The sequence below is a fragment of the Micromonospora sp. NBRC 110038 genome (assembly GCF_020884815.1).
GTDB lineage: Bacteria > Actinomycetota > Actinomycetes > Mycobacteriales > Micromonosporaceae > Micromonospora > Micromonospora haikouensis.
The window spans coordinates 78880-135287 of record NZ_BBOL01000004.1 but is presented as its reverse complement, the minus strand read 5'-3'; the positions used below and the strand labels follow the sequence as shown (position 1 = coordinate 135287).

Here is a 56408-nt window from a genome sequence, read left to right as displayed (position 1 = left end):
GGCAGGGCGAGCTGGCCCTCCAGCCGGGACACCGCCGAGCCGAGGCAGAAGTGCAGGCCGACGCCGAAGGCCAGCGACGGCGGGCCGGCGCGGCGCGGGTCGAACCGGTCGGGGTCGGGGAAGCGGGCCGGGTCACGGTTGGCGGCGGCGATCAGCAGCATCACGTTCTCGCCCTCGGCGACCTTGACCCCGTGCAGGACGGTGTCGCGGGGCGCGGCCCGGGCCAGGAAGTGCACCGGGCTCTGCATGCGCAGCACCTCGTCGACGCAGCCCCGGGTCAGCTCGGCGTCGCCGGGCAGGGCGGCGGTCACCTCGGGGTGCTCCAGCAGCAGCGGCAGGCCGTTGCTGAACATGTAGACGGTGGTGACGAAGCTGGCGTTGAACAGGACGATGAGGTTGCTGATCAGCTCGTCCTCGGTGAGGTCGACGCCGCCGGCGTCGAGCGCCTCGACGAGGCCGCTGATCAGGTCCTCGCCGGGGGCGCGGCGGCGCTCGGCGATCCGCTCCCGGTAGTAGCCGCGCAGCTCGGCGGCGGCGGTGTTGGCCTTGGCCAGCCGCTCCGGGGTCGCCCCGGCCACGTCGAGGAAGTCGTCGATCCAGTCGACCCGCTCGCGGTACCAGGGCAGGTCGGCCTCGGGCAGGCCGATGAACTCGGCCATCACCAGCGCCGGGATCGGGTATGCGAAGTCGGCCACGAAGTCGACCTCGGCGCCGCCGGCCCCCGCCTCGGCCATCCGGTCCAGCAGCGTGTCGGTGACCCGGGTGATCACCGGTTCCAGGGCGCCCAGCCGGCGCGGGGTGAACGTCTTGGCGAACACCGCCCGCATCCGGGTGTGGTCGGGCGGGTTGATGAACATCATCGACGACTCGAAGGTGCGCAGGATCTCGTGCTGTTCCCAGCCGGGCGGGGACTGCTTGAGCCACTCCGGGTCGCGCAGCACCTGGTCGACGACGTCGTACCCGCCGGCGACGGCGCTGACGGTGCTGTGCTCGGGGCGGTTCGGGATCTCGCGGATCGGGCCCAGCTCGTGCAGGGCGGCGTAGAAGGGGTACGGGTTCTGCCGGCCCTGGTCGCTGTACAGGCCGGAGAGCAGCTCTTTGACGTCCACGGTGGTGCTTCCTCCCCAGGAAGTTGGCGACGGGGCGACGGGAGGAACACCCCCCGCCGCCCCGCCGGTGTCACAGACCGAGCAGGCGCAGCGGCACCGCGTCGGCCATCGCCTGGTTGCCCAGGTCGTTCGGGTGGATGTGGTCACCCGAGTCGTACGCCGGCAGCAGCCGGCTCGGCTGGGCCGGGTCGCGCAGCACCTTGTCGAAGTCGAGCACCCCGTCGAACTCGTGGCTGCCACGCAGGTACGCGTTGACCGCCTGGCGGGTGGCCTCCTTCTCCGGCGTCCACACCCCCGGGTTGCCGTGCCCCTCGTACGGGGTGAGCGTGGCCACCAGGCTGGTCAGGCCGCGGGCCTTGACCTGCTGGTTGACCTGCCGCAGCGAGGCGATGATCTTCTCGGCGGAGTCGTCCGACATCCAGATGTCGTTGATGCCCAGGTGGGTCACGACGGTCCGCACGCCGGTCTGCGGGAAGACGTCCTCGTTGAGCCGGGCCAGGGCGTTCGGGCCCAGCTCGTAGTAGCCGGGGAAGCCGCCCGCGCCGGGCTCGGTGCCCTCGTGGTTGAGCCGGTTGCCGGCCAGGCTGAGGTTGAGCACGCCCGGGGTACGCACCTCGGGGCGGGCGTCGATCAGCCGGTCGGCGAGCAGGTCGGGCCAGCGCCGGTTGGTGTTGACCGTGCTGCCGTTGCCGTCGGCGATGGAGTCGCCGAGGACGACGACCGAGCCGGGGCTGAGCTTGCGCTGCACGTCCACACCGGACAGGAACATCCAGCAGCAGTCGGGGCGGATGGTGAAGCCCGTCCCGCCGGCGGCACCGGTGAGGTCGGTGGCGCCGATGAACGTGGTCTGCCGCGACTGGCCGTGGAAGGTCACCGGCCCGGTCAGCTCGGGGAAGTACAGCGTGACGACCAGGTCCTCCTGGTCACCGACCGGGAGGTCGACCGGGTCGCTGAGCAGCTCCCCGCCCTTGTTCATGGTGACCGACGCGGAGCCGTTGAAGGTCAGCTCCTTCACGGTCGGCGCGGCCACGTCCGACAGGTCCGTCGGGGTGGACGCGTCCGGCCGGGCGATGGTGGCCCGGCCGACCTTCACGGCCTGCTCGCCGTAGAGGTTGCTCAGCCGCACGCGCAGCCGGGGACCGCCCACCGTGGTGTGCACGATCATCCGGATGCTCTGGTTGTTGAGGCCGGTGTTGGTCAGCCCGACCGTGTTGCCCCGGGTCACCGCGGCGGCCCAGCTGCCCGCCCACACGGGTGCGCCGGGGCGCTTCCCGGTGTCCGGGCCGGCGGTGGCCACCACGGCCGGCGCTCCCACGACCAGCGCCGTGGCCGCAGCGGCGATCACCTGCCATCTCTTCGGGGCCGTTATCAAGCGCCACTTGTTCGGAGTCGACATTGAACCTCCATGTTGGCAGCCCAGGGTCGTCCACTGACGACAGCCTCCTGGACGATGGTCCAGAAACCTAGCCGCGCCCCTGACAGGCGTCAATCAACCTGATCGACAAGATCAAATGACGTCGAGCTGCGGCCGCGCACCGATCGGCCCGGTGCCCGGCGCGGCCGGGCGGCCTACGCTCGAAGCTGGCGGCGGTGCGGTCGCCGAAGCGCGCCGCCGTCGCCGCGTCCCGGCCCTGAGCTGCCGGGACGCCGCTCGCGGCCGGTCGACGCGGGCGCCCCGCCGGGCCGCCGCCGACCGCCGCCGGAAGCTGATGGGGGCTGGCGATGACCGACGGTGCCGACCGACCGACCACCTATGTGCACGAGGCGCTGGAGCTGTTCGCCGGCTTCGGCGACCGGGAGGCTCTGGTGGGCGGCGGACGCCGACTGACCTACCTGGACGTGGCCGCGCAGGTGCGCGGCATGGCCGGCGCGCTGACGCACGGCGGGGTCCGCCCGGGCGCGGCCGTGCTGGTGATGCTCGGCAACGCGGTCGAGGGGCCACTGCTTCAGCTCGCCCTGCACCTGCTGGGCTGCCGGACGATGTGGGTCGCCCCGGTCACCTCCCGCCGCGAGGTCGACGACTTCGTCCGGCTGTCCCGGCCGGAGGCGTTCGTCTACGACGCCCGCGACGGCGACGGGCTCGGCCCGCGGATCGCCGCCGACCTGGCCGGCGTGCCCGTGTTCTGCCTCGGCCCCGGCGGCGCGGGCCCCGACCTCACCACCGCCTCGCCGGGTCCCGACGCCACCAGCGCCTCGCCGGGCCCGGGCCTCGCCGCCGCCGACCTCGACGCGGGCGCCGGGCTGCCCATCGACGTGCCGGAGCCGGAGTCGTTCCTGCAGACCAGCGGCACCACCGGCACCCCGAAGCTGGTGCACCACCGGGAAAGCTTCTACCGCCAGGTCCTCGCCCTCGCCGCCGGCTTCCGCTCCGGCGGGATCCCGCTGCTGCGGCACCTGTCCCACTCGCCGATGTGGCTGGCCAGCGGCCAGATCACCACCCTGGTCAACCTGTTCAGCGGCGGCGTGCTGTTCCTGCGCGAGCGGTGGGACCCGGCGGCGTTCATCGCCACCGTCGGGCGGGAGCGGATCAACTCGACGTTCGTCACCCCGCCGATGCTCTACGAGGTGCTCGACCACCCCGACCTGCCCGGCGCGGACTTCTCCGCCATGTTCATGTTCAACGTGGGCGCCGGGCCCGCCGCGCCCGCCCGCCTGCGCCAGGCGATCGCCCGCTTCGGCCCGGTCCTGCGCATCGTGTACGGGCTCAGCGAGGCCGTCGTGATCACCGCCCAGCCGGGGCTGACCGAGGACCCGGAGCACCCGGAGCGGCTGCGTTCCTGCGGCAGGGCGTACGGGGACGTGGCCGTGGAGATCCGCGACGCCGACGGGGCGGTGCTGCCGGCGGGCGTCGACGGGGAGGTGTGGGTGCGCACGAAGCTCAGCTTCGCCGGCTACCACGGCCAGCCCGAGCTGACCGCCGAGACCCTCGTCGACGGCTGGGTACGCACCCGCGACGTCGGCCACCTCGACGACGACGGCTACCTCTACCTCGTCGACCGGCTCGCCGACCGGATCCTCACCCGGCAGCGGAGCTGGCCGATCTACTCCCGGCCCATCGAGGACGTGCTCGCCGGGCACCCGCAGGTGCGCGCCGCCGCCGTGATCGGGGTGCCCGACGAGGTGGCCGGCGAGCTGCCGTACGCGTACGTGGTGGCGGCGCCGGGCGCGACGGTGACAGAGGCGGAGCTGATCGACCTGGTCATCGCCGAGCTGAGCGAGACGTGGGCGCCGGGCGCGGTGGAGTTCGTCGACGCGCTGCCGCTGAACCGGTCGGCCAAGGTCGACAAGCTGGCGCTGCGGGCCCGGTACGCCGCCGGCCACCCCGCCGACCAGGTCGGCAGCCCCGCGTGACGACCGAGGCCGTCCCCGAGACCGGGGCAGAGGCCGGCTCGACGGCCGGTTCCGCGGCCGGCCCGGCGGCCGTGGCGAAGGAAGGCGCCGTGGCGGAGGGAGGCGCCGTGGCGGAGGGAGGCGCCGTGGCGGAGGGAGGCGCCGTGGACCGGGAGCGGGCCGCCGCGCGGCGGGAACTGGTCACGCTCGTCGCCGCCGACCTGATCTCCAACCTGGGCAGCCGCATCTCCGTCATCGCGATCCCGTGGCTGGTGCTGACCACCACGGGCAGCCCGGCGAAGATGGGCATCGTCGCGGCGGCGGAGTTCCTGCCGTACATGCTGTCGAGTTCCCTGGCCACGCCGTGGGCGGACCGGTTCGGGGTGCGCCGTACGTCCATCGTGGTGGACGCCGCGAGCGCGGCGGCCGTGGCGGTGGTGGCGATGACCCCGTGGCTCGGCTTCGGGGCGCTGGTCGCCCTCGTCGCGGTGGCCGGCGGGCTGCGCGGCATCGGCGACCGCGTCAAGCACGTCATGTTCCGGCCGGCGGCGCAGCGCGCCGGGGTGCAGCTGATCCGGCTCACCTCCGCCTACGACGGGCTGGCCCGGGGCGTCACCCTCTTCGGCGCGGTGATCGGGGGCCTGCTCATCGACTGGGTCGGGGTGACCCGGGCCATCTGGATCGACGCGGGCACCTTCGCGCTCTGCGCGCTGCTGGTCGGGCTGCTGGTGCGCCCGCCGGCCGCCGACGCGCCCGCCGCGCCCCGGGAGAGCTACTTCCGGGCCCTGCGCACCGGGTTCGCCTACCTGCGCACCGACCGGGTGCTGCTGGCCATGCTGCTGGTGGTCTCCGCGCTGAACATGATGGCCGCCGCCAACACCGCCGTGTGGATCCCCGTATGGGTACGCGACGTGCTCGGCGACCCGGCCGGCTTCGGCCTGGTGCTGGGGGTGTTCGGCGCGGGGGCGCTGCTGGGCAACGTGGTGTTCACGATGGTCGGCCCGAGGCTGCCCCGCACGCTCGTCTTCGCCGTCGGCGCGGCGATGAGCGGCGCGCCCCGGCTGCTGACCATGGCGGTCACCGACCACCTCGTGGTGGTGCTGGTGGTGACGTTCCTGTCCGGCATCGGCATCGCCGCCGTCAACCCGCTGCTGGGGGCGACGCTCTACGAGCGGGTGCCCGACGCGTTGCAGACCCGGGTGCTCGGCATCGCCGGCTCGCTGGCGTTCGTCGGCCTGCCCGTCGGCGCGCTGCTGGGCGGCTGGTCGGTGGCCGTGCTGGGCCTCAAGCCGGCGCTGCTGGTGATGGCGGTGCTGTGCGCGGTGCTGACCGTGGGGCCGCTGCTCGCCGGGCCGCTGCGCGCGGGCCGGTCGCGCCCGGCCCCGACCCCGCCGGCCGCGCCGCCCGCCGGGTAGGGGCCTGCTCGGCATGTCGGGCGGGTGGGGGTATCCGCGCGCCGGGATACCCCCACCCGCCCGACATGGCTTCCTCGCATGTTCGCCCCGTGTTCTCCGGCGGGCCCGCGTCGCGTCGGGTGGTGCGCCTACCGTGGCCGGTCGGGTCGCACCGACTGCCTCCCCGGGCGCGACCGGACCGGCGACCCGCGAGGAGAACCATGCCGTCATCGACCGACAGCCCGGTGGCCACCGCCCGGCTCGGCACCGTGCGCCGGATCGGCGACGCCGCCGGGCACAACGCCTTCACCGACCTGGTCCGTCATCGGGGCCGGTGGCTGTGCGCGTACCGGGAGGGCGCCGGGCACCTCTCCGCCGACGGCGCGATCCGGGTGCTCGCCTCCGCCGACGGGCGGGACTGGTCCCCGGTCGCCCGGCTGGAGCGGGCGGCCACCGACCTGCGCGATCCCCGGTTCGTGACCCGGCCCGACGGCCGGCTGCAACTGCTCGCCGCGGCGGTCACCGCAACGGGAGACGACGCGGGCACCGGCGACGCGGGCACCGGCGACGTGGCCGGGCAGGCCGCAGGACGGGCCACCGGGCGCGAGGCGGGGCCGGCGACGTTCCGCACGCTGACCTGGCTGTCGGCCGACGGGCAGCGCTGGGGCGAGCCGATGCCGGTCGGCGAGCGCGACATCTGGGTGTGGCAGGCGGTCTGGCACGGCGGGGCCATGTATGGCATCGGGTACGCCACCCGGGAGCCCCGGTTCGTCCGGCTCTACCGCAGCGGCGACGGGCTCGACCTGCAACCGGTCGTCGACACCCTCTTCCTCGGCGGTTACCCCAACGAGTCCGGGCTGGTCTTCGGCCCCGACGGCACCGCCACCTGCCTGCTGCGCCGCGACCGGGAGGCGGCCACCGCCCAGCTCGGGCGGGCCCGCCCGCCGTACCGGCACTGGACGTGGACCGACCTCGGGGTGCGGGTGGGCGGGCCGGCCCTGCTCGGGCTGCCCGACGGCCGCCTCGTCGCCGGGGTACGCCTGCTCGACGGCGGCCCGCGCACCGCCGTCTGCGCCGTCGACCCGCACCGGGGCGTCCTGACCGAGCTGGTGGCGCTGCCCTCCGGCGGCGACTGCGGCTACCCGGGGCTGGACTGGCACGACGGGGTGCTGCGGGTCAGCTACTACTCCTCCCACGAGGAGCGGACCTGCGTGTACCTGGCCGAGGTGACGCTCGACGGGTAGGGGTGTCGACGCGGCGGGCGGGTCGGCTAGCGTGCCGATCATGCCGTCGAGCCGCACCGAAGCCACCGACCCGTACTGCCTGCGCGCGGGCGAGAGCGCGCGGCTGCTCGCCGGGCACCCGTGGCGGCGGTTCGTGGTGCTCGGCGACAGTGTCGCCGAGGGGCTGTGCGAGCCCGTCGACGGGTACCCGGACGTGCAGTGGGCCGACCGGATCGCCGCCGAGCTGGACGCGGCCCGCCCCGGGCTGGCGTACCTCAATCTGGGGTTGCGGGGGCTGCGGGCGCACGAGGTCCGCGCCACCCAGCTCGCCCCGGCGGTGGAGTTCGCCCCGGACCTGGCGCTGGTGGTGTGCGGCGGCAACGACGCGTTCCGCTCCGCCTACGACGCGGACGCCGTCGACGCGGAGCTGGCCGCGATGGTCACCGGCCTTCAGGCGGCGGGGGCGGACGTGGTCACGGTGGGCATGTTCGACGTGTCGCACAGCCCGGCGGTGCCGGCGCGGCTGCGGGAGGGCCTGGGCGAGCGGATGCGCCGGCTGGCGGCGCACACCCGGGCCCTGGGCGAGCGGCTCGGCACCCTGCACGTGCACCTGACCGACCACCCGGCGGTGGCCGACCCGACGCTGTACAGCGGCGACGGCCGGCACGGCAGCGCCCGCAGCGACGCCATCGCCGCCGCCGAGACGGTCCGCCGTCTCGGCGCGCACCTCGCCGCGCGCCGGTGACCTCCCCCGGCGGCGGCCCTCGGGGAGACCGCCGCCGGGGAGGCGGTCAGTCGGTGAGCAGGATGCCGGTGAGCAGGACCCCGCGCGCGAGGTTGAGCACGCTGTCGCAGCCGGGGAAGCCCACCCGGGCCAGGCCGCCCGAGCCGGTGCGGCCGAACAGGTAGGGCGCGAGGCTGTACGGGACGTCGGCGGTGACCGTCTCTCCCGTCTCCATCCGCACGAAGTCCATCGCCACCCGGTCGGCGGGCATGTACTCCTGCAGGATGTAGCCGCCCTCGTCGAGGGCGGCGCGCAGCCCCTCCTCCCACTTCTGCGGGTCGGTCTCGCGGCCCAACAGCACGCCGATGCCGGCGGAGCCGTCGGCGGGCTTGGCGACCAGGTCGTGCTGGTCGGCCAGCGCCCGGGGCAGCTCGGCGGCGGTGAGGGCGGTGGTGCGGGGGACGTACCGGCGCACGAGCGCCTGGTCGGGCTCGGGCAGGGTGTCGAGGTCCTCCCACAGCCAGGCGAAGTTGATCTTGTTGCCGAGCAGCCAGGCGGCGGAGCTGACGAACATGGGCAGGGTCCCGGCGGCGAGGGCACCGGCGACCGCGTCCAGGCCCGCGCTGGCGTGCACCCGGTTGGGCACGAAGAGCCGGAACAGCGCGTCCACCGGGGCGCCGTCGACGACGAGCCGCTTGTCCTCGTCCAGGGTCGCCAGCTTGAGCTGGGCGATGACCAGGTCGATGCCGAAGTGGCGGGCCCGGTCGGCCAGCGGGGACAGGATCCGGATGAAGTCGTCCGGCGTCTCCAGGCCCGGGTAGTCGGCGTCGAAGTCCAGCAGCAGCGCCACCCGGGCCCCGTCGGCCAGGCCCAGCTCGTCGCGGATCGCCACGAACCGCTGGTCCAGCAGGGACGGGGCGGGCCGCACCGCCAGCCCGTCGAGGATGCCCCGCTCGGCGTAGAGCTTCGCGTACCGGTAGACGACCGTGTCGGCGTCGAAGCCGCCGCCGAGGCTGCTGTCGATGTTGTACTCGACGAACTTCGGCACCCCGCCGGAGATCAGCACGTCCGGCCGGTACGCGGCCAGCAGCGCCTCCGACAGCACCTCGTCGGTGTCGAGCAGCTTCGTCTCCTCCGCCGGCACCCCGAGCAGCCGGGTCAGCTCCCCGGCGGTGCGGGCCCGCCGCTGGCACGCCTCCAGGATGAGCTGGGCGAGCCGGTCGCACACCTCGTTCAGCTCGCGGAACGCGTCCGCCGGCATCACCGGGGGCCGGGCCAGCCGCCACGTCTGGTTGTACGTCGCGCAGCCGTAGAAGACCTCCTTCCACGCGCCCGCCCCGGCGGCCACCATCGCCGCGCGGGTCGACTCCGGCAGGTCGTTCCACGCCTGGTCCAGCGGCGGCCAGGGGTAGTTGGGGTCGATCATCACTCGTCCTTCATGGTGAGTTGGATGGCGGCGGTGAGCTGCTCGCGGCCGGGCTGCACGGCCCGGTCCAGCGCCGGGGCGAACGGCAGCACCGCGCCGTCGGGGCGGGTGACCCGCCGGGGCGGCGCGAGCAGCCGCACCCGTTCCACCACGGTCGCGATGATCTCCCCGGCGATCCCGCAGGACCGGTTGGAGTCGTCGACCACGACCAGCCGCCCGGTGCGGGCCACGGACGCGGTCAGCCCGTCCCAGTCGAACGGATAGAGCGTGCGCGGGTCGAAGACCTCCACCGACACCTGGTCGGCCAGCTCCTCGGCCACGGCGAGCGCGTCGTGCACCAGGTGCCCGACGGCGACCACCGTCACGTCGTCGCCGGCCCGGTGCACCCGCCCCCGCCCGATCGGCACCGGGGCCAGGGCGGCGAAGTCCACGTCGGCGCGCACGTCCATCGCCCCGGCCGGCGCGAACACCACCACCGGGTCGACGTGCCGGATCGCCGAGACCAGCAGCCCGTACGCGTCGGCCGGGGTGGCCGGGACCACCGTGGTCACCCCGACGTGGGCGAACAGGCTGTACGGGTGGTCGGAGTGCTGCCCCGCCCACCCCGTCCGCGAGCCGGAGCCCGGCACCAGGTAGGTGACCGGCACCTCGGCCTGCCCGCCCGTCATCAGCGGGAACTTGTGCGCGTGGTTGACGATCTGCTCGAAGACCAGGAACAGCAGGGACGGGATCTGGAACTCCACCACCGGGCGCAGCCCGGCCAGGGCCGCGCCGGTGGCGAAGCTGGTGAACGCCTGCTCCGACAGCGGGGTGTCCAGCACCCGGTCCGGCCCGAACCGCTTCAGCAGCCCGGCGGTGACGTTCGAGGCGGCCACCCGGATGTCCTCGCCGAGCAGGAACACCGACTCGTCGCGGCTCATCTCGTCGGCCAGGGCCCGGGTGAGGGCCTTGCGGTACGACAGCCGTGGCATCAGCCACCTCCCGTCCGGGCGACCAGCCCGCTGGCGTACAGGTGCTCCAGCGCGCCGGCCGGGTCGGGCTCGGGGCTGGCCAGGGCGAACTCCAGAGCCGCGTCGAGGGTCGCCTCGACCTCGGCGTCGACGGCGGCCCGGTCCGCCTCGGACAGCCGGGCCCCCTGGATGTCGACCGGGTCGCGGGACCGGCCGGCGGCCACCTCCTGCGGCGCGCGGTAGTCGAGACGTACCGCGTGCTCGAAGGTGTGGTGGGCGTCGAACCGGTAGGTGCGGGCCTCGATCAGCTCCGGCCCGCCCCCGGCGCGCATCCGGGCGACGGCGGCGGCCGTGGCGTCGCGTACCGCCTCGGGGTCCTGGCCGTCGACGACGGCCGCCGGCATGCCGAACGCCTCGGCGCGGCCGGGGATCGTGCCGGCCACCGCGCCCTCGACGGGCATGGTGGTGGCGTAGCCGTTGTTCTCGCAGACGAACAGCACCGGCACCCGCCACAGCGCGGCCAGGTTGAACGCCTCCAGCAGCATCCCCTCGTTGACCGCGCCGTCGCCGAAGAAGGTGGCCCCGACGAGGTCGTCGCCGCGCCGCCGACGCGCCCACACCGCTCCGGTGAGGATCGCGCCGGCGGCACCGACGATGGCGTTCGCGCCGAGCACCCCGACGGCGAGGTCGGCGGCGTGCATGGAGCCGCCCCGGCCCCGGTTGAGCCCGGTCTCGCGGCCCAGCAGCTCGGCGAGCATGCGGGCCGGGTCGGCCCCCTTGGCGAGCACGTGGCCGTGCCCGCGGTGGGTGCCGGTGACCAGGTCGTCGTCGCGCAGCGCCGCGCAGACCCCGGCGGCGATCCCCTCCTGACCGAGGTACGGATGGATGCCGCCGACGATCGCCCCGGCGCGGACCAGGTCGACGGCCCGCTCCTCGAACCGGCGGATCAGCCGCACCGTGCGGTACAGCCGGACGGGATCGTCGCGGGTCACGCCGGGCGACCCTCCTTGATCGCGGCGAGGATGTCGTCCCAGAGCTGCGCGCGGGCGGCGAGCGCCAGGTTGACAGTGTCGGCGCACTCCTGCCACTTGGTGTCGTCGTCACCGCACAGGTCGGCGAGCATCTGCATGGCCATCGGGGTGTGCTGCTCCCCGTCGACCTCGATGTGCCGCTCCAGGTAGTCGACGAACGTGTGCAGCTTCTGGCTGCGCTCGTTGACGGCGACGACCTGGGTGAACATGTCGGGGATCAGGTCCTCGCGGCCGAACGCGAAGGCCGCCGCCTGGCAGTGCACCGGCGTCGACTCGATGATCTTCCAGGTGGTGGCGGCGAACGCCGCCGACGGGCCGGGCACGCCGGCCTTCGCCAGCGCCTCGGTCACCGGCGTGCCGGCGCGCAGCAGGTCGATCAGCGCCTCCACGGCGCCGGTGTCGGCCCCCGCCTCGGCCATGCCCCGCACGTACAGCTCGAAGTGGCTGATGTAGCCCTCGCCGAGCTCGTCGCTCTCCTCGACCATCACGATGTCGTTGATCAGCCGCCGGCTGCCGGTCGGGCCGGTGGGGATCCACGGCACGTCCACGCAGGTGAGCTGCCGCTGCAGCGACTTCAGCAGGGACATGAAGTCCCACACGGCGAAGACGTGGTGCTCCATGAAGGTCACCAGCGCCTCGTGGGTGTCCAGGTTGGCGTAGAGGGGGTGCTTGACCACCACGTCGCGGCGGTCGGTCACCGCCTGCTCCAACCGCTCGATGCCCGGGTGCGTCTTACCCCAGTCGTACCGTGACATTGTCAGCCTCCCTGCTGGGCGCGGTCGCGCCAGATGACCGGACAGAAGTCGGGGTCCGCGTAGTCCGGCCGCCCGTCGTGGGTGCGGCGGACCAGCACGTCGTGGTTGTACGCGGCGAGGGTGCCGTCGGAGAGCGGGAACTCCCGGTAGGCGTTCGCGCCGTCCTGCAGGTGCAGCGAGATCGCCCGGCGCGGGCGACCGCTGACGTTCGCACCGCTGCCGTGGTAGGTGCGGCAGTGGTGGAAACTCACGTGTCCCTTCGGGATCACCATGGGGATCTTGCGGATCTGGGCCCCGTTGTGCGCGGCGTTGCGGGCCAGCATCTCCTCGAGCTGGTCGCGGTCGCGCTCGGCGAAGTGCCGCACGACGGTGTCGTCGGCGCCGATCTCCTTCCACCGGTGCGACCCGTCGACCATGGTGATCGTGCCCATCTCCTCACCGCAGTCGTGAAACGGGATGAACGCGGTGAGCATGTCCTCCGACGACGAGGACGACCAGTAGTGCTTGTCGAAGTGCCAGGGCACGATGTTCGACGGCTCGCCGTCGATCGGCGGCTTGTAGATCAGCGTGGACTGGAACACCCGGATCTCGGCGGCCCGCGCGAGCCGGGCGGCGACCGCCCCGAGCAGCGGCTTGCGCAGGATCGCGGCGATCCCGTCGTGCTCGTAGTGGACGTAGTCGTTGTGCCGCTGCACCGGGCCCTTCGACGGGTCCCAGTAGGCGAGCTTCGGCGGGCGCACCGGCAGGGTGCGGTCCCGCTCGCCGTCGTAGTACCGGTCGGTGGCCGCCACGAGGGCGTCCACCTCCTCGTCGGTGAACAGCTTCTTCGACAGGTACCAGCCGTGCTCGGCGTAGTGCCGCACGTCCTCGTCGGACGGCAGCAGCGCCTCCTCCTGCGCGGTCAGCGCCGGGTGGATCTGTGTGGTGGTCATGCCCCAACCCCTTGTGCCGTGCCAGCCGCGACGGCGGGGGTCGCCCCCGCCGCGGCCAGCTCCCGTTCCTTGGCCTCGTAGAGGGCCTTGATGTTGCCGCTGCCGAAGGTCAGCGCCCCGCGTCGCTCGATGAGTTCGAGGAAGAGGGTGCGTCGCACGTGCATCGACTCGGTGAAGATCTGCAGGAGCTGGCCGCCGTGGTCGCGGTCGACCAGGATGCTCAGCTCGCGCAGCCGGTCCAGCGGCGCGTCGACCGGGCCGACCCGCCGCTCCAGGTCGTCGTAGTAGGCCCCCGGGGTGCCAGCAAACCGGACGCCCCGGGAACGCAGCGCGCCGACGGCGGTGACGATGTCGTCGGTGCGCAGCCCCAGGTGCTGCACGCCGGCCCCGGCGTGTTCGGTGAGGAACGCGTCGATCTGCCCGGGCCGGTGGCTGCGGTCCGGCTCCAGCAGCACCAGGGTGACCCGCCCGGACGGGCTCTGCACCACGGTGGAGTTCATCGCCTGCCCGGCGACCTCGACGTGCTCGGTGAAGATCTGCGCGAAGCCGAAGACCCGCTCGTAGTGGGCGACGGTCGCGTCGAGCTGCCCCGGCGGCACGCAGATCGCCAGGTGGTCGATCTCGGCGAGCAGGCCGTCGTCGCCGGCCGGCTCGGTGGGCTCGGTGGTCTCGAACGCGCCGGGCAGGAAGTCGCGCCGGTCGCCCCGGCGCTCCACCAGCCGGTGCAGCACGTCGCCGAAGCCGGCCACCTCGGCGGTGACGACCTCGGCGTCCGCGCCGGTGAAGGTGGCCGGCGGCGTCACCGGCGTCGCCCCCCGGCCCACCAGCTCCGCGTACGCACCGGCGGCGTCGTCGACCTCCAGCGCCACCACGGCGATGCCGTCGCCGTGCCGCTGCACGTACGTCGACGCCCGGTGCCCGGCCGTCAGCCCGGAGGTGAGCACCATCCGGATGTCGGCCTGGCGCAGCAGCAGCGACCGCTGCCCCGCCAGCCCGGTCTCGGGGCCGCCCTGACCGGCCAGGCGGAACCCGACGGCGGTGCCGAAGTAGAAGGCGGCCTGCCGGGCGTCCCCCACGAAGAGTTCGATGTGATCTATAGAACGGATGTCCATTTACCAGCCCTTCCCCATGTCCCCCCGTGACTGCCGTCCGGGCTCCCCCGCCCGGGGTGTTACGCGAGATCACCTCCCGGCGCGGCGGCGCGCGCACCCGCACCGGCGGTGCGCCGCAGCAGCAGGCTCACGTTCTGCCCCCCGAAGCCGAACGAGTTGGTCAGCGCGTGTTCCACGTCGGCCCGCCTGGCCTCTTTGCGGATGTGGTCCGCCGGGCAGGCCGGGTCCGGGTCGTCGAGGTTCCAGGTCGGCGGCAGCAGCCCCCGGCCCAGCGCCAGCGCGGTGGCGGCGGCCTCCAGCACCCCGGACGCGCCGAGCAGGTGCCCGGTGAGCGCCTTGGTGGAGCTGACCGGCACCCGGCCCTCGCCGAACACGTCGGTCAGGGCGGTGATCTCGGCGATGTCGCCGAGCTTGGTGCCGGTGCCGTGGGCGTTGACGTAGCCGACGTCGCCGGCCGTCACCGCGCCGCCGGCCAGGGCCTGGCGCATGCACTCGGCCGCTCCCGCCCCGTCGGGCCGGGGCGCGGTGGGGTGGTGGGCGTCGGTGTTCGCCCCGTACCCGGCCACCTCGGCGTAGCCGGCCACGCCGCGGGCGGCGGCGTGCTCGGCACGTTCCAGCACCAGCAGCGCCGCGCCCTCGGCGAGGACGAAGCCGTTGCGGCGGGCGTCGAACGGCCGGCTCGCCTCGGCCGGGTCGGCCCAGCCCCGGGCGAGGGCCCGGGCGTTGCCGAAGGTGTCGGCGAAGGTGGGGAACAGGGGGGCCTCGCTGGCCCCGCAGACCACCACGTCGGCCTCCCCGGCCCGGATCAGCCGGACCGCGTCGGCGACGGCCTGCGCGCCGGAGGCGCACGCCGTGCCGACCGACGAGCTGTAGCCGCGGATGCCGTGGGCGATGGCGATGCGCGCCGCCGGCATGTTCGGCAGGATCCCGGTGAGCAGGTACGGGCTGACCGCCGCCCGGCCCCGCTCGGCCCGCGCCAGCACCTGCCGCTCCAGGGTGGCCATCCCGCCGACGCCGCCGACGATCACGCCGATCCGGGCGGGGTCGACGTCGCGGCCCACCTCGATGCCGGCGTCGGCGAGCGCGTCGGCGGCGGCGAGCAGGGCGAGCACGACGATCCGGTCCAGCACCCGGGTCTCCGGGCCGGACGCGACCGTGCGCGGGTCGATGTCCGGCAGCAGCCCGGCGGCCTCCAGCGACCCGTGGGCCGGGTGGTCCTGCGGCGGGCGGACCAGCCCGGACCGGCCGGCGAGCAGGGCGTCGAGGGTCTCCCCCGTCCCCCGCCCGGCCGGGGTCAGCAGGCCCATCCCGGTGATGAGGGCGGTCACGACGACGACTCGGTCAGGTAGCGCTCGCGCAGCACCACCTTGCGGACCTTGCCGGTGACGGTGACCGGGATGTCCTCGGAGCGCACCGGCACCACCCGGCGCAGGGTCGCCCCGACGTCCGCGCCGAGCGCGGCGCGCACCGCCTCGGTGCGGTCGACGCCCGGGTCGGCCCCGGCCGCCAGCTCCAGCAGCACGTCGGTGACGACGCGGTCGTCCTCCTTGACGATCACCACGGTGCAGTCGGTGACGTCGGGGCAGGCGGCGAGGACCCGCTCCTCGGACAGGGCGGTGAAGAACCGCCGGCCGTCGCCGACCTCGACGGAGTCGACGGCCCGGTCCAGGTGGTAGTAGCGCCCGTCGGCGTCGGCGTAGACCAGGTCGCCGGTGAGGTACCAGCCGCGCAGCCGGAACCGGTAGGTGGTGACCGAGTCGTTCCAGTAGCCCCGGAACAGCGACGGCGAGTCGATGCCGAGGAAGCCGACCTGCCCCGGGGGCAGCTCGTTGCCGTCGGCGTCGAGCACGGCGACCTTCGTGAACTGGTACGGGCGGCCCACGCAGCGGCCGTACCGGTCGGTGTCGGCGGTGTGGGTGATGTGGAACATCGAGTGGCCCATCTCGCTGGAGCCCAGCCCGTCGATGAACACGGACCCGGGCACCCGCACCACGCCCTGGCGGGTCACGGTGTCCCGCGAGCCGACCGCGACGAGCCGGCGCACGTGCGGCTCGTGCGAGCAGTCGCCGGTGTTGAACCACAGCCGCACCGAGTCCAGGTCGTACGCGGACAGGTCGAACCGGGCCAGCTCCGCCCAGGTGACGGAGAACCCGAACACGCCGTCGGGCCGCCACCGCTGGATCGCGTCGAGGACCCGCTCGCCGCCCTGGTCGGACAGCAGGAACATCTCCGCCCGGTTGCCCAGCGCCTGGTTGACCATGAGCACGGTCGCGGTGTGCGGGGCGGGCAGCGCGTTGAGGATGCGGCGGGTGCCCTGCGCCTGCGGCATGGACAGCAGGTGCCGGGTGGCGGCGAACAGGCTCGCGTGCGAGTGCAGCACCGCCTTCGGCACGCCGGTGGTGCCGGAGGTGTGGGTGATGACGATCGGGTCGTCGGGGTGGTGCCGGTAGTGGGCCCCGGCGGCGGCCGGGTCGCCCGTGCCGGCGTCGGCGGGCGTGCCGAGCAGCGGCGCGCCGAGGTCGTGCCCGGCCAGCAGCTCGGTGTGCGCGGCGTCGGCGAGCACGCCCGCGCCGCGCAGCCGGCGGATGTACTCGGCGGCGATCTCCGGGCGCAGCCTGCCGTTCATCAGCGCGGGGATCGCGCCGAGGCGGGTCAGCGCCAGGAAGCTGAGCACCATGTCGGCGGCGGCGGTGGCCCAGACGGCGACGGGGTCGCGGGGCTTGACGCCCCGGGCGCGCAGCCAGGCGGCGCGGGCGGCGACCCGCTCGTCGAGCTGCCCGAGCGTCAGCGGGCGCTCGGCGGGGTGCCCGTCGACCTCCGTGTCGAAGGTCAGGCCGGGGCCGTCCGGGTCGGCGCCGTGCGCCAGCACCCGGGCCAGCACGTTGCCGGCGCCCAGCTCGGTGTCGGCGGCCAGCACGCCGCGCAGTCCCTTGGTCTTCATCGTGCGTCTCCTCGCCCCAGCAGCACCGCGACGGCGGCGGTCCCGGGCGGGGAGCCCGGTGCCGCGGCCTGGACGCCCGCACCGGCGTCGTCGGGTGCCTGTTCGATCAGGATCAGTAGTGCCTCGTCGGCGTCGCCGTCGCTCAGCAGCAGTTCCGCCTCGGCCGTTCCCTCGGCCAGCGGGTCCCCGGTCGGGGCGAGGCAGACCACCGGCCCGCCCAGCCCCCAGCGCGCGGCGACGTGCCCGGCCACGCTGTTGGGCACCGACTGGAAGAAGAACAGCGGGCCCGGTCGTCCCCCGGCGGCGACCGTGGCGTGCACGTGGTCGGCGCTGGCCCGGTCCCCGGCGGCGCTGACCAGCACCACCGCGGTGCGCCCGCCGGCCGGTTCCGGGGCCGGTCGCTCGCCGTGGCGTCGGGTGAGGCACCGGTCGGCGACGGCCGCGACGACCGGGCTGAACTGCGAGTGCACGAACCCGGGCAGGGTCGGCGGGGCGGCGTCGCCCGGCTCCGGCCAGCGCGCCTGCGCGAGCACCCGCAGCCGGCCGTCCGTCGCCGTCGGCAGCTCCCCGGTGCCGGTCACGCCGCACCGACCAGCAGGGCGGTGTTGGCGCCGCCGAACGCGGCGTTGAGGCTCACCGCGTAACCGGTGGCGGCCGGGCGGGGCGCGTCGCGGATGACGTCGAGCGGGCACGCCTCGTCCGGGCCGAGCCAGCCGGCGTTGACCGGCAGCTTCCCGTGCCGTACGGCCAGCACGGTCACCACCAGCTCCAGCAGCCCGGACGCTTCCAGCGCGTGCCCGTGCAGCGCCTTGGTCGAGCTGACCGGCACCCGGTGGGCGTGCTCGCCCCAGGCCAGCCGCAGCGCCGCCGCTTCGGCCGCGTCGCTGTAGCCGGTGCCGGTGGCGTTGGCGTTGACGTACCCGATGTCCTCGGGGCGCAGGCCGGCGCGGCGCAGGGCCGCGCCGAGCGCGCGCGCCAGGCCGCGCCCCTGCGGGTCGGGCTGGCAGGGGTGGTAGGCGTCGCCGGCCCGGCCCCAGCCGAGCACCGAGGCCAGCGTCGGCGCGTCCCGCCGGGCCGCCGCGGCGGCGGACTCCAGCACCACGGCGGCCACGCCGTCGCCGAGCAGCAGCCCGCGCCGCCCGGCGCTGAACGGGCGGACCGCGCCGTCGGTGGCGAGGGCCCGGCCGGCGTCGAAGAGCGCGTACTGGTCGGGTTCGACCAGGTACCCGGCGGCGACGACGATCCGGTCGACGTCGCCCCGGCCGATCAGCGCGGCGGCGTCGGCGACCGCGGTGGACGCCGACACGCAGGCGCTGGTGTAGACCCGGGACGCACCGGCCAGCCCGCACCGGCGGGCCAGCTCCCCGGCCAGCGCCGGCGCGCCCGCGCCGCCGTGGGCGGCGAGCAGCAGCGGCGCGGCGGCCCGGCCGGCGGTGTCGAGCCCGGCGGCGGCGCACGCGGTGTGCACCGCCCCGGTCAGTTCGTCGGCCAGCGGGCCGGCGTCCGCCAGGGTGGCCGCCACGCCGACCCGCCGGGCGCTGGTGTCGAAGCGGCCGACGGGCCGGAACGCGGGGGCGCCGGCGAGCACCCCGGCGAGCTGGGCGTCGGCGCCCCTGCCGAGGGCGCTGAGCGCGTGGACACCGGTGATCCGTACGGGGGCCCGCTCAGCCATCTGCGGGGGCGGTCAGGCAGGTGTGGAACACCGCCAGGGCGTCGTCGACCGTCCGGATGCCGGCGAGCTGGTCGTCGGTGAGGTCGAGCCGGCGGTCGTAGCGCTGTTCGACGAGGTGGACCAGCCAGGCGAGCTCCATCGAGCCCACCCGGTCGGACACCTGGTCGACGGGCTTCGCGGTCATCTCGGCGAGCATGGTCAGCAGGTCAGCTCGCCCCAGGTCGGGCTGACCGGCCATCAGGAGTTGCCGTCGGCCGTCGCGGCGACCCGGTCGGCGACCATCGTGGTGAACTCGCCGACCGTCATCAGCGCCAGCTTCTCGGACTCGTCGTCGGCGAACTTCAGGCCGTAGCGGTCCTCGACGCGGACGGCCAGGTCCGCCAGGGCCAGCGACTCCAGGTCGACGCCGGCCGGGCCGAGGGTGGTGTCGTCGTCGATGCCGTCGACGTCGTAGTTCATGTCGTCGAGCTGGGAGATGACGAAGGCACGGACCTCGTCGCGCATGGTTAACCTCTTTCCGTGAGCCAGTCAGCGGTGCCCGGTCGGGACACCGTGTACGTGTTCCTCGGCCGTACCGACGGCGATCGGCCGGCGGCGGCCCGGCGGCTGCTGCGGCGCGCGGGTGGCACGCTGCTCGGCCGGGCGGAGGCGGAGATCCGGGTGCGACGCGACGCGGCCGGGCGGCCGCTCGTCGACGCCGGTGACGCGGTGGAGCTGCCGGTGAGCGTCAGCCACACCGGCGGGGTCGTGGTGGTGGCGGCCCGCCGCGGCGGCGGGGTCGGCGTCGACGTCGAGCGCCACCGGGAGCTGCCCGCGCTGGCGCTGGCCCGCCGCTGGTACGCCCCGCAGGAGGCGGCCTGGCTGCGCGGACGCCCTCCCGGGCACCGCGTCGAGGCGTTCCTGCTGCTGTGGACGGCCAAGGAGGCGGTCGGCAAGGCGCTCGGGCGCGGCCTGCGCGACGGCGGCCTGCGCCGGCCGATGCCGGTCCCCGGCGGGCCGGGTGAGCTGCTGCGCCCCGTCCCGGGGACCGGTGGGCTGCGGGTCGGCCACCCCCGGCTGACCGCAGGCGGCGGCCCGGCCGGCGACGGGCCGGTTCCGGCCGGCGGCCTGGTGCTGGCCCTGGCGGTCGACGGGCCGGCGGACGGCGTCGAGCTGGTGATCGACTGATCGATCAGTCAGGTCGGCGGGCACCGCGACGGGCCGCCGGAGCGGGCCGGTCACGGCGTGGCCGCCCGCAGCGCCTCGGTCGAGCGGACCAGCTTGCCGGTGGTGGTCCGGGGCAGCCGGTCGAGCAGGTGCAGGACGCGGGGCCGCTTGTAGGCGGCGAGCCGCTCGGCGAGCAGCTTCTCCAGCACCTCCTCCGACAGCGGCCCGTCCGGCTGCACGTACGCGGTGATGTCGCCGTCGTGCACGACCACGGCGGCGGCGACGCCGGGCAGCCCGGCGAGGGTGGCCTCCACCTCGGTGAGGTCGACCTTCAGCCCGCCGACGGAGACCTGCGAGTCGAGCCGGCCGCGCACGGTGACCAGGCCGGTGTCGGGGTCGACGGTGCCGGCGTCGCGGGTGTGCAGCCAGCCGTCGGCCCAGCGGTCCGGGTCGGACAGCCCGACGTACGGCGAGTCCGGGCAGCTCACCCACAGCTCGCCGGTGGCCGACTCGCGGACGGTGATCCCGGGGGCGGGGGCGATCGAGGGCCGGTGCCAGCCGTGCAGGTCGGTGCCGATGACGCCGACCTCGGTCATCCCGTACATGTTGCCCAGCGGCACGCCGAAGCGGTCGACGAACGCATTGACGACGGCCGGCGGGACCAGCTCGCCGCCGGTGGTCATCCGCTTGAACTGCGGCAGCGGGCCGGTCGGCCGGGTGGAGGCGAGCAGTCCGATGTGGAACGGCACGCCGAGCACGGTGGCGGGGGTGTCGTCGGCGGCGATGGCGGCCAGGACCGCGTCGCCGCTGAGCCGGTCCGGCGGCACCAGCGTCACGTGGGCGTGCAGGCCGTAGAGCAGCCCGCCGACGAGACCGAGCACGTGCACCATGGACGGCAGCAGGATGATCCGCTCGCCGGGCAGGGCCACGCCGTCGATGCGCGTGTAGCGGCGCACCTCGGCGACGAGGGACGCGGCGCTGCGACCGATCACCTTGGACGGTCCGGTGGAGCCGGAGCTCAGCTGGATCACCGCGTGCGGGCTGCCGGCGGGCCGGTCCGAGTAGGCGGTGACGCCCTCGGTGACGTCGACGAAGATCTTCAGCGCGGCACCGCCGCTGCGCACCGGGGCGACGACGACCTGCGGGGTGAGCCGCGCGAGCGCGCCCTGCACCTCGTGGTCGGTGAGCCGGTGGTCGAGCAGGATCGCCTGGGCCCCGGTGCGCCAGGTGGCGAGGAGGTTCACCACGTACGCCAGCGACGGCGGCAGGCGCAGCGCGGCGGCGCCCCCGGGACGCAGCCCGGCGCCGGTGAGCCGGGCCTGCGCCTCGGCGACGAGCCGGCGCAGCGTGCCCCGGTCCACCGGGTCGGGCAGCCGCAGACAAACTTCGGCCGACGGACCGGCCAGCAAGAGGTCGTCAACCCAGGTAGGGTGGTCTACTGTAGATTCTGCTGCCGAACGATCCATGGTCACTGTGGTCTACCGCCCAGCATCGAAAATGGGCATAACTGCCCAATGTGGTGCGTCCTCCGGGGTGCTGACGGAACACTACGACAGCCGCCGAGACCATTACTAGATGCAAATGGCTAGATCAAAAAGGTCGTGCGGCCCGATTGCCGGTCAGCCGGTTCGCCGGGCAGGATCGGGGGCCGCGAGGCCGTCGGCGCGCCGCCGGCGCAGGGCGGGAGCCTGCCCACCGTGGAGCCGGCACACCCGGGCGGCAGCCTGCCCAGATTCGGCCCGAACGCCTGCCCGCGTGAGGCTGACGGCTCCCCACGTCGGCCTGACGCCGATGGGTGACTGCCGACCGGCAGCCACCCATCGAAGATACACGATCTTATGGCGACGGGGTGCCCCGCCCGCGAAATCAGGCCAGGGCCGGCGTCTGCGCGTAGACGACGAACCGCAGCGACCGGGCGTCGGTGAAGCACTCCCGCATCGGCTTGACCAGGTCCCGGTGCTCCGGGCTGCGCTCCCACGCCTCGAACGCGGCCAGGTTCACCCACTCGCTGGTGATCAGCCACTGCTCCGGGTCGGCCGACGAGCGGCACACCTGGTCCACCAGGTGCCCCGGCACCCCCTCGGCGACCAGGTGCCGGATGGCCTCGTAGGCGCGCAGGAAGTCCCCGGTGCGCTGCTGCGGCACCCGGACCAGGAAGACCACCCGCGCCCGCTGTTCGATCATCGTGCCACTCCTTGGGTCGGGCCGGGCTCGGCCGCCCGGCGGGGCGCCGGTGCCGGGCGGGCCGCCGCGCCCCGCAGCACCAGCGCGCTGTTGAAACCGTCGAACCCCCGGGCGGCCACCAGCGCCACCCGGGACGCGGGCCGGCGGGGCTCCCGCAGGAAGTCCAGCTCGCAGCCGTCGGCCGGCCGGTCCGGGCCGGCGGAGGCGGGCAGCGTGTCGTGGGCGAAGGCCAGCAGCGCCGTGGCCACGTCCAGCGCCGACCCGCCCTGGTGCGCCCGGCCGGTCAGCGGCTTGGCCGTGGTCACCGGCACGGGACGGGCCCCGAACACCGCGCGCAGCGCGTCGGCCTCGGCCCGGTCGTGGCCCGGCGTACCCAGCGCGTCGGGCAGCACCACGTCCACGTCGTCGGGGGTGACGCCGGCCCGGTCCAGGGCCAGCCGCATCGCCCGCGCGTACTGGACGGGGTCCCCGGCCCGGCCGGGGCCGGTGTGCACCGCGTCGTGGGTGGCCCCCCAGCCGGTGACCTCCCCGTAGATGCGGGCCCCCCGGGCCAGGGCGTGCGACAGCTCCTCCACCACGAACACCGCGCCGCCCTCCGCCGGCACGTACCCCGCGGCGTCGGCGTCGAACGGCTGGTACGCCCGGGCGGGGTCGTCGGCGACGCTGAGCAGCCCGGACCGCAGCTGGCAGGCCAGCGCGTACGGGCTCAGCGGGCACTCGGTGGCCCCGGCGATCACCACAGGGGTGCCCCGCCGCACGGTACGCACCGCGTGCGCGAGACTGTCCAGCCCGCCGGCGGACTCGCTGACCAGCACCCCGCAGGGGCCCTTGAACTGGTGGTGGATGGAGAGCTGCCCGACGCTGGCAGCGTAGAACCAGGCGATCGACTGGTACGCCCCGACGGTGCGCGACGGCCCGCCCCACAGCCGTTGCAGCTCCCGCTGCCCGAACAGGTTTCCGCCCGACGAACTGGCCAGGGTCACGGCGTACCCGTAGGGCTCGGGGGCGTGCTCGGGCAGCCCGGCGTCGGCCAGCGCCAGCCGGGTGGCCGCGAACCCCAGGTGCGTCCACCGGTCGGTCTGCACCAGCCGGCGGTTGTCCGCCCAGGTCAGCGCCTCGAAGTCGGGCACCTGACCGGCGACGCGGGTGGGGTAGGACGCCGGGTCGAACAGGGTGATCGGGCCGGTGCGCCGGGTCCGCGACACCACCGTGGCCCAGTGCGCCTCGGCGCCGATGCCGCTCGGGGCGACCACCCCGATCCCGGTGACCACCGCGCGGGTGGTCACGCCGCCCCGCCCGACGCCGCCCCGCCGTGCGCGGAGCCGCCCTGTGCGGTGCCGCCGTGCGTCACCCCGCCGTGCCCCGTCCCGCCCAGCCGGCGGAACACCATCGCCGACTGGAAGCCGCCGAAGCCGCTGCCCACCGACAGCGCCACGTCGACCGGCACCTCCCGGGCCACGTTCGGCACGTAGTCCAGGTCGCACTCCGGGTCGCGGGTGGCCCAGTTGGCCGTCGGCGGCACCACGCCGTACTCGATGGCGAGGGCGCAGGCGGCCATCTCGATGGAACCGATCGCGCCGAGGGAGTGCCCCACCATGGACTTGATGGAGCTGATCGGCACCCGGTGGGCCGCCTCGCCGAGGGCCCGCTTGAACGCCGCCGTCTCGTGCCGGTCGTTCTGCCGGGTGCCGGAGCCGTGCGCGCTGATGTAGGAGACCTGCTGCGGGATGAGCCGCGCCTGCTTCAGGGTCGCCGAGATGGCCAGCCCCATCTCCAGCCCGTCCGGGCGCAGCCCCGTCATGTGGTAACCGTTGCTGCGGCTGGCGTACCCGGCGACCTCGCAGTAGACGTGCGCCCCCCGGCGGCGGGCGTGCCCGTACTCCTCCAGCACCAGCACCGCCGCGCCCTCGGCGAGGACGAAACCGTGCCGGTCGGCGTCGAACGGGCGCGACGCGTGCGCCGGGTCGTCGTTGTCGGGGCTGGTCGCCTTGATCGCGTCGAACGAGGCCACGGTGACCGGGGAGATCGGCGAGTCCGCCGCCCCCGCGAGGACGATGTCGGCCTCGCCGTCGGCGATGAGCTGGTGGGCGTACCCGATGGCGTCGATGCCGGAGGTGCAGCCGGTGGAGACCACCTGCGCCGGGCCGTGCAGCCCGTGCCGGCACGCCACGTCGGCGGCGAGGCTGCTGGGCACGAGCGCCTGGTACAGGTACGGCCCGCCCCGGTCGTGGTCGACCAGCCAGCGGCTGCCGGAGTCGCTGACGGTCACGTACTCCTGCTCCAGGGCCATGGTGCCGCCGACGGCGGTGCCCAGCACCACCCCGGCGCGGTCGCGCTGCGCGTCGGTCAGCTCCAGGCCGCTGTCGGCGACCGCCTCGATCGAGCAGGCGAGCGCGAACTGCACGTACCGGTCGGCGCGGCGCCGCTCGGCCTCGGTGAGCCCGGCGGCGACCGGGTCGAAGTCGCACTCGGCGGCGATGCGGGAGCGGAACGGCGCCGGGTCGAAGAACGTGATCCGCCGCGTCGCCGTGCGCCCCTCCGTGATCGTCTTCCAGAACCGGTCCCGGGTCACGCCGCCCGGGGCGACCACCCCGATGCCGGTCACCACCGTGCGGCGCGCGGTCACGACGCGCCCCGCTGTTCCGCCGGTTCGGTGTCGACGTGCCCCAGCTCCGGCCGGGGCGCGAGGGGGCCCAGGTGGAACACCACCTCGGCCGGCTCCTCGCCGGTGTTGCGCAGCCGGTGCCGCACGTTGACCGGCACGAACAGCGCCTCCCCGGCGGCCACCGGCACCGGCCGGTCGTCCAGGTCCACGGTGATCGCCCCCCGCGCCACGTACAGGAACTCCTCGCTGTACGGGTGGTAGTGCTCGGCGATGCGCTCGCCGGGAGCGAGGGCGGCGACCCCCATGAACCCCGAGGTGCTGCCGACCGTCCTCGGACCGAGCAGCACCCGCAGCTCGCCGCCGCGCCGCCGGTCCGCCGGCACGTCGCGGGCGGCGACCGTCCGGTACGCCGGGTCGTCCGCCGTACGCTGGGCGGTGGTCTCACTCATCGTCGCCTCCCGTGGTGGCGGAGCCGGCCCGCGCCGCCCGCTCGATCCGTTCCTTGATGACCGCGAGCTGGACGCGGCTGTTGGTGTTGATCCGCTCGGTCATCCCGGCGTTGTCCAGCGGAGCGCTCGGGTGCATCGCGAAGTCCTGCACCCAGGTCATCCGGGTGCCCTCCGGCTCGGTGTCGTAGCGCCAGTGGATGCGCATGTACTCGAACGGGCCGGTCTCCACCCGGTGCGCCCGCACCTCGCGGTTCTCCCAGTCGGTGGTGCGTTCGCTCACCCAGCTCCACACCGCGCCGTTCTCGTCGGGGTGCATGGTGAGGCGGAACCGCACGGTGCGGCCGTCGCGTTCGAGGATCTGCGCGGAGGCGTACTCGGTGAACAGGTTCGGCCAGTTCGCCACGTCGTTGGTCAGCTCCCAGACCAGCCGCAGCGGCGCGGCGATGACGATGCTGTTCTCGGTGTGCCCGGGCGGGTCGGTCGCCCGGGTCACCAGGTCGGCGACCTCGGCGATGCTCAGCCGCGCGGCGTCCTCGGGCAGGCGCACCCGGTACCGGTCGGCGACCACCGCGGACAGTTCGAGCAGGGCGAGGGAGTCCATGCCGAGGTCCTCCAGGGACGCTTCGGGCTCCCGGGCCGCGGCCTCGGTGTCCAAGCCGCAGTGCGCCACCAGGATCTCGGTGATCTCGGCGGTGAGCGGGCGGCCGTGGGTGACGGTCATCAGTTTCTCCTCTGGTCGGGGCCGGGCGGGCCGGCGGCGGGGACGCGAACGGGACTCCTCCCGTCGTCCGGTGCGGCGCATCCGGCGCAGCGCGGCCACACCCGCCCGCCGACGGTGGGGGTCACGGCCGCCGCCCGCCGTGGTCCCAGCGGTAGAAGCAGCGCGCCATGGCGTCCCGGGGCGAGCGCCAGGTCGGCAGGTACGGCGAGACGTACGGCTGCAGCCGCGCGCTGACCCGGGCGAACTCGGGGTGCTCCCGGATGCCCTCCACCGCCGTCTCCCCCGGCCGCTCGGTCTCCAGCAGGTGGACGTAGAGGTCACCCAGCCGGTACAGCGACCGGTGCCGGACCCCGGCCAGGTGCGGCAGCTCCGTCGCGTCGGACTCGGCGAAGATCTCGGCGACCCGCTCCTCGGCGTCGGGTGCCACCTTGGCGACGATCAGCGAACGATCCATGGACTGCCTCCCTCGGGCGCGCAGCGGCGCGGCGTGAACTCGCCGTCACGCGGGACGACTGCCGCCACGGTGCGCGCACCGCCGTCACCGAGGCGTCACCGCCGGCCCACCCCCCGACACGACCGACAGTGACGCTGCGTTGATGAATCCTGTGGACAATCCATGCTCCGCCTGAGAAGGCGACCCCGATGGCGACAAATATTCGCAGTTGGCGGGCACTTTGCCGTCCACGATGGCAGCAGCCACACCCAACCCCATGTTGACTCACCGTAATCACTGTTGTTAATCTTCGAGCGGGCCAGCCCGGCGGTCGCGACGCCCGAGCCGCGCCGCGTGACGCCACCGGAGACAGTGGCGCCCCCGGGCGAGCGCGCCGGGACGCACGAGGAGTCCGGACGAGGTCCGGTGCAGGGGGTGCCGCCGTGACCGCTGATCCGCCCACGCCGACCACGGGCGGCGGCCCCACCCCGGACGTCTCGCTGCACCTGCTCGGCGGCTTCCGCCTGCTGCACGACGAGACCCCCGTCGTCGTGCCGCGCGGCCTGCAACGGGTCCTCGCGCTCATCGGGCTGCGCCCCGGCGCCACCCGCAGCCACCTCGCCGGCCTGCTCTGGCCCGAGGCACCGGAGGAACGGGCGCTGTCCTCGCTGCGTACCGCGCTGTGGCGGCTGCGCCAGGACCCGTGCTGCCCCCTGGTCGCCACCGGCGACACCACCCGCCTCGACCCCCGCGTACGGCTCGACGTCGATGACCTGACCAGCACCGCCGCCCGCGTCCGCGACGGCGACGACCCCGGCAGCACCGGCACCGCCCTCACCGCCGGCCGGCACGACCTGCTCCCCGGCTGGTACGACGACTGGGTGCTGCTGGAACGGGAACGCCTGCGTCAACTGCGGCTGCACATGCTCGAACAGGTGGCCCGCAACCACCTCGCGGCGGGACGGCACGGCGAGGCCCTGGAGGCCGCGCTGGAGGCCATGGCGGCGGAACCACTGCGCGAGACCCCGCACCGGCTGGTGGTGCGCGTCCACCTCGCCGAGGGCAACGTCTTCGAGGCCGTGCACGCCTTCTACGCCTACCGCGACCTGCTCCTGCGGGAACTGCGCCTGGAGCCGTCCCCGGCGATGACCGCCCTGCTGCACGACACGCTCGCGCCCATCCGGCAGGCCAGCCGCCCGACGCCCCCCGAGCCGCGCAGGCCGGGCGCGTCACCGCAAACACACCCACGGTGACGGCAACGTGACAGATCGGTCGGCATGGTGGTCGCAGAAGCGGTGCCACGGTCGCCCGACCTTGATCCAGGAGCACCGCCGGCGGGAGGGACCCATGAGTCGTCTACTGATCGTCAGCAGGATCATCCCCGGCGCGGAGGGACGCGTGGCGCAGATCTTCGCCGAGTCCGACGCGACGGAGCTGCCGGGCCTCACCGGCGTCCGGCACCGCTCCCTGTACTGCCTGCACGACCTGTGCGTACACCTGATGGAGACCGCCGACGTCGACGCCGACGCCCTCGCCGCGGCCCGCAACCACCCGCTCTACCTCCAGGTCAACGAGCGGCTCTCCGCGCACACCTCGCCGTACCTGCCGACCTGGCGCTCGCCGCGCGACGCGATCGCCGGCTGCTTCTACAGCTGGGACGCCACCTCGTCGGTCGGTGCCACCGGCACGGCCGGCTGAGCGGGAGGGCCGCGACCATGGTGGCCAACCCACCGCACGTGGTGATCATCGGGGCCGGCACCGGCGGCCTCTGCCTGGCCCACGGGCTGCGCCGGGCCGGGATCGGCGTCTCCGTCCACGAACGGCACACCACCCGCGCCGACGGGCTGCTCGGTTACCGGGTCGGCATCGGACCCACCGGCAGCAGGGCGCTGCGGGAGTGCCTCCCGCCGGAGCTGTTCGACATCTTCGCCGTCACCTGCGCCCGCGGCCCCCGCTACTTCAACGTCGTCACCGAGCGACTGCGGCAGACCGCCTCGTTTCCGCTGCGCCCGGACACCGACGACGTCGGCACCGAACGCTCGGTCGCCCGGATGACCCTGCGCCAGGTCCTGCTCACCGGCCTGGAGGACGCCGTCGAGTTCGGCAAGACGTTCACCCACTACGACCAGCGCGACGACGGCACGGTCACCGCGCACTTCGCCGACGGCACCACGGCGACCGGCGACCTGCTGGTCGCCGCCGACGGCACGCACTCCGCCGTCCGCCGCCAGTACCTGCCGCACGCGGTGATCCGCGACGCCGGCACCATCAACATCGCCACCCGGATCCCGCTGACCGAACACACCCGCTCGCTGCTGCCCGAACGCGTCGCGCAGGGCATCTCGCTGGTCTTCGGCGCGGGCGGGACGATGGGCGTGCTGCACGTGATGGAGTTCAAGTGGGACCGCAACGGCGACGTCAAGCTCGGCGTCGCCGCCGCCGACGCCGACCTGTTGCGCCGCTGGCCCGGCCTGCGCCACGACACCACCCGCGACAACATCAACTTCATCATCTGGAGCACGGCCCGCCGGTTCCCCGCCGACGTCATGACCCGCCGCGGCGAGGACCTCGTCCGGATCGCCCAGGAACTCACCCGCAACTGGCACCCCCACCTGCGGGAACTGCTGGCCCGCAGCGACCCCGGCAGCGCCCTGCCCATCAGGGTGTCCACCTCCGAGCCCGTGCCGGCCTGGAAGAGCAGCACCGTCACCCTGCTCGGCGACGCCATCCACACCATGACCCCGGGGCGCGGGGTCGGCGCGAACACCGCCCTGCGCGACGCCGCCCTGCTCTGCCGGCAGGTCAGGCTGGCCGCCGCCGGGGAGAAGACCCTGGTGCAGGCCGTCGCCGACTACGAGGCCGCCATGCTGCCGTACGGGTTCGCCCGCGTGCACGACTCGCTGCACCGCAGCGGCACCAGCGGCGACGACCGGATCTACCGTCCGGTGATCGGGCGGCTCGCGCTGCTCGGGGCGCGCGGCTACTTCGGCATCACCAGTCGGGTGCCCCGGCTGCGGCGCAAGTTCGTCGACGACTTCTACACCTATCGCGGCGAGGAGGACTGAGGACGTCGTCTCACTCTCGGTAACCCCGGCGCCACCCCGGGTTCGAAGTGCCCCACCAGCACCGGAAGCCACCGGACCTCCCTGTCGCCGACACGGCACGTGTGCGAAGCTGCGACGGATTTTTCTCGCGACTTTTCACCGATGCTCTCAAAGAGGGAGGTTCGCCGTGCCGTCGAGTTTCGGGCAATGGCTGATCGTGATCCTGGCACTGCTGGTGGGTGCGGCGGCCGGATGGGCGCTGCGTGGCCGGCAGGAGACGCCCTCCGGCGCGACGCCCATCGTGGAGGGTGACCCGGTCGCCGGTGTGGCGGTGGTGTCCAGCCCCGCCCCCGAGGCCACCGTCGACGAGCAGCGGCCGGAGGCGACCGTCGCGCCGGCGTCGGCCCCGGTCGCCGTCCTCGACCAGCCGACCCCGGACACCGCCTCCCCCACCCCGACCGGTGGGGTCCTCGGCGACGCCGACCCGGCCGCCTTCACCCCCACCGCCCCTGCCTCCTCCGCCGACGCCCCCACCACCGTCGACGCCCCGGAGCCGGCGACGGTGACGGAGCCCGAGCCGGTCGCCGCGACCCCCGCCGAGCCGACGGACACGACCCCCACCGAGCCCGTCGCCGTGACGCCCGCCGAGCCGGTCGCCGCGACCCCCGACGAGCCGACGGACACGACGCCCGCCGAGCCGGTGGACGTGACGCCCGCCGAGCCGGCGGCGGAGACCGCGGACGCCGAGCCGGTGGCCAGGGCTGTCGAGCCGGTGGAGACCGCGCAGGTCCCGCCGGTGGCGGAGGCCGAGGCCGTCCCGCCGGTGGCCGAGAGCGCGCCGGCCGAGCCCGTCCTGCCGGCCGAGCCCGTGTCGGAGCCCGCAGCCGGGGCCGCGACGCCCGTCGTCCCCGCGCCGCGTACCCCGGTCGACGACGCCCTGCCGCCGACCGCCGACGGGTCCGAGGCGCAGGACGCCCCGGTCGAGCCCGAGCCCGCGCCGGTCGCCGCCGGGGCGGCGACCACCGGGTCGGCCGACGACTTCCGTCGCATCCAGGGCATCGGCCCGAAGATGGCCGCTGCGCTCCAGGACGCCGGCATCCGCACCTACCGGCAGCTCGCCGACCTCGACGAGGCGGCCCTGCGGGAGACGATCCGCGCCGCCGGCCTGCGGGCCGCGCCCAGCCTGGCCACGTGGCCCCAGCAGGCCAAGGTCCTCGCCGGCGCGCCGGCCGAGGCCGACCGGGTGCTCCCGGCGGGTGGCGCCGACGCCTGACGGGGCCGCCCCGCAGGCGTAGCACCAGTCGGGGCTGGCCAGCGGGTTGCGGGCCACGCTCCGGGTGACACCGGGATCCCCGCGTGCCGCCGACATCGCTGCCCCGTCCGTGCAGGTGCGGACGGGGCAGCGGCCGTTTAGCCGCTCGTGGCGGTTGGGTACATCGGGCTCACCTCGAAAACACCACTACCCGGGAGGAAGCCATGCGGCGCGGCCCGTCGATTCTGGGAATCATCCTTGTCATCTGGCTGGTCATCGGCGCCATCGCCGCTGGACAGCGGGGCTACTACAACGGCGACGACACGAACTGCGCCGAGGCGGGCACCATCCTGGTGACCATCGTCGCCGGGCCGTTGAACTACATCGGCGCCAACCCGAAGGTCGACTGCGAGCTTCCCGAGCCGTCCAAGTAGGACGGGCGGCACGGCACGAGCGGCCCGCCCCCTTGCGGGGGCGGGCCGCTTTCGCTTCGCGTCTGCTGCGAGCTTCTTGGACAGTTGCCGTCAGGAGCGAACACGAACCGTCCAAGATCTGCAGCGGTGCGCGTCGAGCGGGGCGAGCCGAGAGCGTGGGTCAGCGGAAGCAGTGGGCGATCGTGACCTTGCTGCCCACGCAGTTGGTGGGCCGGTTCTCGATGACGACGCTGGCGTCGTCGATCCTGACCTGGGCCCGGTCGGCGAAGATCCCACCCGGGGGCAGGGTCGCGCTGTTGTCGACCACCTTGCTCTTGAACAGCGAGAGCTGCCCGGCGACGGTGTAGATGCCGCCGCCGGTGGACTTCGCGCCGACCGCGGCGTTGCCGCTCACCTCGCTGGTGCGTACCAGCGTGTTGGAGCGGTCGGCGAAGATGCCGCCGCCGTTGCCCCGGGCGTGGTTGCCGCTGACGACGCTGTCGTCCATCGGCAGCAGGCCCTGGACGCTGGAGATGCCCCCGCCGTTGCCGCTGGCGGTGTTGCCCTGCACGACCAGGCCGCGCAGGACCAGCACCGCGTCGGAGTTGGCGATGCCGCCGCCGATCTTGGCGGTGTTGTCCACGACCCGGGTGTCCTCGACCTTCGTCCGGGCCGAGAAGCTGGCCAGGCCGCCGCCCTGCCCGGCGATGTTGTGCGCGAGGATGGTGGTGGCGACGTCGGCCGCGCCCCGGTAGTTGGCGAGCCCACCGCCGTAGCCGTTGGCGCTGTTGTCGCGGAACTCGGTCTTCGTCATGGTCAGCACGCCGCCGTTGAGCATGCCGCCGCCCTTGCCCTCGGCGCCGGCGGCCGAGTTGCCGACGAACCGGCTCTCGCGGACCACCATGTTGCCGTCGTTGAAGACCCCGCCGCCGCCCTCCTTCGGCGAGACGGACGTGCTGCCGACGACCGTGGTGCGTTCGAGGACGGCCGTGGCCCCGTGCACGACGTGGACGCTGCCCCCCTCCGAGGTGGACCGGCCGTTGCGCAGGGTGACGTCGCGCAGTGTCAGCTCGCCGCCGTCGCGCACCGTGAAGAAGCGGAAGGTCTCGGCGTTCTCGCCCCGGGCGATGGTCGCCCCGGAACCCTCGACGGTGATCGCCTGGTAGATCACCGGCAGGCCGCTGTTGTCGTCGCCCGGCTGGCGCGGCGGCAGTTCGGCGTCCCCGGGGGTCTCGGCGGCGTCGGCGGCCTCCCGGGCGTCGCGGATGCCGCCGTCGTACTCGTCGGGCTGCTGGAAGGCGTGGCTGAGCGTGTAGGTGCACTTCGGCGCGAGCCGCACCGTCGCCCCGCCCTCCGCGTTGGCCTGCACGAGCGCGGCGACGAGCCGGGCCGAGTCGCAGGGCACGGTGAGCAGCGGCGGCCGGTGCGTGCCCGGCCCGTCCGGCTTGCCCTCGGGCCGGCGGGGACCGCCCGGGGCGCCCTCGTCGGTCCACCGCCCCCCGTCGGGGCCGTCGTCGCGCACGGCCGCCGCCTGCTGCCCCTGGTCGGTGACGCCGGGAGCGCGGTCGGCGGCCAGGGCGGCGACGCCGGTGACACCGGCCGCACCGACCACCAGGCTGCCGGCCACCACGCCGCCGGCTAAGAACCACCGGGACCGTCGCCTGCTGGGCGTCGCTCGCCGGTTGCCCTGGTACGTGAACATCACGGTCCTGCCTCTCCTGCACGAAATGACGCGGCGGCACCGGAACGGGGCGCCGGGTGGCGTACCTCGCGGGGGCCACCGAAGGTCACGATACGGAGAGGAAACGGGCAAGTCAGGCGTACGTGAATAAACGTATGATTCACGTCAAGAGGGTGATTCGATCGGCCCCGGGGAGGTCCCCCGCCGCTCAGCCGCCGACGTGGATGCCGGGGCGGCGCGACGGGTCCCGCTCCGACTTGCGGATGATCTCCCGCACCACCGGCGGGGTGTCGCCGCGCCCGAGGATCAGATAGCGCAGCAGGTGGGCGATGGGGTTGCCCTCGGACCACTCGAAGTGCGCGTGCGGGCGGACCCCGGTGGCGTCGCGCAGCGCGAGCAGGATCGCGGCGATCGCGTTCGGCACGGCCGGGCTGGCCGCCCGCAGCACCCGATAGCCGCCGACCTCCACCCCGTGCACCCGCAGCACCCGGCTGAACTCCGACGGGTCGACCACGTCGACCTCCAGGAACAGCACGTCGGCGGCACCCGGGACCGGGTTCATGCCGCGCTGCGCGCGTTCCTTGACCGTGTACTCCTTCACCGCCCCGCTGTCGCGCTTGTTGGCGATCAGGTGCAGCCGCCCGTCGTGGGCGAGGGACTCGGCGACGAACCGGCGCGCGGCGTCGTCGAACTCGATCCGGTCGGCGCGCAGCTCCGTGGTGCGGGTGACCCGGGAGATCAGCGAGACGCCGATGATGCCCGCGATGAACATGCCGGAGATGGCGATGCCGTCCGGCTTGGCGACCACGTTCTCCGTGAGGGCGTAGAGCAGGACGACGGTGAGCACGGCGAAGCCGACCGCCGCGAACCGGTGGCGGGCCCGGGCCGTCGCGATCGTCACCGCCACCGAGGCGGAGACCATCATCGCCAGGATCCCGGTCGCGTACGCGCCGGCCTGGGCGTTGACGTCCGCGCGGAAGGCCACGGTGATCAAGACGCTGATCAGCGTGTAGACGATCACCACGGGGCGCACCGCCCGGCCCCACTCCGGCGCCATCCCGTACGAGGGCAGGTAGCGCGGCACGATGTTGATCAGACCGGCCATCGCCGAGGCGCCGGCGAACCAGAGGATCAGCACGCTGCTGACGTCGTAGACCGTGCCGAACGCCTCGCCGAGCCGCTCGTGCGCCAGCCACGCCAGCGCCCGGCCGTTGGCCGCTCCGCCCGGCCGGAACTCCCGCGCGGGGATCAGCACGGTGGTGACGAGGGTCGTGGCCACCAGGTACACCGACATGATCAACGCGGCGGCGGCGAGCAACCGGCGCGTGTTGCGGATCCGGGCGGCGAGCCGACGCTCGGCGTCCGGGCCGTCACCGCGCACCAGCGGCATCATGCTCACCCCGGTCTCGAAACCCGACAGGCCCAGGACCAGCAGCGGGAACGCCAGCACCGCCGGACCAAGCAGGCCGGCGACCCCACCGCCGCCGGCCGTCAGGGCGGCGGTCCAGTCCCCCAGCGTGGCCGGGTCCGCCACGATCGCCGCCACGCCCGCCGCGACGATCACCGCGTTCAGCCCCAGGAAGACCACCACCAGGGGCACGGCCACCGTCACCGCCTCACGGAACCCGAGCAGGAAGACCCCGCCGAGAACCAGCAGCAGCAGCACGGTCACCGCCACCGCGGCGAGGGTGCCGCGCGGGAACGACGCCGGCAGGTACGGGTTCTCCAGCAGGTGGACAGTGGCGTCGGCGGCGGACAGCGTGATCGTGATGATCCACGAGGTGGCCACGAAGCCGAGCAGGACGAGGACGAAGACCTTGCCCCGCCAGAACGGCAGCAGCCGCTCCAGCATCGCCACCGAGCCCTGCCCGTGCGGGCTCTCCCGGGCCACCCGCCGGTACATCGGCAGCATCCCGAACAGGGTCAGCGCCACGATCAGCAGCGTCGCCACCGGGGAGAGCGCCCCGGCCGCCAGCGCGGCGATGCCGGGCAGGTACGACAGGGTGGAGAAGTAGTCCACCCCGGTCAGGCACATCACCTGCCACCACGGATGCGCCCGGACCTGCGCCTCCCCGGTCTCCGGCCCGACGGGCGGCACCCGGTGCTGGAACAGCCAGCGCCCGAACCGGCCGGCGGGCTGCTCGGGGCTGGTCGCCCGGTCGACGCAGGCCGGCACCACCACCCCGTCGCCCGGGGCCGTCGCACGCCGATGGCCCCGGACCCGCCTCGGCTGCCCGCCGTCCCGCCGCTGCGCCATGCGCGCCCCCTCCACGCCCTGCCCCGACCGTAGGCGCAACCCGCCGCCCGCTCCGCCCGAACCGGCGAGGAAGGTCGGCCGGGTCCACGACCGCCGGCCCGGCAGCTCGACGCGGCCGGCGGGGACCCGGCCGGCCCTGCGGCGCCGGCAACCCCGACGCGGCGGACCCGGCCGGCCCGTGGCCGGTCAGCTCAGCGCGGCGCACCAGGCGGCCACGTGGGCGTCGAGGTGGTCGGCGGTGGCCCGCCAGTAGGGTCCGTCGTCCACCCAGATCCGCGCCCACGGCTGCCGGCCCTCCCGGGCACCGGCCGCGAGCAGGTCGTACATGGCGCGGGCCCGTCGACCGAGCATCCGGGGCAGCTCGGCCCGCTCCGGGCCGTCGAGGCCGTAGCCGTCGACGAGGGCCCGCAGCCGCGCCGCCGACTCGGGCACCGGCCGGTCCGCCCGCATCCCGGCCATGCTCTGCGCCGCGTACGCCAGCTCCCACGGCCGCGACCCGGGCCCGGCACAGTCCCAGTCGATCAGGACCCAGCCCCGGGGCGAGCGGATCAGGTTCCACGGCGCGGCATCGTGGTGGCAGACGAGATCCTCGCGGTCCGGCGGGATCACCCGCTGCCACACCGCCGGCTGTGGCGGCACGAAGCCGGCCACCGCGCGGTGCAGGTCGGCCAGGAGCGCCCCGACCTCGGCCAGCTCCCCCAGGGGGTACGTGCCGGTGACGTCGCCGACCGCGCCGGGCACGTACTCCAGCACCTGGCGGCCCTGGTCGTCGCGGCCCAGCGGGCGGGGCGCGCCGGGAAACCCCGCGTCGTGCAGGTGAGCCAGCAGGGCGTCGACGGTGTCGGTCCACGGGCCGGCCGGCCGGCGGACGGTGTCGCCCACCCGCACCACCCCGGCGGTGGCGTTGCCGGGCAGCGGCTCCTCGTGGTTGCTCACCCCGCCATCCTGCCGGCCGGCCCACCACCGGGCCACCTCGTTACGGACAGGGGGTGTCCCCGCGCTTCCCCCCCGGTAGCGCGGGGACCCCCCGTACCCGGCTACTGCAGGAACGCCCCGAGGGGCGAGAGCAGCAGCCGACCGAGCGCGGCGGCGTTGTCGTCCAGCCGTACGCGCTCACACTCGCGGGCCTCCGGATCGTGCCGGCAGCGCCAGATCTTCTGGGCGTTGCGCCAGGCCACGTTGCGGGTGTACTCGACCAGTTCGCCCTGGTACCAGTCGTCGATGTCGCCGTTGAGCATGTCGATCATGAGCTGCCAGTTGTCCAGGTAGCCGCGTCGCAGCTCCGGGATCCGCTCGGCGAAGATCTGGTTGATCTCCAGGTAGTCGCGGTGCTGGTCGGTGCCGTCGACCGGCTCGGACTCCAGGCTGTCGAACGTGGTCACCAGCGCAAACGGCAGATCGAAGTTGATGTGGGCGTTCACGCCGGCCGCGGCCGACGGCAGCGGCCGGGCGTCCGGGCCGCGCATCCGCCGGAACAGGCAGGCCCAGGCCCGGGGGGTGGCCGGGCTGGACTCCGTCCAGTAGCGCAGCGCGTCGAAGTAGCGGGCGGCGAACTCCACGTCGAGCCGGGCAAGGAAGACTGGGTCGGCGAAGCGGTCGTCGTACAGGCCGTTCAGCACGCTGGTGGTGATGGTCAGGTACAGCTCGTTGAAGTCCGCCAGGGGGCAGCTGCGCTCCAGCGGGGGCAGCCGCACCAGCAGGTCCTGGAGCTTGGTGAGGTGGTCGACCACCGCCGGCACGTCCGCCGGGTGGTCGGCGAGCAGCCCCACGATGTCCTGGTGTACCGGGCCCCAGACCGGTTCGCCCATCCCCATTCGTCCTCCCCCCTGCGCGCCGCGCCATTCCCGTGCCGCGGCGTCGGGGCACAGCCTCTCAGCCGTGGTCCGTGTGGCGGATCAGTAGAACGACGTATAAACGGGCGACGGGCGTACGTCGTGGAGCATCTACTCGGGACGGTTGCGCAGGAAGATCGCGCTGGCCTGCACGCGGGTGCGCACCTGGAGCTTGTCGAAGATGTGCGACACGTGCACGCCGATGGTGCGTTCGCTGATGAACAGCCGTTGGCCGATCTCCTTGTTGGTCAGCCCCTCGGCCACGGCGGCGAGCACCTCGCGCTCCCGGGCCGTCAGCATCGCCAGCTCGTCGCCGGACAGCTCGGCCCCGGCCACGGACCGCCCCTCGGCCGACGCGCCCCGCTCCTCCAACGTCACCCGGGCCCGGGTCGCCAGCGTGCGGATCTCGGTGCTCAGCGGTTCCGCGCCGAGCCCCTGCGCCACCTGGTACGCCTCGCGCAGCAGCTTGCCGGCGGTGGCCGTGCGGGTGCGGCGGGCCAGCAGCGCCTCGGCCTGCCGCAGCCGCGAGTACGCCGCCGGGTAGGGGTGGTGGCGGCGGTCCCACTCGGTCACCGAGCGGGCCCACAGCTGCGGGTCGCTGCCGTCGAGGCGGCTGACCTCGGCCTCGCACAGGGCCAGGAACCCGTCGACGACGTCGCGCACCGGCCGGGCGGCGTGCTCGCTCTTGCGGGCCACCCGCTCGGCCACCTCGCGCAGCCGGCGCACCGCCGTGGTGTCGACGCTGGCGCGGGCGGCGTGCGCCTCGGCCTCGGCGCGCAGCCCGTGCCAGACCAGGGCGGCGAGGATGCCGACGTCGTCGGAGCGGACCTCGGTGAGGCCGCGCTGCACCGCCTGCCGGGCCAGGTCGTGCCGGCCCTGCCACATGGCCAGCCCGGCGCGCAGGGTCAGCAGCGGGATGACGTGCCGGGCGCCGCCGCCGGCCAGCACGGTGGCGACGGCCTCCAGGTCGCGGTCGGCGGCCTCGATGTCGCCGTAGCCGACCCAGAGCCGGCAGCGGGCCAGCAGCAGCTCGACGGCGTCCGCGCCCGACGGGCGGTGCCGCAGCGCCGCCGCGACCACCTTCTCCGCCTCCGCCCACTGCCCCACCCGGAACAGCCCGTTCGTGGCGATGGCCAGCAGCCGCGTCTCGTACGTGCGGCCCAGCCCCAGCTCGGCGACCCGCTCGGCGCCCCGGCGGGCCACCACCACCCCCTCCTCCAGGATGTTCAGCGGCCCGGTCAGCAGCTCCGCCAGGTGCAGGTAGGCGCACGCCACGTCCTCGGGCCGGCCGGCCCGCTCGGCGGTGTCGAGGGCCTCCCGCATGACCGCCAGCCCGGCGTCCGGGTCCTCCAGGTATGCCTCGCTGAAGCCCAGCGCCATGCTGGCCAGCACCACCTCGGAGACGGACCCCTCCACCTCGGCGGCCAGCTCCAGGGCCTCCCGGGCCCGCTCTCCGGCGTCGGCGTAGCGGCCCAGGTGCAGCAGCAGCTCGGCCAGGTGCGCGGCGGCGGTGGCCCGCTCCCGGGAGGTGCAGTCGGCGGCGGCCAGGGCCCGCCGGTACTCCGCCTCGGCGGGCGCGGACCGGCCGGCGGCAGCCAGGTAGCGGGCCCGCCGGATGTGCAACGCGCAGGCCGGGGGCGCGTCCTCGGCGTCGGCCAGCTCCTCCAGCAGGGACAGCGCGCGGGCGTGCTCGCCGCAGTGGTGCGCCGCCTCGGCGGCGTGGCGCAGCAGCTCCGCCCGGTCGGGAGTGAGCCCGCCGTCGGCCGGGGCGACCCCGGCGGCCGGCGGGCCGGCCAGTTGCAGGGCGACCGACCAGTGGCGGTGCGCCTCGGCGTAGCCGTGCAGCCGCTCGGCCTCCTGCGCCGCGGCGACCGCCGCCGGCAGCGCCCGCGCCGGCTCCCCCGCCAACCGCCAGTGGTGCGCCAGCCGCGCCTGGTGCAACTCCGCCGGGGCCATGGTGAGCGCCTCCGCGTACCGGCGGTGCAGCGCCGAGCGCTCCGCGGGCAGCAGCTCGTGGGCGAGCACCTCCGCCACCAACCGGTGCCGCAGCCGGTAGCCGTCGTCGTCACCCACCAGCAACCGGTGCGCCACCGCCGCCCGCACCGCCTCGATCAGCTCCCCCTCCGGCAGCCGGGTCACCTCCGCCAACAGCCAGTGCGCCACCGGCTCCACCCCGGCCGCCACCGCGTGCACCACCGCGTGCGCGGCCTGCGGCAACGCGTCCACCCGGGCCAGGAACACCTCCCGCAGCGTCTCCGACAACCCGTCGCGCCCCTCGCGCAGGTCCCGCGCCAGCTCCTCCACCACGAACGGGTTCCCACCACTGCGCTGCCACAACGACTCCGCCGCCTCCGCGCCCAGCGGCCCGCCCAGCACCGCCGCGGAGAGCTGCTCCGTGCCCGCCCGGTCCAGCGGGGCGAGGTCGACCACCCGCACCGACCGCAGGCGACGCAGCTCGGTCAACACCCGCCGCAACGGATGCGCGCCCTGCAACGACTCCGCCCGCACCGCCGCCAACACCGACAACTGCAGGTCACCGAGCCCGGCCAACAGATAGAGCAGCAACTGCCGGGTGCTGCGGTCGACCCACTGCAGATCATCCAGCACCAGCACCAACGGGCGCCCCTGCGCCACCAGGTGCAACCCCCGGGAGACCCGCTCCAGCAGGGCGCCCGCCCCGTCCGGACCGGCCGTCTCGGCGGCGAACATCTGCAACAGCCCGCGCACCGCCGACGACGTCCGTGCGTGCGAGGCCGTCAGCTCGGCGTCGAAGCGCCGCAACGCCTGCAGCAACGGATGCAGGGGAGACGAGTCGCCGATGTCGAGGCACGTGCCGGTGAGCACGAGCGCGCCCCCGGCGCGGAACCGGTCGCCCGCCTCGCGCAGCAGCCGGGTCTTGCCCACCCCGCTCTCGCCCGTGACGAACACCGCCGCCGTCTGCCCCGGACCCACGCCGTCGAGCAGCGCGGACCGCAGCGTCGCGAGGTGGTCGGCACGGCCGACGAGTGGTGCGAGGTCCACATCGCTGGCCATGGTTCGCAGCCTAGTCACAGGTCCCCGGACCGTTCTACGGGTCTTCGCCCCCACTGGTACGCCTCGCGTCGACATTGCGACTAAAGGTTGCGGTAGGCCGACATACGTCGTTCTGCCGATCCCCCGTCGGACCGGTGGTGGGAGTCTCCTGAGGTCGTCAGGCACCAAGCGGGGGGAAAGGCGGTGCGATGCCCATGTCCACGATCGTCACGGGAACCCAGTCGTCGACGCCGGCCGACTGGCCGGTGCCCGAGGAACGACGAACGGTCAGCGTGCTCTTCGCCGACATCGTCGGCTCGACCGCGCTGATCGACCGACTCGACCCGGAGGAGGTCCGGGCCCTGCAGAGCGCCTACTTCGACACCGTCGTCGGGGTGCTGGCCCGCTGGGGCGGCGTGGTCGAGAAGTACGTCGGCGACGCCGTGATGGCCCTGTTCGGGGCCCGCGAGTCCGACGGCCACGACGCGTACCGGGCGGTGCGGGCCGGGTTGGAGATCCAGCGCGCCCTGGACGGGCGGGCCCTGCCCGGCGTCGCGGCCCTGCGCACGCGGGTCGGTGTCGCCACCGGCGAGGCGCTGGTGGACGTCGCGGCCATCCGCGACGGCGCGCACGGCATGGCCAGCGGCGCGGTGATCACCGCCGCCGCCCGCCTCCAGGAACACGCCCCGCCCGGCGGCGTCGTGGTCTGCGCGGCCACCCGCCGCGCCACCGCCGGGGTGATCGTCCACCGGGCACTGGGCCCGCTGAGCGTCGCCGGCAAGTCGCTGCCCATGGACGTGGCGCTCGCCGTCGGTGCCGCCCGTCCCGAGCCGGTCCGCCACCACGGCGGGCTGGTCGGCCGCCGCCGGCAGCTCGCCGCCGCCCGGGACCGGGTGGTCCGGGCCGCCCGCGAACGCGACCCGCGCTGGCTGTCGCTGGTCGGCGCGGCCGGCAGCGGCCGAAGCCGGGTGCTGCACGAGCTGCGCCGCGCGGTCGCCACCGTCGACGGCGCGCCGCTGCGCTGGTACGCCGCCGCCTGCCCGCCGCGCGCCGAGGGGCCATTGGAGCCCGTCGCCGACCTGCTGCGCGCGTTCGCGGGCCTGCGCGCCGACGAGACGCCGGCGACCGTACGCCGACGGCTGCTGGCGGCGCTCGACGGCGTGGTCCCTGCGGGGCGGGCGCTGTCCACGGTGGTCGCGCTGGAGGGGCTGCTCGACGGGGCGTCGCCGGTCGGCGCGGCGGTGTGGCAGCGGGTGCTGCTGCGCCTGGCTGACCGGCAGCCCGTCGTGCTGGCGGTCGACGACGCCGACCGGGCCGCCCCGGCGACGGACCGGTTCCTGCGCGCCCTGTTCGCGGCGGCCGTCGCCCGGCGGGTGCCGCTGGCGGTGGTGACGACGCGGCGTCCGCAGTGGAGCGGCGACCGCCCCGGCCCCGAGGGCAGGCACGACGAGGTGCCGCTGCCCCCGCTGGCGGCGGTGGAGACCGGGCGGCTGCTGCGCCGCCTGCTGGTCCGGGCCGGGCGGCCGGCGACCCTGGCGACCCGGCTGCTGCCGCTGGTCGCCGGCTTGCCGGGGCGCGCCGAGGCGTACGTGCGGCACCTGGCCGACGACCTGGACCCGGCGCAGCCGCCGCAGCCGGTGCTCGCGACCGCCGCGGCCGGCCTGGACGCCTGCGACGGCCGGGAGCGGGCCGCGCTGATGGTCGCCGCCGCGCTGGGCCCGGGGGTCGCCGCCGCGACGGTCGACCGGGCCCTCGGGTGGCCGGCGGGCCACGCCGAGCGGACCATGTGCCGGCTCACCGCGCGCGGGCTGCTGCGTCGCGCGACGCGGGGCGGGTACGACGTCGCCGACCCGGCGCTGCGTCGGGTGGCGCACGACCGGCTGCCCCGGGCGGTCCTGGCGGCCGTCGTCCGCCGCGCCGGCGCGACGGCACCGGTGCGGCCGGCGCGGCCCGCGACGCACCCGGCCCCGGCGCGGCTCCGGCCGACGACCCCGGCCCTGCCGGCGCCCCCGGGCCCGCGCGACCGGTCACCCGGCGGCAGCCTGCGGCCGCACGGGGGTCGGGAGCAGGGCCGGAGCAGCCCCCGGCCGGGCCGGGGCCCGGACGCCGGCCGGGCCCGGGATCAGCGCAGCGTCTCCAGCCGGGACACCAGGTCCGCCGGGGCCGGCATGGCGGCGATCTCGCCGCTGACCTCGCGGGCGGCCCCGGCCAGCGCCGGGTCGGTGACCAGCCGGGTGAGCAGTTCGGCGGTGATCCGCCGGGCCGGGACGGCGAGGCCGGCCCCCCGGGCGGCGATGAGCCCGGCGTTGTGCCGGCGGTCCCCCGGCCCCGTGGTCGCCAACTGCGGGATGCCGGCGACGAGCGCACCGTACGCGCTGCCCGAGCCGCCGTGGTGCACCAGCGCCGCGCTCGCCGGCAGGGCGGCCGCCAGCGGGATCCAACCCACCGGCCGGACGTTGGCCGGCAGTCGCCGGGCCCGCCGGAGACCGGGCCGGACCAGGACGAACTCGGCGTCCACCCGGCCGGCGGCGGCCAGCACGGCGCGCATGAGGCCGGCGCCGACCGGGCCGGCGATCGTGCTGCGGGTGACCAGCACGCGGGGCCGGGGGCCGGGCTCGGCGAGCCAGCGCGGCAGCTCCCCGCCGCCGGACCAGGCGACGTGGCGCAGCGGCCAGCCGTCCTGGGTGGCCACGCTGGGCGGGGCGATGGCCAGGGCGGCGACGGGGGGTGGCAGCCCGGCGAGGCCGTGCCGGCGCAGTGCCCCGGTCAGCCGGGCGGTGGTCACCCGGACCAGCTCCCGGCCGTCGAACAGGGAGTTCTCGTGGCGTACGGCGGGGACGTCGAGCCGGGCGGCGGCGAGCGCGCCGGCCACCGCGAAGGGCTCGTAGAGCACCAGGTCGGGCCGCCAGCTTTCCGCGAGCGCCACGAGGCCGTCGGCCAGCTCGTCGTTGACCTGCCCGAAGAGCAGCGCGGCGCCCCGGGTGCCGGCCGTGCCGGCAACCTCGGCGCGGCCGACCAGCGGATGGCGCAGCAGCACCGACCGGGCGATCCGGCCGAAGTCGAAGCCTGGCACGACGTCGCGCACCGGCAGGCCGCTGCGGGCGGCGGCCATCCCCTCGGCGCCCGTGGCGACGAGCACCTCGTGACCGGCGTTGCGCAGCGCGAGGGCCAGCGGCAGCAGCGGGAAGACGTGCCCGATCAACGGTGCGGAGACCACCAGGACGCGCATCCGCCGATGGTAGGCGGCCGCCGGCGGCGGTGGGGGCCGCGAGTCCGGGCGGCGGGCCACCGCCGACGCGCCAGCGTCCCAACATGTGGACGGTGGCGCGACGCGCCCGACGCGAACGGCCGCCGGTCCCGGGCCGTCGCCCACGGGAGCCGCACAATGACGCTGAGTTGCCTTCTCCCGAGAGGACCGCCGATGACCAGCAGCGGAGTCCGCCACGACACCTCACCGTCCGCAGTCACCTCCCCCGGTGTGCCACCCGCCACCCGCCGGGAGGACCTCGTCACCGTCCTGTTCGGCGCGGTGCTCACCGCCGGGGCGATGTCCGACGGCTGGGCGCACACCAACATCATCGAGACCATCGAGGGCTTCTTCACCCCGTGGCACGGGCTGCTCTACGCGGGCTTCGTCGCCACGGCGGCGTGGACGTTCTGGCTGGCGTACCGGCGGCGCGGCGGCGCGCCCCGGTGGTGGCGGGACGGCTGGCCCGCCGGTTACCGGGTGGGTGCGATCGCGGCGGTGACCTTCCTGCTCGCCGGGCTGGCCGACCTGGCCTGGCACGAGACGCTGGGAGTGGAGGTCGGCCTCGACGCCGCGTTCAGCCCGAGCCACCTGCTGCTCGACGCCTCTGCGGTGCTGCTGGTGACCAGTCCCCTGCGTTCGTGGTGGGCCGGCGGCGAGGGCGGCGCGCGATCGGTCACGGGCGTCGCGTCGCTGGTGCTCGGCGCGATGGCGCCGTCGATCCTGCTCACCTACGCGTCGGCATTCCTCACCCTCGCCCCGACCCGGACGATCGGCCTGGGCGCCCAGCAGCAGGCGGTGCTCGGCGTCGACGCGTACCTGCTCACGACGCTGCTGCTGGTCGGACCGTTCCTGCTGGTCCACCGGCGGCGCGCGGCCGTCGGGACGGGCGCCGCCCTGGTCGCCGGGGTGGCGCTGTACGACCTGGTGATGCACGAGTTCCCGACGACGCAGACGTGGGCCGCGCTGGGGGCGCTGGGCGGCGCGGCCCTCGCCGACGCGCTGCTGTGGCGGCTGGACGCCGTACGCGGCCCGGACGCGCCGCTGCGGCTGCCGCTGGCCGGGGCGCTGCTCGGCGGCCTGCTGGTCGCCGGGCACCTGACCGGCCTCGCCCTGGCCGCCGGGGTCCGCTGGACGCCGGAGGTGACCGGCGGCGTCGTCGTCCTCGCCGCGCTGCTGGGTGCCCTGCTCGGCGGCCTGGCCGCCCGCCCCGCCGGGCCCGCACCGGTCCCGGCGGCACCGACGCCGGCGGTCCCGGCCCAGGCGATCCCGCTCGGCAGGCGGTGACCGGCCCGGCCGGCTCCCGCCCGCGACCAGCCGGGCCGAACCGGACGCGGTGCTGCGCGGCCGCTCGCCCGGCGGTCCCGCTCACGGGGTGAGCAGGGTCTTGCCGACCGCCGCCCGGTCCTCGACGGCGCGGTGCGCGTCGGCGGCGCGGTCCAGCGGGAACGTCTGCCCCACCAGCGGCGTCACCCGGCCGGTCGCGGCGGCGTCCAGGGCGGCCAGCAGGTGCGCCCGCCTGACCTGCGGCCCGGCCGTCCGCAGCGCCTCGATGTCGGTGACCGTGATGCCCCTGGTGCGGGCCGAGGCGGGTTCGGGGACGGCGAAGCCGCCGGCCGGCGCGCCGTACGCGCAGACCCGTCCGCCCGGTGCCACCAGGTCGTGCGCGGCCCGGCCGTACGCGCCGCCGGCGCCGTCGAGGAGCACGTCGACGCCGCCGAGGACGGCGCGTACCCGGTCGGTCCAGTCCGGGGCGGAGTAGTCCACGACGTCGGTGACGCCGAGGCGACGCAGCGCGTCCCCCTTGGCCGTCCCCCGCGCCGCCGCGACCACCCGGGCCCCCGCGGCCCGCGCCGCCTGGACCAGCAGCGCGCCCGCTCCCCCGGCGGCGGCGGTGACCAGCACCCGGTCGCCGGGTCGCACGCCGACCAGGTCGAGCACGGCGAACGCGGTGGCGCCGTCGGTAAGCAGGGCCGCGGCGTCCCGCAGCGACACCGCCGCGGGCACGGCGCGGACGTCGTCGACCGGCACCGGGGCCCGGTCGAGGTAGCCACCGACCGGACCGGTCCGCGCGACCACCCGCCGGCCCGCCCAGGCCGGATCGACGCCGGGCCCCACCGCGCTCACCGTGCCGGACACCCCCGACCCGGGACGGTACGGGGGCCGGACCGGGAACCACTGCCCGGCCCGGCCCGCGCGGATCGCCGTGTCGATCCAGAGCACGTTGGCGTACGCCGTCTCGACGACCACCTCGCCCGGCCCGGGCGACGGGTCGGGGGCCTCCGTCAGGGTCAGCACCTCCGGCCCGCCGAACCGGGCCACCTCGACCACTCGCATCCCGCGCCTCCGTGTCGCTCTACCGTGTGCGGACAGCCTCGGAGGTGAAGCGGGGTTGAGGTCAACCGGAGCGCGGGGTGGGCCGGGTCACGGATTCTCCGGGTCCAGGTTGCGCTCGCGCAGCAGCGCGTCCAGCTTGGCCTCGATCCGGTCGTCGGACTCCCGGGACTGGGACGAGCCCCAGTAGTAGAAGAGGGCCAGCCCGGCGGCCTGCCAGATCAGCTGGAGGAACTCCGACTGCCAGTTCTCGAAGGTGCTCGCGAAGAACTGCGGCAGGAACTCGGACCAGGCGAACGCCTGGCCGTGCTGGCTCGCCTCGTTGCGCTGCACCACCAACTGGAAGAGGAACTGGCCGACCCACGAGAAGAGGAAGAGCGCGCCGGTGACCAGCGCGAAGGCGTACGCCTTGGGCCATCGCGGCTTGCGGAACGGTGGGCCGGCCGCCGGGCCGCGACTGCGGCCACCCCCGGTGTCGGCGCTGACGGACGAGCGTGCGCCGGTCGATGTGCTGGTCTCCGCCATCACGATCCCCCTCCCGGTAGTCGATCTCACCCGTGATGTGCCCCGCGCCGACCCGGTCGAAACCGTGCTGAACAGGGACGGAGGCCGCGAACGACACTCCCCTCTTGTTGCCAGTAGTTGGCAACAAGGTCTGGACGTCGACCGGCGGCGTAACTAGCCTGATGCGCATGACTCCTTACATCAGCGAGGGTGTGGCCGAGGCGACCGCCGGGCGCCCCGCGACGATCACCGAGGGTCCCGCCGACCCTGCCGACCCTGCCGACTCCGACCCCGCCGTTTCCGGGCTCGCCACGACGGCGGCGGCCTGGCAGGAGAGCTGGGACCGGCAGCAGGAGGGGTTCATGCCGGACCGGGAGGAACGCCTCGCCGCCATGCTCGACGCCGTCGAGGCCGTGGTCGACACGGACTCGCCCCGCCTGCTCGACCTCGCCGGTGGCACCGGCACGATCACGCTGCGCGCCCTGGCCCGCTTCCCCCGAGCCCGGGTCACCCTGGTCGACCTCGACCCGGCCCTGCTCGCCCTGGCCCGCGCGTCGCTGGGCGACCGCGCCGTCGTGCTCACCGCCGACCTGGCCCGTCCCGACTGGCCCGGCCGGCTGCCGCACCGCGACTACGACGCCGTGCTCACCGCCACCGCCCTGCACTGGCTGCCCGCCGAGCGCCTCACCGAGCTCTACGGCGAGCTGCGGGACCTGCTGCGCCCGGGCGGGCTGTTCGTCAACGCCGACCGGATGCCCGACGACGCGCTGCCGACGCTGACCGACCGGTTGACGGCCCGGGCCCGCGAGCGGCGCGCCGCCCGGCACGCCGCAGGCGCGGCCCTGTCCTGGTCCGACTGGTGGGCGCGGGCCGGCGCCGACCCGGTCCTGGGCCCGCTGGTGCGGCGCCGCCACGAGATCTACCCGACCGGGCACAGCCCCGAGTGGAACCCGCCGGTCTCCTGGCACCTCGGCGCGCTGACCGCCGCCGGCTTCACCGAGGCCGGCACGCTGTGGCGGGGCGGCGCGGACGCGGCGGTGGCCGCCCTGCGCTGACGCGCCACCCCGCGCCACCCTGCCTGCCCCGCGCCACCCCTCGCTCCCCCGCGCCACCCCTTGCTCCGCGCCGCCCCCGCGCTGCCCCTTGATCGTCTGCGCGGAAAGGAGACGACACGCCGGCCGCACTCTCCGTTTCCCGCAGACGATCAAGGGGCCCTCCGGCGGGGCGGCGGGGGTAGGCTCGCGCTCGTACGCCCAGGCGGCTGGTGGGAGGGCGAGGGTGACAGGACCGACCCCGCGCCGGGTCGACCCCGACGTCGACCTGCGGGTGCCGGCCGACCGGGGCGAACTGCGCGCCCACCCGGCGGTCGTACTCGGTGTCATCGCGGCCGGGGGCGTGCTCGGCGCGCTCGCCCGGGCGGGTGTCCAGGCGGCGTTCCCACACCCGCCGACCGGGTTCGGCTGGGCGACGTTCGGCGTCAACGTGTCCGGGTGCCTGCTGATCGGCGCCCTGATGGCGGTGGTCACCACCGGCCGCGTCCCGCCGCTCACCCGACCGTTCCTGGGCGTGGGCGTGCTCGGCGGCTACACCACCTTCTCCACGTACGTGGTGGACGTGCGGCAGGCTGCGGCCGCCGGTGCGGCGGGCACCGCGCTGGCGTACCTCGCCGCCACCCTGCTGGGGGCGGTCGCCGCGGTCTGGGTCGGCGACGCCGCCGCCGGCCGGCTGCTCGGCCGCGCGACCGGCGCGCGAGAGGGCGAGACGGCGACGGGGCGCCCGGGTTCAGACGGGGCACGGGCCGACGGCGGGCCGTCGTGACGGTCCTGCTGATCGCCCTCGGCGCGGCCGTCGGGGCGCCGCTGCGGTACCTCACCGACCGGGCCGTGCAGTCCCGGCACGCCTCGCCGTTCCCCTGGGGCACCCTGACCGTGAACGTGGTCGGCTCGCTGGTGCTCGGCGCCCTGGTCGCCGCGCCGGTCGGGCCGGCGGTGAGCGCGCTGCTCGGCACCGGCTTCTGCGGCGCGCTCACCACCTACTCCACCTTCGGGTACGAGACGCTGCGCCTGGCCCGCGACGGCTCCCGCCTGCTCGCGCTGGTGAACGCGCTGACCAGCGTCGCCGCTGGGCTGGGCGCGGCGACGCTGGGTTACGCGGCGACCCGCGCGCTGGTCGGCTAGCTCCCGGGGGTGGTCGTGTGGTCGAGGATCACCTCGGCCAGCCGGGGCGCGATCGCCTCCGGCAGGGCGTGGCCGAGCCCGGGGACGGTGACGAGCCGGGCGTTGCCCAGCAGCGTCGCGAGGTGCCGCGCGGAGGCGGTGCCGGCGACCGGGTCGGCCGGGGAGTCGACCACGAGGACGGGGATGGTGACCGCCGCCAGTTCGCCGGCGCGGTCGAGGCCACCCTGGTCCGCGCGGGCGTGCGCGGCCGGGTTCTCGTGCCGCCCCGCGTGCGCCATGATGCGCTCCTCCCGACGCCGGAACTCCTCGGCGTCGAAGGGCGACTCGCCGCCGTTGAGGACGCGCCAGTGCCGCACGCGCCAGGCCAGTTCGGCGTCGCGGTCCCGTGGTTCGAGCATGGTCTCCCACAACGCCAGCAGCTCGGGGGCGATCCCGGGCCCGTCGGCCGGGCCACCGTCGAGGGGGGTGGTGCCGACGAGGGTGGCCGTCGCCACGCGTTCCGGGTGGTCGAGCAGCAGCAGTTGCGTCAGCGTGCCGCCCAGCGACATGCCGACCACGTGGGCACGGTCGATCCCCAGGGCGTCGAGGACCCGCACGGCGTCGGCGGCGAGCGCGGTGAGCGGGTAGGGGTCCTCGTCGAAGGACCACGTCGACCGCCCGGTGTCGCGGTGGTCGTAGCGCACGACCCGGTGCCGGCGGGCCAGCGCGTCCAGGAGGGCTTCCGGCCAGGTCAGGCCCGAGGCGTTCGCACCCATGACGAGCAGCAGTGCCGGTGCGCGCGGGTCGCCGCGTTCCTCGGCCCACAGCCGGACGCCGGGCGCGACGGTGATCTCGTGTTCCACGCCCCCACCCTCCCGGATGGCCGGTTCACCGTCCATGGGGTTACCGACCTACGGTTCAACCGGCGGCGATCATGGCGCGGGAGACCAACTAGGATGATCAGGTGACGAGCACGCCCCGGCAAGCGGAAGCCCGCATCGGTCCGATCGGCGCGCTGTTGTGCCGGCTGGCGTTCCTCGCCATCTGCCTGCCCGGGCCGGCCCTGTTCGTCGCCGGCCTGACGGTGGAGCCGCCACCGTCGACCAAGGACTTCTGGGGCCTGCTCGCCGGTGACGCGTTCATGACGGTTGTCGGCGTCGGTTTCGGCGTCCTCGGCTTGCGGCTGGTCGCCCGGTCGCGACGCGACGCGCGTCACCTGTCCGCCGCGGGTGTCGCCGCGACGGCGGAGATCCTCTCCGTGGCGGACCGCGTGGACGGAGAGGACCCGGGGCTGACGCTCCGCCTGCGCATCAGCGGGCCCGGGTTCGCCGCGTTCGAGGCGGACGTGAACCGCCCCGTCGACCCGGCCCTCGCGCCCGGCGCGACGCTGCCCGCCACCGTCGTCCCTGCGGACCGTCTCTTCTCGATCCCCTGACTGCCCGGGGCCTCGGCCGACCACCCCGTCCCGCCTGCCGGCGGGCCTGCCGCGCGGCGTCGAGGTGCCGGAGCTGCTCGCGCGGGGCGTCCGGACTCCCTCCGCCCGATGTCACGGCTCGCCGGACAGCGGTCGAGTGGTCGCCCCGCCGCCGCGGGTGCGGATCACGCCGGTCAGCCGGCCACCCGGCCACCCGGTCAGCCGGTCAGCCGGTCACCTTGGCGACGAACGCGGCGAGGTGGGCCACGGTCCGCTGGATCTTCTCCTCCAGGGTGATCGACTCCTGGAGGCGCGCGCCGGGCCCCGCGTCCTTCCTGCCGCGCACGTACAGGGAGCAGGCCAGGTCGCTGCAGATGTACGTACCCACGGTGTTGCCCTGCTGTCCGGGCTTGCCCGCCCGGCGCGCGACCATCAGAGAGACGCCGCCGGCCGGGGTGGTGAGGCAGATCGAGCACATGCCGCGCGGTCGCTGCGCGGCGGTGGGGCTGGGGCAGCGCAGCGCGAGGGCCGTCGGGCGGCCGTCGAGGACGGTGGCGAGGTAGGCGCGGTCGGGGGCCTGCGGGTCCCGCCAGCCGAGGTAGTCCAGGTCGCTCCAGGGGCGTTCGGCGAGGTCACGCGGCACGGAGAGGCGCTTCGACTCGCCCTTGGTGCAGTTGACGAACGCGGCGCGGATCTGTTGTTCGGTCAGTGGCTCCATGGCCGGCACGCTAGGCTTCCTAAAACCTTTAGGCAAACGCATAATCGGTTTAGGCAACGAGGAGGACCATGGTCCGCGCCGGACTCACCGCAGCACGCCTGACCCTGGCCGGGGCGGAGCTGGCCGACGAGGTCGGCTTCGAGCAGGTGACCGTCTCGGCGGTCGCCAGGCGGTTCGGCGTCACGGTCGCCAGCCTCTACTCGCACCTGCGAAACTCCCAGGACCTCCGGACCCGGATCGCCCTGCTCGCCCTGGACGAGCTCGCCGCCCGCGCCGCCGACGCCCTGGCCGGGCGGTCCGGCAAGGACGCGCTGACCGCCCTGGCGAACGTCTACCGCGACTACGCCCGGGAGCACCCGGGCCGCTACGCCGCCGCCCAGCTCCGGCTCGACCCGGCCACGGCCGCCGCCAGCGCCGGCGTCCGGCACGCGCGGATGGTCCGGTCGATCCTGCGCGGGTACGACCTGACAGAGCCCGACCAGACGCACGCCGTTCGCCTGCTGGGCAGCGTCTTCCACGGCTACGTCAGCCTGGAGCTGGGGGGCGGGTTCGACCACAGCGCCCCCGACACGCAGGAGACCTGGACCCGCATCCTGGACGCCCTCGACGCCCTCCTACACACCTGGCCCCCACCTGGCCCCCGCCCCGCCCCACCCCCGCCCACACCCCGGTGATCAAGAGGTTTGCGTCACCGTCGAGATCACCTTTGACACTTTCCTCTTGATCACCGACGCGGGGCGGGGCGACGCGGGGCGACGCGGGGCGGGTGGGGGCGGGGCGGGTGGGGGGCAGGGTCTGGTGGGTCAGGGTGGGGTGGGGCGGGCGGCCAGGACCAGGAGGAGTTCCGTGCGGGCGGTCGGGTCGGTCAGGTCGTCGCCGTACAGCTCGCGCAGGCGTCGGATGCGGTAGCTGACAGTCTGCGGGTGCACGTACAGCTCCGTGGCCACCTCCGCGCGCGAGCCCCAGTGCCGCAGCCAGCTGTGCAGGGTGGCGAGCAGGCTCTCCCGCTGCGCCGGGCGCAGGTGCGCCAGGGGCGCCAGTCGGCGGGCGGTGAGCACGGCCAGCGCGCCGGCCTCCCCGCGTAGGGTCAGCGCGATCAGGTGGTCGTCGACGAAGACCGGCCCCGGGTCGGCCCCGGCCGGTCCGGCGGTCAGCTCGGCGAGCCGGAGGGCCGCCGGCACCTGCGCCCAGCCCAGGGCCGGCCCCACCACCGCCCCGCGCCCCGCGAGGGCCTCGGCGAGCTGCGGGCGGGCGGAGCGCGGGCCGGCCCGCAGCAGCAGCACGGCGTCGCGTCCGCGTTCGACCACGAGGCCGTCCGCGCCGTAGCGGAACCGGGCGTCGCGGGCCTGCTCCAGCGGCAGCAGCACCGGCACCACCTCGTCGAGGTGCGGCCAGCCGATCCGGGCGGCGGCGGCCCCGACGGCGGCGGGCAGGCCGTCGCCGCGCAGCAGCAGCTCGGCGAGCTGCCGACGCCGCCGGTCGCCCTCCCCGGCCTGCTCGCGCAGTTGCAGGGCGTAGCCGTCGGTGCTCGCGGCGGCCAGCTCGTCGACGTACGCGGTGATCGCGTCGGACAGGTCGATCAGCTCCGCGGTGTCGACGGGGCGCAGCCGGGCCAGCGACTCCGACGCGGTGCGCAGCATCAGGCGCGCCGCCGTCCGTTGTGCCGCCAGCAGCGCCTCCGGCCCGCGGTCCTCGCGCGCCTCGCCCGCACCGAGCGCGACGAAGACGTCCCGCACGCGCGGCGGCAGGGCGGGCTCGGCGGTGCCGACGAGGTCGACGAAGCGCTCGAAGGCGACCTGCACGGCGGTGCGCACGTCCCGGGCGAACTTGGCGTCGGAGATGGCGGCGAAGGCCGGGGTGGCCTCGGTGACCGCCGCGGCGACCGCCCCGACGGTGGCGGGCAGGTGGGGTCGCATCGCGGCGGACAGGTCGGCGGGGAGCCGCTGCCAGGGCGTGGCGGGGGCGGTCATCCCGCGATTTTGTCACGCGGTGACAATCGAGGGCCCGATTCTCGCGTCCGGCGGGACGGTGCTCCGCGTCGGCCGCCCGGCGACGATGGACCGCGACGGGCACCCCCGCCGATCCGCCGTGGCCCGACCGAGGAGAGCGCCGTGGAGCACCGCACGTCCCGCCAGCACGTCGTCGACATGTGCCGCACCATGCTCGCCCGCGGCTACCTCAAGGCCACGGAGGGCAACGTGTCGGTCCGCGTCCCCGGCCACGAGCTGTACGCGGTCACCCCCAGCAACTACGACTACGACCGGATGCGCGTCGAGGACGTCTGCATCGTCGACTTCGCCGGCAAGCACGTGCCCGACGACTCCGGCACGGGACTCGCGCCGTCGATCGAGTGCGGGATGCACGCCAACATCTACCGGCAGCGGCCGGACGTCAACGCGATCGTGCACACCCACCAGCCGTACGCCTCGGCGCTGGCCTTCCTGCGCAGGCCGATCCCGGCGCTGACCGACGAGCAGGTGCGCTTCCTCGGCAAGCGGGTCGCCATCGTCGACTACGCCCCGTCGGGCACCGGGTTCCTGGCGCGCAACGTGCAGAAGAAGGTCGCCGGCGGGGACAACGCGTTCATCATCGCCAACCACGGGATCGTCGCCCTCGGCACGGACCCGGACCGGGCGGTGTTCAACATGGCGCTGCTGGAGAAGGTGTCGATCGCCTACCTGCTGGCGCTGACCACCGAGACCGGGAAGGTCTACACCATCCCGACGGCGATCCGCGAGGTCGCCTTCGGCAAGCTGCGCGCCGACGAGAAGCGGATCGCCGCGCAGATCACCGAGGCGGTGCCGCCGCTGCGGGTGCCCACCGACGAGGAGCCGCCCAGCGCCGACGCGACGGCCGCCGCGCTCGCCGCCGGCACGGAGAACAACGGCGAGGACAGCGCCGGCACGGTGAACGGCGGCGAGGCGGCCCGGCTCGGGTACGCGATCAGCGAGTACCCCGACGTCGACGACGTCATGCGCCGCCTGAAGGCGCTGGTCGCCCAGCCGATCCGCGGGCTGCGCCACGACGCGCTGCTCGACGTGCTCAACTACTACGACACCAAGTGCCGCGCCAGCCGGGAGATCACCGACCGGGCGAAGCGGCGCATCCCGGGCGGCGTGCAGCACAACCTGGCGTTCAACTATCCGTTCCCCCTCGCCATCGAGCGGGCCGAGGGCGCGCACCTGGTCGACCGCGACGGCAACACCTACATCGACTTCCTGCAGGCCGGCGGCCCGACGATCCTGGGCAGCAACTACGGGCCGGTCAACGAGCGGGTCGCGGAGGTGGTGCGGGCGTCCGGGCCGGTCACCGGCCTGTTCCACGAGTACGAGCTGAATCTCGCCGAGATCATCCACCGGTACCTGCCGCACGTGGAGATGTACCGGGCGCTCGGCTCCGGCACCGAGGCGGTGATGGCCGCCGTGCGCGGGGCGCGGGCGTTCACCGGCAAGAAGATGGTGATCAAGGTCGGCGGCGCGTACCACGGCTGGTCCGACACGATGGTCTACGGACTGCGGGTGCCCGGCACCTACCGGATGAACGCCAAGGGCATCCCGTTCGGCGCGACCAGCCGCACCCGGGAGGCGTTCCCGCACGACCTGGGGCAGCTGCGGCGCAAGCTGATCGAGAACCGGCTGCGGGGCGGCACGGCCGCCGTCGTGGTCGAGCCCGTCGGCCCGGAGTCCGGCACCCGGCCGGTGCCGCGCGACTTCAACGCCAAGGTACGCCAACTCTGCGACGAGTTCGGTGCGCTGCTGATCTTCGACGAGGTGGTCACCGGGTTCCGCCTCGGTCTGGGCGGCGCGGCCGGCTACTTCGGCGTCACCCCCGACCTGACGGTGCTGGGCAAGGCGGTCTCCGGCGGGTACCCGATGGCCGGCGGCGTCGGCGGTCGCGCCGACGTGATGGCGGTCTTCGGCTCCGGCCTGGACGGCAAGAGCGGCGCGCACATCCAGGTCGGCGGGACCCTGTCGGCGAACCCGCTGTCCTGCGCGGCCGGCTACTTCGCCATCGAGGAGATGGCCCGCACGAACGCGCCGGTCATCGCCGGGCGGGCCGGCGACCGGCTCACCCGGGGCCTGCAACGGCTCATCGACCGCTACGGCCTGCCGTACGTCGCCTACAACCAGGGCTCGATCGTGCACCTGGAGTGCAGCGGCGTCATGCTGCTGGACATGCGCCACCCGGTGAAGCTGCTCAAGGAGAACAAGGCCCGCAAGCGGCTGATGGAGCAGATGGGCGCGGCGTACGCTGCGCACGGCATCATCACCCTGGCCGGCTCGCGGATGTACACCTCGATGGCCGACACCGACGAGGTCATCGACGACGCGCTCGCGCGGTTCGACCAGGTGTTCGCGCTGGTCGAAGGGGTCTGAGCCGGTGGCAGGCACGGCACCGCAGGTGCTCGCGATCGACCTGGGCACCTCGGGGATGAAGGCGGCCCTCGTCGCCGCCGACGGCACCGTCACCGGCTGGGCCGAGCGGGCCGTGCCGCTGCGGGTGCTGCCCGGCGGCGGCGCCGAGCAGGATCCCCGCGCCTGGTGGGACGCGCTCGGGCAGGTGGTCGCCGACCTGGGCCGCGCCCACCCCGACCAGCTGCGGGCGGTCACCGTGGTGTGCGCCTCCACCCAGGGCGAGGGGACCATCGCCGTCGACGCTGCCGGGGAGCCGCTGACGGCGTGCATCAGCTGGCTGGACATGCGGGGCGCGGCGAACCTGCGCCGCCAGTTCGGCGGCTTCCCCGCGTACCACGGGATGTCGGTGCGCCGGATCGCGCGCTGGCTGCGGCTCACCGGCGGCATGCCGTCGCCGACCGGCAAGGACCCGGCGGCGCACATGCTGCTGGTCCGCGACGAGATGCCGCAGGTGTACGCGCGCACCGCGTCGTTCCTCAACGTGCTCGACTGGATCAACCTGAAGCTGACCGGGCGGACGGTGGCCACCGTCGACTCGATCCTCACCTCATGGGTGACCGACAACCGGCGGCCGGGCGACGTCCGCTACTCCCCCGCCCTGGTCGCCGACTGCGGCATCGACCGGGACAAGCTGCCGCCGATCGTCGCCTGCACCGACGTGATCGGCACGCTGTCGCCGGCCGCCGCCGCGCACCTGGGCCTGCCGGAGTCGGTGCGGGTGGTCGCCGGGGCCATCGACAACACGGCCGCCGCGATCGGGGCGGGCACGACCGGCGACAACGAGCCGCACCTGTATCTCGGCACCTCGTCGTGGGTCGCCGCGCACGTGCCGGCGAAGAAGACCGACGTGGTCGCCGGGATCGCCTCGGTGCCGTGCGCCATCCCCGACCGCTACCTGATGACCGCGCTGCAGGCCACCGCCGGGGCGAACCTGACCTGGCTGCGCGACAAGGTCGTCGAGTACGACGACCCACTGCTGGGCGCGGGGCACGTCAGCCGGGACGAGGGCACGATCTTCGACGCGTTCGACCGGATCATCCCGACGGTGCCGCCGGGGGCGAACGGCGTCATCTACACCCCGTGGCTCTACGGCGAACGCGCCCCGGTCGACGACCCGCACCTGCGCGCGGCGTTCCTCAACATCTCGCTGGACACCAACCGCTCCGACCTGCTGCGGGCGGTCTTCGAGGGCGTCGCGTTCAACACCCGCTGGTTGTTCCGGGCGGTCGACCGGTTCCTCGGCGCGCCGGTCACCTCGCTGGCGATCACCGGCGGCGGGGCGCTGTCGGACTCGTGGTGCCAGATCTTCGCCGACGTGCTCGGCGTCGAGATCCGGCGCGACGCGAACCCCCTGGCGGTGAACGCCCGGGGCGCGGGCTGGATCGGCGCGGTCGGCGTCGGGCTGGTCGACTTCGCGGACCTGCCCGGCCTGATGCGCAGCGACCGGGTCTTCGCGCCGACGCCCGCGCACCGGGCCACGTACGACGAGATCTTCGCCGTCTACCGCCAGTTGCACGAGCGGCTGGCCCCGGTCTACCGGCGGCTGCACCGGTGACCTCCTCTCCGCCCCGCAGGGCGGAGGTATTTCCCGGGACGGGTTCCCGGGCGGCCACCAGGGGCAGGGCCGAGCCTTCGGGCCCGGCCCTGCCTGTGCGCGCACTCCCGGAGTGTCTACCAGCCCAAGCCGATCTGCACCCGCCAGCCGCTGCTCATGCCACGCACGCTCTCGCCCAGGTAGAGCCAAAGGTAGCCAGCCGCATCCCTCGCCACGATGTCCTGATGACCATCACGATCCCAATCGGCCACGTCGAACGGCGTGTAACCGTTCCAGCCCACACCGATCTGCGCCCGCGCAGCGCTACTCATGCCACGCACACTCTCACCCGGGTAGAGCCACAAATAACCAGCCCCATCCCTCGCCACGATGTCCTGATGACCATCACGATCCCAATCGGCGATCCCGAACGGCGTGTAACCATTCCAGCCCACACC

50 protein-coding genes and 2 pseudogenes (1 of these 52 running past the window's edge) are annotated in these 56408 nt (G+C 75.0%); 19 read left to right on the top strand and 33 right to left on the bottom strand.

Annotation, left to right across the window (positions count from 1 at the left end; all coding sequences use genetic code 11):
* Together LPU61_RS16250 and LPU61_RS16245 are read right to left on the bottom strand one after the other, a co-directional pair.
* Positions 1 to 1109 carry the 5' portion of a cytochrome P450 gene (locus LPU61_RS16250; RefSeq protein ID WP_229405375.1) on the bottom strand. 109 nt of this gene lie to the left of the window's left edge, so 1109 of the gene's 1218 nt are visible here — the first part of the coding sequence; the start codon lies at positions 1107 to 1109; the stop codon falls past the left edge of the window.
* A gap of 70 nt (positions 1110 to 1179) precedes the next feature.
* Positions 1180 to 2451 carry an SGNH/GDSL hydrolase family protein gene (locus tag LPU61_RS16245; RefSeq protein ID WP_043969569.1) on the bottom strand — a complete coding sequence of 424 codons (1272 nt, stop codon included), beginning with the start codon at positions 2449 to 2451 and terminating at the stop codon, positions 1180 to 1182.
* A 380-nt stretch (positions 2452 to 2831) separates the two neighbouring features.
* On the opposite strand from LPU61_RS16245, the gene LPU61_RS16240 reads away from it, so the two are divergent.
* The 4 genes from LPU61_RS16240 to LPU61_RS16225 all read left to right on the top strand — a co-directional run bounded on the left by LPU61_RS16240 (position 2832) and on the right by LPU61_RS16225 (position 7801).
* Positions 2832 to 4460: a class I adenylate-forming enzyme family protein gene (locus LPU61_RS16240; RefSeq protein WP_229405374.1), complete on the top strand. Its 1629-nt coding sequence runs from the start codon at positions 2832 to 2834 to the stop codon at positions 4458 to 4460.
* Positions 4461 to 4585: 125 nt separating this feature from the next.
* Complete coding sequence (locus tag LPU61_RS16235; protein ID WP_229405373.1) at positions 4586 to 5854, top strand: MFS transporter; 1269 nt, start codon at positions 4586 to 4588, stop codon at positions 5852 to 5854.
* Between the two features lie 200 nt (positions 5855 to 6054).
* The gene (locus tag LPU61_RS16230; RefSeq protein WP_229405372.1) at positions 6055 to 7077 is read left to right on the top strand and encodes an exo-alpha-sialidase; all 1023 of its coding nucleotides are present in this window, start codon (positions 6055 to 6057) and stop codon (positions 7075 to 7077) included.
* Between the two features lie 40 nt (positions 7078 to 7117).
* Positions 7118 to 7801, top strand: coding sequence for an SGNH/GDSL hydrolase family protein (locus tag LPU61_RS16225; RefSeq protein WP_043969567.1), 684 nt, complete (start codon positions 7118 to 7120; stop codon positions 7799 to 7801).
* Between the two features lie 46 nt (positions 7802 to 7847).
* Here the strand turns inward: LPU61_RS16225 and LPU61_RS16220 are convergent, their stop codons facing one another.
* Genes LPU61_RS16220 through LPU61_RS16165 form a run of 12 tightly spaced genes read right to left on the bottom strand, consistent with a single transcriptional unit; the run spans position 7848 to position 19103 of the window.
* On the bottom strand, positions 7848 to 9206 hold the full coding sequence (locus LPU61_RS16220) for a hypothetical protein (protein WP_043968899.1): 1359 nt from the start codon (positions 9204 to 9206) through the stop codon (positions 7848 to 7850).
* Positions 9206 to 10177 (bottom strand): alpha-ketoacid dehydrogenase subunit beta, encoded by a 972-nt coding sequence (locus LPU61_RS16215; RefSeq protein ID WP_229405371.1) that lies wholly within the window; start codon positions 10175 to 10177, stop codon positions 9206 to 9208. Before LPU61_RS16215 ends, LPU61_RS16220 begins: the two co-directional genes overlap by 1 nt.
* The gene (locus LPU61_RS16210) at positions 10177 to 11148 is read right to left on the bottom strand and encodes a thiamine pyrophosphate-dependent dehydrogenase E1 component subunit alpha (protein WP_229405370.1); all 972 of its coding nucleotides are present in this window, start codon (positions 11146 to 11148) and stop codon (positions 10177 to 10179) included. The genes LPU61_RS16215 and LPU61_RS16210 overlap by 1 nt, the downstream gene beginning before the upstream one ends.
* The gene (locus tag LPU61_RS16205) at positions 11145 to 11942 is read right to left on the bottom strand and encodes a DUF3050 domain-containing protein (RefSeq protein WP_043968895.1); all 798 of its coding nucleotides are present in this window, start codon (positions 11940 to 11942) and stop codon (positions 11145 to 11147) included. The genes LPU61_RS16210 and LPU61_RS16205 overlap by 4 nt, the downstream gene beginning before the upstream one ends.
* A gap of 2 nt (positions 11943 to 11944) precedes the next feature.
* Positions 11945 to 12874 carry a phytanoyl-CoA dioxygenase family protein gene (locus LPU61_RS16200; RefSeq protein WP_043968893.1) on the bottom strand — a complete coding sequence of 310 codons (930 nt, stop codon included), beginning with the start codon at positions 12872 to 12874 and terminating at the stop codon, positions 11945 to 11947.
* Positions 12871 to 13986 (bottom strand): 4-hydroxyphenylpyruvate dioxygenase, encoded by a 1116-nt coding sequence (hppD, locus tag LPU61_RS16195; protein WP_229405369.1) that lies wholly within the window; start codon positions 13984 to 13986, stop codon positions 12871 to 12873. Before hppD ends, LPU61_RS16200 begins: the two co-directional genes overlap by 4 nt.
* A 59-nt stretch (positions 13987 to 14045) precedes the next feature.
* Positions 14046 to 15314, bottom strand: coding sequence for a beta-ketoacyl synthase (locus tag LPU61_RS16190; protein ID WP_043968891.1), 1269 nt, complete (start codon positions 15312 to 15314; stop codon positions 14046 to 14048).
* The gene (locus LPU61_RS16185; RefSeq protein WP_043968890.1) at positions 15311 to 16927 is read right to left on the bottom strand and encodes a class I adenylate-forming enzyme family protein; all 1617 of its coding nucleotides are present in this window, start codon (positions 16925 to 16927) and stop codon (positions 15311 to 15313) included. Before LPU61_RS16185 ends, LPU61_RS16190 begins: the two co-directional genes overlap by 4 nt.
* Positions 16924 to 17460, bottom strand: coding sequence for a beta-ketoacyl synthase chain length factor (locus tag LPU61_RS16180; protein ID WP_229405586.1), 537 nt, complete (start codon positions 17458 to 17460; stop codon positions 16924 to 16926). The genes LPU61_RS16185 and LPU61_RS16180 overlap by 4 nt, the downstream gene beginning before the upstream one ends.
* A gap of 44 nt (positions 17461 to 17504) precedes the next feature.
* On the bottom strand, positions 17505 to 18599 hold the full coding sequence (locus tag LPU61_RS16175) for a beta-ketoacyl synthase N-terminal-like domain-containing protein (protein ID WP_229405368.1): 1095 nt from the start codon (positions 18597 to 18599) through the stop codon (positions 17505 to 17507).
* Positions 18592 to 18837, bottom strand: a complete 246-nt coding sequence (locus LPU61_RS16170) for a hypothetical protein (RefSeq protein ID WP_043968888.1) — start codon at positions 18835 to 18837, stop codon at positions 18592 to 18594. The genes LPU61_RS16175 and LPU61_RS16170 overlap by 8 nt, the downstream gene beginning before the upstream one ends.
* A complete protein-coding gene (locus tag LPU61_RS16165; protein WP_043968887.1) occupies positions 18837 to 19103 on the bottom strand; it encodes an acyl carrier protein in 267 nt (88 codons plus the stop codon). Before LPU61_RS16165 ends, LPU61_RS16170 begins: the two co-directional genes overlap by 1 nt.
* A gap of 15 nt (positions 19104 to 19118) precedes the next feature.
* Between LPU61_RS16165 and LPU61_RS16160 the strand changes: the two genes are divergently transcribed.
* Positions 19119 to 19766, top strand: a complete 648-nt coding sequence (locus tag LPU61_RS16160; RefSeq protein WP_229405367.1) for a 4'-phosphopantetheinyl transferase superfamily protein — start codon at positions 19119 to 19121, stop codon at positions 19764 to 19766.
* Between the two features lie 50 nt (positions 19767 to 19816).
* Here LPU61_RS16160 and LPU61_RS16155 read toward each other — a convergent pair whose 3' ends face one another.
* The 7 genes and pseudogenes from LPU61_RS16155 to LPU61_RS16125 all read right to left on the bottom strand — a co-directional run bounded on the left by LPU61_RS16155 (position 19817) and on the right by LPU61_RS16125 (position 26158).
* Positions 19817 to 21211 (bottom strand): class I adenylate-forming enzyme family protein, encoded by a 1395-nt coding sequence (locus tag LPU61_RS16155; protein ID WP_043968885.1) that lies wholly within the window; start codon positions 21209 to 21211, stop codon positions 19817 to 19819.
* 400 nt (positions 21212 to 21611) lie between these two features.
* A complete protein-coding gene (locus LPU61_RS16150) occupies positions 21612 to 21929 on the bottom strand; it encodes an antibiotic biosynthesis monooxygenase (protein ID WP_043968884.1) in 318 nt (105 codons plus the stop codon).
* The gene (locus tag LPU61_RS16145; RefSeq protein WP_043968883.1) at positions 21926 to 23215 is read right to left on the bottom strand and encodes a beta-ketoacyl synthase N-terminal-like domain-containing protein; all 1290 of its coding nucleotides are present in this window, start codon (positions 23213 to 23215) and stop codon (positions 21926 to 21928) included. The genes LPU61_RS16150 and LPU61_RS16145 overlap by 4 nt, the downstream gene beginning before the upstream one ends.
* An 86-nt stretch (positions 23216 to 23301) precedes the next feature.
* Positions 23302 to 24555, bottom strand: a pseudogene (locus tag LPU61_RS16140) (beta-ketoacyl synthase); the annotation flags it as partial.
* On the bottom strand, positions 24552 to 24983 hold the full coding sequence (locus tag LPU61_RS16135) for a cupin domain-containing protein (RefSeq protein WP_229405366.1): 432 nt from the start codon (positions 24981 to 24983) through the stop codon (positions 24552 to 24554). The pseudogene LPU61_RS16140 and the gene LPU61_RS16135, both read right to left, overlap by 4 nt.
* A complete protein-coding gene (locus LPU61_RS16130; RefSeq protein ID WP_043968881.1) occupies positions 24976 to 25704 on the bottom strand; it encodes an SRPBCC family protein in 729 nt (242 codons plus the stop codon). The genes LPU61_RS16135 and LPU61_RS16130 overlap by 8 nt, the downstream gene beginning before the upstream one ends.
* A gap of 121 nt (positions 25705 to 25825) precedes the next feature.
* Positions 25826 to 26158: a TcmI family type II polyketide cyclase gene (locus LPU61_RS16125; RefSeq protein ID WP_043968880.1), complete on the bottom strand. Its 333-nt coding sequence runs from the start codon at positions 26156 to 26158 to the stop codon at positions 25826 to 25828.
* A 422-nt stretch (positions 26159 to 26580) separates the two neighbouring features.
* On the opposite strand from LPU61_RS16125, the gene LPU61_RS16120 reads away from it, so the two are divergent.
* From LPU61_RS16120 to LPU61_RS16100, 5 genes are all read left to right on the top strand, one after another.
* Positions 26581 to 27390: a BTAD domain-containing putative transcriptional regulator gene (locus LPU61_RS16120; protein WP_043968879.1), complete on the top strand. Its 810-nt coding sequence runs from the start codon at positions 26581 to 26583 to the stop codon at positions 27388 to 27390.
* Between the two features lie 94 nt (positions 27391 to 27484).
* The gene (locus LPU61_RS16115) at positions 27485 to 27835 is read left to right on the top strand and encodes a TcmI family type II polyketide cyclase (protein ID WP_043968878.1); all 351 of its coding nucleotides are present in this window, start codon (positions 27485 to 27487) and stop codon (positions 27833 to 27835) included.
* Between the two features lie 17 nt (positions 27836 to 27852).
* Positions 27853 to 29202 (top strand): NAD(P)/FAD-dependent oxidoreductase, encoded by a 1350-nt coding sequence (locus LPU61_RS16110; RefSeq protein ID WP_043968877.1) that lies wholly within the window; start codon positions 27853 to 27855, stop codon positions 29200 to 29202.
* Positions 29203 to 29368: 166 nt separating this feature from the next.
* Positions 29369 to 30454, top strand: a complete 1086-nt coding sequence (locus tag LPU61_RS31745) for a helix-hairpin-helix domain-containing protein (RefSeq protein WP_308102567.1) — start codon at positions 29369 to 29371, stop codon at positions 30452 to 30454.
* Positions 30455 to 30657: 203 nt separating this feature from the next.
* Positions 30658 to 30867, top strand: coding sequence for a hypothetical protein (locus LPU61_RS16100; RefSeq protein WP_043968875.1), 210 nt, complete (start codon positions 30658 to 30660; stop codon positions 30865 to 30867).
* Positions 30868 to 31027: 160 nt separating this feature from the next.
* On the opposite strand, the gene LPU61_RS16095 is transcribed toward LPU61_RS16100, so the two are convergent.
* The 5 genes from LPU61_RS16095 to LPU61_RS16075 all read right to left on the bottom strand — a co-directional run bounded on the left by LPU61_RS16095 (position 31028) and on the right by LPU61_RS16075 (position 39649).
* The gene (locus LPU61_RS16095; protein WP_229405585.1) at positions 31028 to 32548 is read right to left on the bottom strand and encodes a right-handed parallel beta-helix repeat-containing protein; all 1521 of its coding nucleotides are present in this window, start codon (positions 32546 to 32548) and stop codon (positions 31028 to 31030) included.
* A gap of 187 nt (positions 32549 to 32735) precedes the next feature.
* Positions 32736 to 34784, bottom strand: a complete 2049-nt coding sequence (locus tag LPU61_RS16090) for an amino acid transporter (protein WP_229405365.1) — start codon at positions 34782 to 34784, stop codon at positions 32736 to 32738.
* 186 nt (positions 34785 to 34970) lie between these two features.
* Positions 34971 to 35720 (bottom strand): phosphotransferase, encoded by a 750-nt coding sequence (locus LPU61_RS16085; RefSeq protein ID WP_229405364.1) that lies wholly within the window; start codon positions 35718 to 35720, stop codon positions 34971 to 34973.
* Positions 35721 to 35821: 101 nt separating this feature from the next.
* On the bottom strand, positions 35822 to 36592 hold the full coding sequence (locus tag LPU61_RS16080) for a DUF5995 family protein (protein ID WP_043968872.1): 771 nt from the start codon (positions 36590 to 36592) through the stop codon (positions 35822 to 35824).
* Between the two features lie 135 nt (positions 36593 to 36727).
* Positions 36728 to 39649: a helix-turn-helix transcriptional regulator gene (locus tag LPU61_RS16075; RefSeq protein ID WP_229405363.1), complete on the bottom strand. Its 2922-nt coding sequence runs from the start codon at positions 39647 to 39649 to the stop codon at positions 36728 to 36730.
* 188 nt (positions 39650 to 39837) lie between these two features.
* On the opposite strand from LPU61_RS16075, the pseudogene LPU61_RS16070 reads away from it, so the two are divergent.
* Positions 39838 to 40956 (top strand): annotated as a pseudogene (locus LPU61_RS16070) (adenylate/guanylate cyclase domain-containing protein); the annotation flags it as partial.
* Positions 40957 to 41750: 794 nt separating this feature from the next.
* Here LPU61_RS16070 and LPU61_RS16065 read toward each other — a convergent pair.
* Positions 41751 to 42740: a glycosyltransferase gene (locus LPU61_RS16065; RefSeq protein ID WP_229405584.1), complete on the bottom strand. Its 990-nt coding sequence runs from the start codon at positions 42738 to 42740 to the stop codon at positions 41751 to 41753.
* Positions 42741 to 43049: 309 nt separating this feature from the next.
* Between LPU61_RS16065 and LPU61_RS16060 the strand changes: the two genes are divergently transcribed.
* Positions 43050 to 44162 (top strand): hypothetical protein, encoded by a 1113-nt coding sequence (locus tag LPU61_RS16060; protein WP_229405362.1) that lies wholly within the window; start codon positions 43050 to 43052, stop codon positions 44160 to 44162.
* An 81-nt stretch (positions 44163 to 44243) separates the two neighbouring features.
* On the opposite strand, the gene LPU61_RS16055 is transcribed toward LPU61_RS16060, so the two are convergent.
* Together LPU61_RS16055 and LPU61_RS16050 are read right to left on the bottom strand one after the other, a co-directional pair.
* Positions 44244 to 45212, bottom strand: a complete 969-nt coding sequence (locus LPU61_RS16055; RefSeq protein ID WP_229405361.1) for a zinc-binding dehydrogenase — start codon at positions 45210 to 45212, stop codon at positions 44244 to 44246.
* An 87-nt stretch (positions 45213 to 45299) separates the two neighbouring features.
* Positions 45300 to 45734, bottom strand: a complete 435-nt coding sequence (locus LPU61_RS16050) for a DUF6766 family protein (protein WP_229405360.1) — start codon at positions 45732 to 45734, stop codon at positions 45300 to 45302.
* A gap of 341 nt (positions 45735 to 46075) precedes the next feature.
* Here LPU61_RS16050 and LPU61_RS16045 point away from each other — a divergent pair, with 341 nt between their 5' ends.
* The 3 genes from LPU61_RS16045 (at position 46076) to crcB (ending at position 47890) form a co-directional block, all read left to right on the top strand.
* Positions 46076 to 46768 (top strand): trans-aconitate 2-methyltransferase, encoded by a 693-nt coding sequence (locus LPU61_RS16045; protein WP_229405583.1) that lies wholly within the window; start codon positions 46076 to 46078, stop codon positions 46766 to 46768.
* 223 nt (positions 46769 to 46991) lie between these two features.
* Positions 46992 to 47531 carry a CrcB family protein gene (locus tag LPU61_RS16040; RefSeq protein ID WP_229405359.1) on the top strand — a complete coding sequence of 180 codons (540 nt, stop codon included), beginning with the start codon at positions 46992 to 46994 and terminating at the stop codon, positions 47529 to 47531.
* On the top strand, positions 47528 to 47890 hold the full coding sequence (crcB, locus tag LPU61_RS16035; protein ID WP_043968868.1) for a fluoride efflux transporter CrcB: 363 nt from the start codon (positions 47528 to 47530) through the stop codon (positions 47888 to 47890). Before LPU61_RS16040 ends, crcB begins: the two co-directional genes overlap by 4 nt.
* On the opposite strand, the gene LPU61_RS16030 is transcribed toward crcB, so the two are convergent.
* A complete protein-coding gene (locus LPU61_RS16030; protein ID WP_229405358.1) occupies positions 47887 to 48732 on the bottom strand; it encodes an alpha/beta fold hydrolase in 846 nt (281 codons plus the stop codon). The genes crcB and LPU61_RS16030 overlap by 4 nt on opposite strands.
* Positions 48733 to 48833: 101 nt before the next feature.
* Between LPU61_RS16030 and LPU61_RS16025 the strand changes: the two genes are divergently transcribed.
* Complete coding sequence (locus LPU61_RS16025; RefSeq protein ID WP_043968867.1) at positions 48834 to 49304, top strand: hypothetical protein; 471 nt, start codon at positions 48834 to 48836, stop codon at positions 49302 to 49304.
* Between the two features lie 205 nt (positions 49305 to 49509).
* On the opposite strand, the gene LPU61_RS16020 is transcribed toward LPU61_RS16025, so the two are convergent.
* Positions 49510 to 50001, bottom strand: a complete 492-nt coding sequence (locus tag LPU61_RS16020; protein WP_229405357.1) for an FBP domain-containing protein — start codon at positions 49999 to 50001, stop codon at positions 49510 to 49512.
* Positions 50002 to 50069: 68 nt separating this feature from the next.
* Here LPU61_RS16020 and LPU61_RS16015 point away from each other — a divergent pair, with 68 nt between their 5' ends.
* Entirely contained in the window at positions 50070 to 50675 is a 606-nt protein-coding gene (locus LPU61_RS16015; RefSeq protein ID WP_229405356.1) for a TetR/AcrR family transcriptional regulator, read from the top strand.
* Positions 50676 to 50804: 129 nt separating this feature from the next.
* Here the strand turns inward: LPU61_RS16015 and LPU61_RS16010 are convergent, their stop codons facing one another.
* Positions 50805 to 51971 (bottom strand): CdaR family transcriptional regulator, encoded by a 1167-nt coding sequence (locus tag LPU61_RS16010; RefSeq protein ID WP_229405355.1) that lies wholly within the window; start codon positions 51969 to 51971, stop codon positions 50805 to 50807.
* Between the two features lie 141 nt (positions 51972 to 52112).
* Between LPU61_RS16010 and LPU61_RS16005 the strand changes: the two genes are divergently transcribed.
* On the top strand, positions 52113 to 54377 hold the full coding sequence (locus LPU61_RS16005; protein WP_229405354.1) for an aminotransferase class III-fold pyridoxal phosphate-dependent enzyme: 2265 nt from the start codon (positions 52113 to 52115) through the stop codon (positions 54375 to 54377).
* A gap of 4 nt (positions 54378 to 54381) precedes the next feature.
* Positions 54382 to 55971 (top strand): FGGY-family carbohydrate kinase, encoded by a 1590-nt coding sequence (locus tag LPU61_RS16000; RefSeq protein ID WP_229405353.1) that lies wholly within the window; start codon positions 54382 to 54384, stop codon positions 55969 to 55971.
* Between the two features lie 116 nt (positions 55972 to 56087).
* Here LPU61_RS16000 and LPU61_RS15995 read toward each other — a convergent pair.
* The coding region (locus LPU61_RS15995) for a VCBS repeat-containing protein (RefSeq protein ID WP_229405352.1) at positions 56088 to 56408 on the bottom strand (321 nt) is incomplete at its 5' end.

What these genes read in the sequence shown, in the direction of transcription:
- LPU61_RS16240 (WP_229405374.1), top strand. Translation starts at nt 2,832, where the DNA reads ATGACCGACGGTGCCGACCGACCGACCACCTATGTGCACGAGGCGCTG.
- LPU61_RS16230 (WP_229405372.1), top strand. Translation starts at nt 6,055, where the DNA reads ATGCCGTCATCGACCGACAGCCCGGTGGCCACCGCCCGGCTCGGCACC.
- LPU61_RS16225 (WP_043969567.1), top strand. Translation starts at nt 7,118, where the DNA reads ATGCCGTCGAGCCGCACCGAAGCCACCGACCCGTACTGCCTGCGCGCG.
- LPU61_RS16220 (WP_043968899.1), bottom strand. Translation starts at nt 9,206, where the DNA reads ATGATCGACCCCAACTACCCCTGGCCGCCGCTGGACCAGGCGTGGAAC.
- LPU61_RS16215 (WP_229405371.1), bottom strand. Translation starts at nt 10,177, where the DNA reads ATGCCACGGCTGTCGTACCGCAAGGCCCTCACCCGGGCCCTGGCCGAC.
- LPU61_RS16205 (WP_043968895.1), bottom strand. Translation starts at nt 11,942, where the DNA reads ATGTCACGGTACGACTGGGGTAAGACGCACCCGGGCATCGAGCGGTTG.
- LPU61_RS16200 (WP_043968893.1), bottom strand. Translation starts at nt 12,874, where the DNA reads ATGACCACCACACAGATCCACCCGGCGCTGACCGCGCAGGAGGAGGCG.
- hppD (WP_229405369.1), bottom strand. Translation starts at nt 13,986, where the DNA reads ATGGACATCCGTTCTATAGATCACATCGAACTCTTCGTGGGGGACGCC.
- LPU61_RS16185 (WP_043968890.1), bottom strand. Translation starts at nt 16,927, where the DNA reads ATGAAGACCAAGGGACTGCGCGGCGTGCTGGCCGCCGACACCGAGCTG.
- LPU61_RS16175 (WP_229405368.1), bottom strand. Translation starts at nt 18,599, where the DNA reads ATGGCTGAGCGGGCCCCCGTACGGATCACCGGTGTCCACGCGCTCAGC.
- LPU61_RS16170 (WP_043968888.1), bottom strand. Translation starts at nt 18,837, where the DNA reads ATGGCCGGTCAGCCCGACCTGGGGCGAGCTGACCTGCTGACCATGCTC.
- LPU61_RS16165 (WP_043968887.1), bottom strand. Translation starts at nt 19,103, where the DNA reads ATGCGCGACGAGGTCCGTGCCTTCGTCATCTCCCAGCTCGACGACATG.
- LPU61_RS16155 (WP_043968885.1), bottom strand. Translation starts at nt 21,211, where the DNA reads ATGGATCGTTCGGCAGCAGAATCTACAGTAGACCACCCTACCTGGGTT.
- LPU61_RS16150 (WP_043968884.1), bottom strand. Translation starts at nt 21,929, where the DNA reads ATGATCGAACAGCGGGCGCGGGTGGTCTTCCTGGTCCGGGTGCCGCAG.
- LPU61_RS16135 (WP_229405366.1), bottom strand. Translation starts at nt 24,983, where the DNA reads ATGAGTGAGACCACCGCCCAGCGTACGGCGGACGACCCGGCGTACCGG.
- LPU61_RS16130 (WP_043968881.1), bottom strand. Translation starts at nt 25,704, where the DNA reads ATGACCGTCACCCACGGCCGCCCGCTCACCGCCGAGATCACCGAGATC.
- LPU61_RS16125 (WP_043968880.1), bottom strand. Translation starts at nt 26,158, where the DNA reads ATGGATCGTTCGCTGATCGTCGCCAAGGTGGCACCCGACGCCGAGGAG.
- LPU61_RS16115 (WP_043968878.1), top strand. Translation starts at nt 27,485, where the DNA reads ATGAGTCGTCTACTGATCGTCAGCAGGATCATCCCCGGCGCGGAGGGA.
- LPU61_RS16110 (WP_043968877.1), top strand. Translation starts at nt 27,853, where the DNA reads ATGGTGGCCAACCCACCGCACGTGGTGATCATCGGGGCCGGCACCGGC.
- LPU61_RS16100 (WP_043968875.1), top strand. Translation starts at nt 30,658, where the DNA reads ATGCGGCGCGGCCCGTCGATTCTGGGAATCATCCTTGTCATCTGGCTG.
- LPU61_RS16095 (WP_229405585.1), bottom strand. Translation starts at nt 32,548, where the DNA reads ATGTTCACGTACCAGGGCAACCGGCGAGCGACGCCCAGCAGGCGACGG.
- LPU61_RS16090 (WP_229405365.1), bottom strand. Translation starts at nt 34,784, where the DNA reads ATGGCGCAGCGGCGGGACGGCGGGCAGCCGAGGCGGGTCCGGGGCCAT.
- LPU61_RS16080 (WP_043968872.1), bottom strand. Translation starts at nt 36,592, where the DNA reads ATGGGCGAACCGGTCTGGGGCCCGGTACACCAGGACATCGTGGGGCTG.
- LPU61_RS16075 (WP_229405363.1), bottom strand. Translation starts at nt 39,649, where the DNA reads ATGGCCAGCGATGTGGACCTCGCACCACTCGTCGGCCGTGCCGACCAC.
- LPU61_RS16065 (WP_229405584.1), bottom strand. Translation starts at nt 42,740, where the DNA reads ATGGCCGCCGCCCGCAGCGGCCTGCCGGTGCGCGACGTCGTGCCAGGC.
- LPU61_RS16060 (WP_229405362.1), top strand. Translation starts at nt 43,050, where the DNA reads ATGACCAGCAGCGGAGTCCGCCACGACACCTCACCGTCCGCAGTCACC.
- LPU61_RS16055 (WP_229405361.1), bottom strand. Translation starts at nt 45,212, where the DNA reads ATGCGAGTGGTCGAGGTGGCCCGGTTCGGCGGGCCGGAGGTGCTGACC.
- LPU61_RS16050 (WP_229405360.1), bottom strand. Translation starts at nt 45,734, where the DNA reads ATGGCGGAGACCAGCACATCGACCGGCGCACGCTCGTCCGTCAGCGCC.
- LPU61_RS16045 (WP_229405583.1), top strand. Translation starts at nt 46,076, where the DNA reads ATGCCGGACCGGGAGGAACGCCTCGCCGCCATGCTCGACGCCGTCGAG.
- LPU61_RS16020 (WP_229405357.1), bottom strand. Translation starts at nt 50,001, where the DNA reads ATGGAGCCACTGACCGAACAACAGATCCGCGCCGCGTTCGTCAACTGC.
- LPU61_RS16015 (WP_229405356.1), top strand. Translation starts at nt 50,070, where the DNA reads ATGGTCCGCGCCGGACTCACCGCAGCACGCCTGACCCTGGCCGGGGCG.
- LPU61_RS16010 (WP_229405355.1), bottom strand. Translation starts at nt 51,971, where the DNA reads ATGACCGCCCCCGCCACGCCCTGGCAGCGGCTCCCCGCCGACCTGTCC.